General features: G+C 62.6%; 51 protein-coding genes, 1 tRNA gene and 1 pseudogene (2 of these 53 running past the window's edge). 40 read left to right on the plus strand and 13 right to left on the minus strand.

What is annotated here, in order from left to right:
• Window positions 1-144: the final stretch of an NAD-glutamate dehydrogenase gene (locus tag BM413_RS00580; RefSeq protein ID WP_091908936.1), read on the plus strand. The gene continues 4662 nt to the left of window position 1, outside the view; only the last 144 of its 4806 coding nucleotides appear in the window; its start codon lies beyond the left edge, outside the window; it ends in the stop codon at window positions 142-144.
• Window positions 145-188: 44 nt separating this feature from the next.
• Here the strand turns inward: BM413_RS00580 and BM413_RS00585 are convergent, their stop codons facing one another.
• On the minus strand, window positions 189-623 hold the full coding sequence (locus BM413_RS00585; protein ID WP_091908939.1) for an SRPBCC family protein: 435 nt from the start codon (window positions 621-623) through the stop codon (window positions 189-191).
• Window positions 624-739: 116 nt separating this feature from the next.
• Here BM413_RS00585 and BM413_RS00590 point away from each other — a divergent pair, with 116 nt between their 5' ends.
• A complete protein-coding gene (locus tag BM413_RS00590; protein ID WP_091910195.1) occupies window positions 740-1819 on the plus strand; it encodes an adenylate/guanylate cyclase domain-containing protein in 1080 nt (359 codons plus the stop codon).
• A 131-nt stretch (window positions 1820-1950) separates the two neighbouring features.
• Window positions 1951-3324 (plus strand): MFS transporter, encoded by a 1374-nt coding sequence (locus BM413_RS00595; RefSeq protein ID WP_091908944.1) that lies wholly within the window; start codon window positions 1951-1953, stop codon window positions 3322-3324.
• Between the two features lie 173 nt (window positions 3325-3497).
• On the opposite strand, the gene purH is transcribed toward BM413_RS00595, so the two are convergent.
• From purH to htpX, 4 genes are all read right to left on the minus strand, one after another.
• Window positions 3498-5114 carry a bifunctional phosphoribosylaminoimidazolecarboxamide formyltransferase/IMP cyclohydrolase gene (gene purH, locus BM413_RS00600; RefSeq protein ID WP_091908949.1) on the minus strand — a complete coding sequence of 539 codons (1617 nt, stop codon included), beginning with the start codon at window positions 5112-5114 and terminating at the stop codon, window positions 3498-3500.
• A 103-nt stretch (window positions 5115-5217) separates the two neighbouring features.
• Window positions 5218-6942 carry a heparinase II/III family protein gene (locus BM413_RS00605; protein WP_091908952.1) on the minus strand — a complete coding sequence of 575 codons (1725 nt, stop codon included), beginning with the start codon at window positions 6940-6942 and terminating at the stop codon, window positions 5218-5220.
• Window positions 6943-7048: 106 nt separating this feature from the next.
• Window positions 7049-8449 (minus strand): RsmB/NOP family class I SAM-dependent RNA methyltransferase, encoded by a 1401-nt coding sequence (locus BM413_RS00610; protein ID WP_091910197.1) that lies wholly within the window; start codon window positions 8447-8449, stop codon window positions 7049-7051.
• Window positions 8440-9453 (minus strand): zinc metalloprotease HtpX, encoded by a 1014-nt coding sequence (htpX, locus tag BM413_RS00615; protein WP_091908955.1) that lies wholly within the window; start codon window positions 9451-9453, stop codon window positions 8440-8442. The genes BM413_RS00610 and htpX overlap by 10 nt, the downstream gene beginning before the upstream one ends.
• A gap of 110 nt (window positions 9454-9563) precedes the next feature.
• Between htpX and BM413_RS00620 the strand changes: the two genes are divergently transcribed.
• The 3 genes from BM413_RS00620 to BM413_RS00630 all read left to right on the plus strand — a co-directional run bounded on the left by BM413_RS00620 (window position 9564) and on the right by BM413_RS00630 (window position 12572).
• Window positions 9564-9785, plus strand: a complete 222-nt coding sequence (locus BM413_RS00620; RefSeq protein WP_091908959.1) for a DUF1674 domain-containing protein — start codon at window positions 9564-9566, stop codon at window positions 9783-9785.
• Between the two features lie 254 nt (window positions 9786-10039).
• A complete protein-coding gene (locus BM413_RS00625) occupies window positions 10040-10909 on the plus strand; it encodes a transglutaminase-like domain-containing protein (RefSeq protein WP_091908962.1) in 870 nt (289 codons plus the stop codon).
• A gap of 271 nt (window positions 10910-11180) precedes the next feature.
• Complete coding sequence (locus BM413_RS00630; RefSeq protein WP_091908966.1) at window positions 11181-12572, plus strand: TadE/TadG family type IV pilus assembly protein; 1392 nt, start codon at window positions 11181-11183, stop codon at window positions 12570-12572.
• A gap of 390 nt (window positions 12573-12962) precedes the next feature.
• Here BM413_RS00630 and acs read toward each other — a convergent pair whose 3' ends face one another.
• A complete protein-coding gene (acs, locus tag BM413_RS00635) occupies window positions 12963-14918 on the minus strand; it encodes an acetate--CoA ligase (RefSeq protein WP_091908969.1) in 1956 nt (651 codons plus the stop codon).
• A gap of 301 nt (window positions 14919-15219) precedes the next feature.
• Here acs and BM413_RS00640 point away from each other — a divergent pair, with 301 nt between their 5' ends.
• Window positions 15220-15492: an usg protein gene (locus BM413_RS00640; protein WP_091908972.1), complete on the plus strand. Its 273-nt coding sequence runs from the start codon at window positions 15220-15222 to the stop codon at window positions 15490-15492.
• Between the two features lie 48 nt (window positions 15493-15540).
• Here the strand turns inward: BM413_RS00640 and BM413_RS00645 are convergent, their stop codons facing one another.
• Together BM413_RS00645 and BM413_RS00650 are read right to left on the minus strand one after the other, a co-directional pair.
• A complete protein-coding gene (locus BM413_RS00645; protein WP_091908975.1) occupies window positions 15541-16590 on the minus strand; it encodes an aldo/keto reductase in 1050 nt (349 codons plus the stop codon).
• Between the two features lie 104 nt (window positions 16591-16694).
• Window positions 16695-17357, minus strand: a complete 663-nt coding sequence (locus BM413_RS00650) for a YggS family pyridoxal phosphate-dependent enzyme (RefSeq protein ID WP_091908978.1) — start codon at window positions 17355-17357, stop codon at window positions 16695-16697.
• 144 nt (window positions 17358-17501) lie between these two features.
• Here BM413_RS00650 and leuS point away from each other — a divergent pair, with 144 nt between their 5' ends.
• The 3 genes from leuS to BM413_RS00665 are packed head-to-tail and all read left to right on the plus strand — an operon-like array spanning window position 17502 to window position 21872.
• Entirely contained in the window at window positions 17502-20123 is a 2622-nt protein-coding gene (gene leuS / locus BM413_RS00655; protein WP_091908981.1) for a leucine--tRNA ligase, read from the plus strand.
• The gene (lptE, locus tag BM413_RS00660; protein WP_091908984.1) at window positions 20110-20676 is read left to right on the plus strand and encodes an LPS assembly lipoprotein LptE; all 567 of its coding nucleotides are present in this window, start codon (window positions 20110-20112) and stop codon (window positions 20674-20676) included. The genes leuS and lptE overlap by 14 nt, the downstream gene beginning before the upstream one ends.
• A 50-nt stretch (window positions 20677-20726) precedes the next feature.
• Entirely contained in the window at window positions 20727-21872 is a 1146-nt protein-coding gene (locus tag BM413_RS00665) for an AAA family ATPase (protein ID WP_091908988.1), read from the plus strand.
• Here BM413_RS00665 and fsa read toward each other — a convergent pair.
• The gene (gene fsa / locus BM413_RS00670) at window positions 21869-22525 is read right to left on the minus strand and encodes a fructose-6-phosphate aldolase (protein ID WP_091908991.1); all 657 of its coding nucleotides are present in this window, start codon (window positions 22523-22525) and stop codon (window positions 21869-21871) included. The two genes, BM413_RS00665 and fsa, sit on opposite strands and share 4 nt — an antisense overlap.
• Before the next feature lie 94 nt (window positions 22526-22619).
• Between fsa and BM413_RS00675 the strand changes: the two genes are divergently transcribed.
• The 15 genes and pseudogenes from BM413_RS00675 to BM413_RS00745 all read left to right on the plus strand — a co-directional run bounded on the left by BM413_RS00675 (window position 22620) and on the right by BM413_RS00745 (window position 41044).
• A complete protein-coding gene (locus tag BM413_RS00675) occupies window positions 22620-24803 on the plus strand; it encodes a primosomal protein N' (protein WP_091908994.1) in 2184 nt (727 codons plus the stop codon).
• 313 nt (window positions 24804-25116) lie between these two features.
• Window positions 25117-25904: pseudogene (gene rhuM / locus BM413_RS00680) on the plus strand (RhuM family protein).
• A gap of 64 nt (window positions 25905-25968) precedes the next feature.
• On the plus strand, window positions 25969-26670 hold the full coding sequence (locus BM413_RS00685) for an aspartate/glutamate racemase family protein (protein WP_091908997.1): 702 nt from the start codon (window positions 25969-25971) through the stop codon (window positions 26668-26670).
• Between the two features lie 89 nt (window positions 26671-26759).
• Complete coding sequence (locus BM413_RS00690) at window positions 26760-27155, plus strand: AGROH133_08824 family phage infection protein (protein ID WP_091909000.1); 396 nt, start codon at window positions 26760-26762, stop codon at window positions 27153-27155.
• A gap of 237 nt (window positions 27156-27392) precedes the next feature.
• Window positions 27393-27953 carry a F0F1 ATP synthase subunit delta gene (locus BM413_RS00695; RefSeq protein WP_091909003.1) on the plus strand — a complete coding sequence of 187 codons (561 nt, stop codon included), beginning with the start codon at window positions 27393-27395 and terminating at the stop codon, window positions 27951-27953.
• Window positions 27953-29482: a F0F1 ATP synthase subunit alpha gene (atpA, locus tag BM413_RS00700; protein ID WP_091909007.1), complete on the plus strand. Its 1530-nt coding sequence runs from the start codon at window positions 27953-27955 to the stop codon at window positions 29480-29482. Before BM413_RS00695 ends, atpA begins: the two co-directional genes overlap by 1 nt.
• Before the next feature lie 16 nt (window positions 29483-29498).
• Window positions 29499-30389 (plus strand): F0F1 ATP synthase subunit gamma, encoded by an 891-nt coding sequence (locus tag BM413_RS00705; protein WP_091909010.1) that lies wholly within the window; start codon window positions 29499-29501, stop codon window positions 30387-30389.
• Window positions 30390-30466: 77 nt separating this feature from the next.
• Window positions 30467-32113 carry a F0F1 ATP synthase subunit beta gene (gene atpD / locus BM413_RS00710; RefSeq protein ID WP_091909013.1) on the plus strand — a complete coding sequence of 549 codons (1647 nt, stop codon included), beginning with the start codon at window positions 30467-30469 and terminating at the stop codon, window positions 32111-32113.
• Between the two features lie 98 nt (window positions 32114-32211).
• On the plus strand, window positions 32212-32610 hold the full coding sequence (locus BM413_RS00715; RefSeq protein ID WP_091909016.1) for a F0F1 ATP synthase subunit epsilon: 399 nt from the start codon (window positions 32212-32214) through the stop codon (window positions 32608-32610).
• A gap of 404 nt (window positions 32611-33014) precedes the next feature.
• Entirely contained in the window at window positions 33015-33104 is a 90-nt protein-coding gene (gene kdpF, locus BM413_RS00720) for a K(+)-transporting ATPase subunit F (protein ID WP_091909018.1), read from the plus strand.
• Window positions 33105-33138: 34 nt separating this feature from the next.
• Window positions 33139-34842: a potassium-transporting ATPase subunit KdpA gene (gene kdpA, locus BM413_RS00725; RefSeq protein WP_091909022.1), complete on the plus strand. Its 1704-nt coding sequence runs from the start codon at window positions 33139-33141 to the stop codon at window positions 34840-34842.
• 15 nt (window positions 34843-34857) lie between these two features.
• The gene (gene kdpB / locus BM413_RS00730) at window positions 34858-36954 is read left to right on the plus strand and encodes a potassium-transporting ATPase subunit KdpB (RefSeq protein WP_091909024.1); all 2097 of its coding nucleotides are present in this window, start codon (window positions 34858-34860) and stop codon (window positions 36952-36954) included.
• A gap of 11 nt (window positions 36955-36965) precedes the next feature.
• A complete protein-coding gene (locus BM413_RS00735) occupies window positions 36966-37568 on the plus strand; it encodes a K(+)-transporting ATPase subunit C (RefSeq protein WP_091909027.1) in 603 nt (200 codons plus the stop codon).
• A 90-nt stretch (window positions 37569-37658) separates the two neighbouring features.
• Window positions 37659-40355, plus strand: a complete 2697-nt coding sequence (locus BM413_RS00740) for a sensor histidine kinase (protein WP_091909030.1) — start codon at window positions 37659-37661, stop codon at window positions 40353-40355.
• On the plus strand, window positions 40352-41044 hold the full coding sequence (locus BM413_RS00745; RefSeq protein WP_091909034.1) for a response regulator: 693 nt from the start codon (window positions 40352-40354) through the stop codon (window positions 41042-41044). The genes BM413_RS00740 and BM413_RS00745 overlap by 4 nt, the downstream gene beginning before the upstream one ends.
• A 24-nt stretch (window positions 41045-41068) precedes the next feature.
• Here BM413_RS00745 and BM413_RS00750 read toward each other — a convergent pair whose 3' ends face one another.
• Window positions 41069-41314 carry a hypothetical protein gene (locus BM413_RS00750; RefSeq protein ID WP_091909037.1) on the minus strand — a complete coding sequence of 82 codons (246 nt, stop codon included), beginning with the start codon at window positions 41312-41314 and terminating at the stop codon, window positions 41069-41071.
• Between the two features lie 245 nt (window positions 41315-41559).
• On the opposite strand from BM413_RS00750, the gene BM413_RS00755 reads away from it, so the two are divergent.
• The 3 genes from BM413_RS00755 (at window position 41560) to BM413_RS00765 (ending at window position 44242) form a co-directional block, all read left to right on the plus strand.
• The gene (locus BM413_RS00755) at window positions 41560-42651 is read left to right on the plus strand and encodes a helix-turn-helix transcriptional regulator (protein WP_091909039.1); all 1092 of its coding nucleotides are present in this window, start codon (window positions 41560-41562) and stop codon (window positions 42649-42651) included.
• 139 nt (window positions 42652-42790) lie between these two features.
• On the plus strand, window positions 42791-43579 hold the full coding sequence (locus BM413_RS00760; protein ID WP_139238536.1) for a hypothetical protein: 789 nt from the start codon (window positions 42791-42793) through the stop codon (window positions 43577-43579).
• Window positions 43580-43588: 9 nt separating this feature from the next.
• Window positions 43589-44242 carry a hypothetical protein gene (locus BM413_RS00765; protein WP_139238537.1) on the plus strand — a complete coding sequence of 218 codons (654 nt, stop codon included), beginning with the start codon at window positions 43589-43591 and terminating at the stop codon, window positions 44240-44242.
• A 139-nt stretch (window positions 44243-44381) separates the two neighbouring features.
• On the opposite strand, the gene BM413_RS00770 is transcribed toward BM413_RS00765, so the two are convergent.
• Window positions 44382-44471 (minus strand) — tRNA-Ser (locus BM413_RS00770).
• Window positions 44472-44743: 272 nt separating this feature from the next.
• Between BM413_RS00770 and rplU the strand changes: the two genes are divergently transcribed.
• The 3 genes from rplU to BM413_RS00785 all read left to right on the plus strand — a co-directional run bounded on the left by rplU (window position 44744) and on the right by BM413_RS00785 (window position 46179).
• Window positions 44744-45178: a 50S ribosomal protein L21 gene (gene rplU / locus BM413_RS00775; protein ID WP_091909049.1), complete on the plus strand. Its 435-nt coding sequence runs from the start codon at window positions 44744-44746 to the stop codon at window positions 45176-45178.
• A gap of 24 nt (window positions 45179-45202) precedes the next feature.
• Window positions 45203-45472 (plus strand): 50S ribosomal protein L27, encoded by a 270-nt coding sequence (rpmA, locus tag BM413_RS00780; protein ID WP_091909052.1) that lies wholly within the window; start codon window positions 45203-45205, stop codon window positions 45470-45472.
• Between the two features lie 116 nt (window positions 45473-45588).
• Window positions 45589-46179 carry a GNAT family N-acetyltransferase gene (locus tag BM413_RS00785; protein ID WP_091909055.1) on the plus strand — a complete coding sequence of 197 codons (591 nt, stop codon included), beginning with the start codon at window positions 45589-45591 and terminating at the stop codon, window positions 46177-46179.
• Window positions 46180-46208: 29 nt separating this feature from the next.
• Here the strand turns inward: BM413_RS00785 and BM413_RS00790 are convergent, their stop codons facing one another.
• On the minus strand, window positions 46209-47069 hold the full coding sequence (locus BM413_RS00790) for an endonuclease/exonuclease/phosphatase family protein (protein ID WP_091909060.1): 861 nt from the start codon (window positions 47067-47069) through the stop codon (window positions 46209-46211).
• 113 nt (window positions 47070-47182) lie between these two features.
• On the opposite strand from BM413_RS00790, the gene obgE reads away from it, so the two are divergent.
• Genes obgE through BM413_RS00810 form a run of 4 tightly spaced genes read left to right on the plus strand, consistent with a single transcriptional unit; the run spans window position 47183 to window position 51304 of the window.
• Window positions 47183-48217 (plus strand): GTPase ObgE, encoded by a 1035-nt coding sequence (gene obgE / locus BM413_RS00795; protein WP_091909063.1) that lies wholly within the window; start codon window positions 47183-47185, stop codon window positions 48215-48217.
• Between the two features lie 13 nt (window positions 48218-48230).
• The gene (gene proB / locus BM413_RS00800) at window positions 48231-49376 is read left to right on the plus strand and encodes a glutamate 5-kinase (protein WP_091910200.1); all 1146 of its coding nucleotides are present in this window, start codon (window positions 48231-48233) and stop codon (window positions 49374-49376) included.
• A 3-nt stretch (window positions 49377-49379) separates the two neighbouring features.
• Window positions 49380-50666: a glutamate-5-semialdehyde dehydrogenase gene (locus BM413_RS00805; RefSeq protein ID WP_091909066.1), complete on the plus strand. Its 1287-nt coding sequence runs from the start codon at window positions 49380-49382 to the stop codon at window positions 50664-50666.
• A gap of 47 nt (window positions 50667-50713) precedes the next feature.
• A complete protein-coding gene (locus BM413_RS00810) occupies window positions 50714-51304 on the plus strand; it encodes a nicotinate-nucleotide adenylyltransferase (RefSeq protein WP_091910203.1) in 591 nt (196 codons plus the stop codon).
• Window positions 51305-51367: 63 nt separating this feature from the next.
• On the opposite strand, the gene BM413_RS00815 is transcribed toward BM413_RS00810, so the two are convergent.
• On the minus strand, window positions 51368-52177 hold the full coding sequence (locus BM413_RS00815) for a mechanosensitive ion channel family protein (RefSeq protein WP_091909071.1): 810 nt from the start codon (window positions 52175-52177) through the stop codon (window positions 51368-51370).
• Window positions 52178-52457: 280 nt separating this feature from the next.
• Here BM413_RS00815 and rsfS point away from each other — a divergent pair, with 280 nt between their 5' ends.
• From rsfS to BM413_RS00840, 5 genes are all read left to right on the plus strand, one after another.
• Window positions 52458-52835, plus strand: a complete 378-nt coding sequence (gene rsfS, locus BM413_RS00820) for a ribosome silencing factor (protein ID WP_091909074.1) — start codon at window positions 52458-52460, stop codon at window positions 52833-52835.
• 48 nt (window positions 52836-52883) lie between these two features.
• Window positions 52884-53366 carry a 23S rRNA (pseudouridine(1915)-N(3))-methyltransferase RlmH gene (rlmH, locus tag BM413_RS00825; protein WP_091909077.1) on the plus strand — a complete coding sequence of 161 codons (483 nt, stop codon included), beginning with the start codon at window positions 52884-52886 and terminating at the stop codon, window positions 53364-53366.
• A gap of 143 nt (window positions 53367-53509) precedes the next feature.
• Window positions 53510-54829: a murein hydrolase activator EnvC family protein gene (locus tag BM413_RS00830; protein ID WP_244537704.1), complete on the plus strand. Its 1320-nt coding sequence runs from the start codon at window positions 53510-53512 to the stop codon at window positions 54827-54829.
• Window positions 54819-56147, plus strand: coding sequence for a S41 family peptidase (locus BM413_RS00835; RefSeq protein ID WP_091909083.1), 1329 nt, complete (start codon window positions 54819-54821; stop codon window positions 56145-56147). Before BM413_RS00830 ends, BM413_RS00835 begins: the two co-directional genes overlap by 11 nt.
• 216 nt (window positions 56148-56363) lie before the next feature.
• On the plus strand, window positions 56364-56605 hold the beginning of the coding sequence (locus tag BM413_RS00840) for a divergent polysaccharide deacetylase family protein (RefSeq protein ID WP_091909087.1). 931 nt of this gene lie beyond the right edge of the window; the window shows 242 of its 1173 coding nt (coding positions 1-242); the start codon lies at window positions 56364-56366; its stop codon lies off the right edge, out of view.

Genomic DNA, 56605 nt, shown 5'->3' on the forward strand with positions numbered 1-56605 from the left:
CCGGTCACCGCCTGGCTCGATGCCGGCGGCGCGCGCATCGCGATCATCCGCGAGCGCCTGCAAGGGCTGACGGAAGGCGGCGACATCACCGTGTCGCGGCTTTCGGTGGCATCCGGTCTGATGAGCGACCTGACGGGGATGTGAGGCGGGAGAGGTGTAGTACATCTCCCACCTTCAATCCCTCATCCTCAGGCTTCGGGTGAGTTGTCAGGTCCCGGGTCGCCGCCGGCCGCAGCTATCGACAGCCTGCGCAGATAGTGGTTCCAGCCCTTCTCGTGGCTGTCGCGTTCGTTCTCGTTGGGCAGCCCGCTATGGGTGAAGCGCACCAGTGTGCCGCCATCCTTCTCGACGAGATCGATCTCGACCAGGCTCGATCCCGGCGGCACCTCCTCACGCCCTTCCCAGCCGAAGCTGTAGGCGAGGCGGTGGATCGGGATCACCTCCGTGAACTGGCCGCGGGCGATGTGCTTGTCGCCGACGCTGACGAGATAGATGCCGCCGGGGCGGGCCTCGGTGGTCGCCGGGCCGATCCAGCGCGAAATCTTGTCGGGATCGGTGAGGAAGGCGAAGACCGTCGCCTGCGGGGCCGCGATCTGGATCTCGGTGCGAAGCGTTTCGGGCATCGGCAGGCTCCTGCGGCTTTGGCGCAATGACGGCACTGTAGTCCAATCGGCATGCGGTGCAAGAAAGCGCCTACCGCCTCATGACATGCGCCTGACACCATTGCATGATGGCGGCCATGCAACTTCACGCTGCTCTGTCGTTTCTCGTCGATGAGGCGATCGACCTGCCCAGCGCCGACGCTTTCCTCGCGGCACTCGGCGCGAGACTCGTCGCCGATGGCGTGCCGCTCGCCGGCGGTTCACTCACCCAGGCAGCGCCGCACCCGATCATCGCGCGGCGCACATGGTTGTGGCGCGCCGATACCGGAAGAGTGATCGAGGCGCTGGGCTTCGGCCTCACCGGACCCGCCGATCCCGCTCATGCCAATGTCGGACGCGACTGGCTGGTGCAACTCGGCGCCGAAGCCGTGCAGGAGGATTTCGCCGGCTCTGCTCCCGACGGTGCCGTGCTTGGCTGGGCTGGAGCGCGTCCATTCAGTGAGCCTGACCTCGAACTGCTGCGCGAGGTGGCCCGCTTTGCCGCAGCGCCGCTTGCCGTGCTTGCTGCGCGCTCGACGCAGGCAGTGCTGCTCGAGACCTATCTCGGCCGGCGCAGCGCCGCACAGGTGCTGGCCGGCCGGCTGCGGCGCGAGCCCGGCGAGACGATCCGCGCAGCACTGCTCTATGCCGATTTGCGCGGCTTCACCGAGCTGTCGGAAACGACCGCGCCGAGGGAGGTGATCGCAGCGCTCGACGCCTGGTTCGACCGCATCGCCGGCGCGGTCCACGCCTTCGGCGGTGAGGTGCTGAAGTTCATCGGCGACGGCGTGCTGGCGATTTTCCCGATAGGCGAGCGCGACGCTGCTGCCGCCTGCGACGCTGCGCTGCGCGCAGTGGCGGCCGCGCGCGCCGGCATGGATCACCTCGACCGCACGCGCGCCGCGCAAGGCCTGGCGCTTCTGCCCTTCGGCACGGCGCTCCACATCGGCGAGATGCTGTGGGGCAATATCGGCACCGCCGATCGGCTGGATTTCACCGCTATCGGCTCTGCCGTGAACCTCGTCAGCCGGTTGGAGGGCCTGTGCCGGCCGCTCGGCCGCCCGGTGCTGCTTTCGGAGGCGTTTGCAGCGGAAACGCAGCAAGCCCTGATCCCGCTCGGCGAGCACAGGCTGCGCGGTATCGCCGAGCCCTGCGCGGTGTATGCGCCAGAGGCGTGAGGTAGGTCCTCGTGCACCGCAAAGTTGTCGGACACAGAATTTCCGTCTCTGGCACTCTCCCTTTGCACGGCTCCCAAAAACATGCAGACATGGCGCCAGCCTAAAACGCGATGCAGGCGGGTGGAGGAAATATGGCCGACGTGACAGTTCAGCGCGCCTCCGGTCGCGGCATCTGGGGCTGGATGTTCTTCGACTGGGCGGCGCAACCGTTCTTCACGGTGGTCACCACCTTCATCTTCGGCCCCTATGTCGTCTCACGCATGGCCAGCGACCCGGCCATGGGGCAGGCCGCCTGGGGCTATGGCATAGCCGCCGCCGGCTTCATCATCGCCATATTGTCGCCGGTGCTCGGCTCCATCGCCGACCAGACCGGTCCGCGCAAGCCGTGGATCGCATTCTTCGCCGCGATCAAGATCGCGAGCCTGTGCGCGCTGTGGTTTGCGGCACCCGGCTCGCCGCTGGTGCCGGTGATCCTGTTCTTCTCGCTGGCATCGGTCGCTGCCGAATTCTCCACCGTGTTCAACGATTCGATGATGCCGCGCCTCGTTTCCAAGGCCGAGATCGGCAAGATCTCCAACATTGCCTGGGGGCTCGGCTATCTCGGCGGCATGATCGCGCTGATCTTCGTGGTGACGATGCTCGCCGGTTCCCAGGAGACGGGCAAGACGATCATCGGCGTCGATCCGCTGTTCGGGCTCGATCCCAAGCTCGGCGAGGATGCGCGCGCGACCGGGCCGCTTTCGGCGCTGTGGTATTTCATCTTCATCCTGCCGATGTTCTTCTTCACGCCCGACGGCGCCAAGGGCAAGCCGATCGGTCCGGCCGTGCGCGAGGGCCTCGCCGAGTTGAAATCGACGCTGGGCGAGGTGCGCCAGCGCAGCGGCGTTTTGCGCTTTCTGGTGGCGCGGATGATCTATCAGGACGGCGTCAATGCCGTGCTCGGCCTGGGTGGTGTCTTTGCGGCGGCGATGTTCGGCTGGTCGATCACCGAGATCGGCGTTTTCGGCATCATCCTCAATGTCGTCGCGATCTTCGGCTGCTGGATCGCGGCGCGTCTCGATACGGCGTTCGGCTCCAAGACGGTTGTGATGATTTCGCTGGTGTTCCTGACCATCGCGACGGTGGGTATCGTCTCGACCGGTCCGGGCTTCACGCTGTTCGGCGCGCTGATGCTGCCGGGCGCCGATACGGGCGGCCTGTTCGGCACGCCGGCGGAAAAGGCCTACATTCTCTTCGGCCTGCTGATCGGGATCGCCTTCGGCCCGGTCCAGGCCTCGTCGCGCTCCTATCTGGCGCGTAGCGTTACCGCCGAGGAGGCCGGGCGCTATTTCGGTATCTATGCGCTGGCCGGCCGCGCGACGAGTTTCGCCGCGCCGTTTCTGGTGGCAACGGTGACCGCGCTCAGCGGCTCGCCGCGTCTCGGCATGGCGATGATCCTGCTGTTCTTGGTAGTCGGCATGGCCGTGCTGTGGCCGACGCCTTATCCGGCGGACAAGGTGGATTGAGCGCTTATCCCTCCCCCTTGAGGGGAGGGTGCCGAGCGAAGCGAGGTGCGAGGGGTCATAGCGGCTGATCTTACCTGCTTCTGATATGCTTCAAGTGGCGCCTCGCGCTTCCGCGGCGACCCCACCCGACCGCTTCGCGGCCACCCTCCCCTCAAGGGGGAGGGCAACAGCGCTCAATGCCGGAAATGCCGCACGCCGGTAAACACCATGGCGATGCCATGCTCGTCCGCCGCTGCAATCACATCGTCGTCGCGCATCGAGCCGCCCGGCTGGATGACGGCGGTAGCGCCAGCTTCGATGGCCGATAAAAGCCCGTCCGCGAAGGGGAAGAAGGCATCGGAAGCGACGACCGAGCCTTTGGTCAGCGGCTCGGCAAGGCCGGCAGCCTCGGCTGCGTCCAGTGCCTTGCGGGCGGCGATGCGCGCGGAATCGACCCGGCTCATCTGACCGGCGCCAACGCCCACCGTTGCGCCGTCCCTGACATAGACGATGGCGTTCGATTTGACGTGCTTGGCGACACGGAAGGCGAATTTCAGGTCGGCCAGTTCCTGTGCAGTCGGCGCGCGCTTGGTCACGACCTTGAGCTCGAGCCCGTCGACCACGGCGTTGTCGCGCGACTGCACCAGCAGTCCGCCGGCCACCGACTTGACCATGACGCCGGCCGTGCGCGGATCGGGCAGGCCGCCGGTGACGAGCAGGCGCAGGTTCTTCTTGGCGGCGATGATCGCCTGTGCTTCCTCGCTGGCACCGGGTGCGATGATGACCTCGGTGAAGGTCTTTACGATCTCTTCCGCCGCCTCTGCGTCGAGCAGGCGGTTGACGGCGACGATGCCGCCGAAGGCAGAGACGGGATCGCAGGCCAGTGCCTTGGCATAGGCTGCCTTCAGCGTTGCGCCTTCAGCGACGCCGCAAGGGTTGGCGTGCTTGATGATGGCCACCGCCGCCGAACCGGCTGGGTCGAACTCGCCGACCAGCTCGAAGGCCGCGTCGGTGTCGTTGATGTTGTTGTAGGAGAGTTGCTTGCCCTGGAGCTGGCGCGCAGTGGCCACGCCCGGGCGCTTTTCGCCAGTGACGTAGAAGCCGGCTTGCTGGTGCGGGTTCTCGCCATAGCGCATGACGTTTTCGAGCTTGCCGCCGAAGGCGCGCCAGGTCGGATGCTCGATGGCCAGTGCCTCGGCAAACCAGCCGGAGATGGCTGCATCGTAGGCTGCGGTGCGGGCAAAGGCCTTGGCAGCGAGCTTCTGTCGAAACTCGAAGGACAGGCTGCCGATGTTCATCTCAAGCGCATTGATCACCGGGGCGTAGTCTTCCGGGTCGGTGACGATGGCGACATAGGCGTGGTTCTTGGCGGATGCGCGCACCATGGCCGGACCGCCGATATCGACATTCTCGACGATCGAGGCATAGTCGCCACCGGATTGGCGAACCTCCTCGAACGGGTAGAGATTGACGACGACGAGGTCGATCGGCTCGATGCCGTGGACGTGCATGGCATGGACATGATCGGGATCGTCGCGCACGCCGAGCAGCGCGCCATGGACCGAGGGGTGCAGCGTTTTCACGCGGCCGTCCATGATCTCGGGGAATCCGGTGAGTTCCGAGACGTCGCGCACGGCGATGCCGGCCTCGGCGATCGTCTTGGCGGTACCGCCGGTCGAGACCAGTTCGACGCCGGCTTTTACCAGCGCGGCTGCGAAATCGACCAGGCCGGTCTTGTCGGAGACGGAGAGAAGCGCGCGGCGGACGGGAACGAGGTCGGGCGCAGGAATTTTCTTGGAGGCGACGGCCATGTCGGAGCGGGCCTTTCGAGCTTGGGAGGCGGATGCGCGCGGCCTAGCACAGACGCAAGGTAAATCAAGCTTTGCGGGGCAGAAAATCGGCCAAAAGGCCCGCTCAGTTGTTCTGCGGGTAACCGGCCGAGTGCGTGCGCGTGAACTGCCAGTGCATTTCGGGAAACTGTGACGCTTTGTAGGAGAGCACGATCTGGCGGCTGTGGCGCGGCCCGCCCAGACCGGCGAAGAATATCGATTCCTCGACCGTCGGCGTCATTTCGCCGGCGGTGAAAAGCCAGTTGTCGGCATGGGGTGCTGCCAGCACCAGCCGATCCTTGTCGTCGTGGAAAAGCTCGATATCCGGGTGGATGTGAAAGCGGATGGTGACGAGATCGCGGCCATTGTCGAGTGGCGGCGCGCCGCGTGAGCGCAGGAAACGGTCGATGCCGGTGAGGATATTGCCATCGGCAGCCAGCGCCATTTCGCGTTCGTGATAGAGACCGAAGCGCGCGACATAGCCGTCATGGCTGGCAACGAAACCTTGCGTGCCCTTGCTGTCGGTGCGTTCCGAAGGCACATGGCGCGGCCCGCCGATCAGCGGCGATCCAAGCAGGCCGTTGACGCGCGGCGAATGGCTGAAGCGCGCCGACGAGGTGTCGTTGAGCGATGCGGTGGAATGGGCGGCGGTGGCGCGCGCCAGCGGGCGGAATTCCTCCGCTCCGTAGGCGTCGATGCCGGCATTGACGATGAAATGCTGGCGGCCGGAAGACATCTCGAAGGATAGGCAGCCGGCATGTGCCGCTTCCGAAACTTCGCTGGGCGGCGCAGTGCCTGTGTCGGCAATCACCGTGGTGCCGCCCATCGACAGGCGCTCATAGCCGGAATGCGGGGCGTGAAGCAGCGGCGCGCCGGCGGTATCGTCATGGCGCATGATGGCGGCGATGCGGTCGGGAATGGTGACGCCCATGCCGTTGAAGCGGGCGATGCTGCCGTCCTGATGGCGGAAGAAGCGCAGCGCCGGCAGCATGCGGTCGATTGCGCCGATCAGCGCTTCGGGCGGCGTCTCGGCCTGGTTGGCGTAGGTCTGGCGCAGCGGCAGCAGGTCTGCCAGCAGTTCCAGAACCGCCATCGGATTGCGCGAGATGTGGCCACCGTCGGCAAGGATCTGACGGTTCAGCTCGTCGGCGAGGTTGCGCGTGGCGCTGCGCAACGCGGTCTGCGGCGCGGGCAGCGACAACGCGGCGAAGGCAAGCGCGATGCGGGTGCGCAGGCGCTCCTCGCCGTCGGGCATTTCACGGGCCATGGAGCGCAGATAGCGGATCTGCAGCGCCAGCGATTTCAGGAAGGCGCGGTAGAAAGGGAATTCGGCACCCTGCAGCACGACGGAAGAATGTTGCAGCCAGGCGATGATGCGCTTGGCGCTGGTCGCCGGCTCCCAGGCGACGCCCGAGATGCGGCCGCCATGGGTGGCGATCCAGTCCGAAACCAGCGCGCGGGCATTGGCGGCGGCAAGCTCGGTGCCGGCGGCGCGCATATGGCGCAGCCAGCGGAAGCCGTGCAGCGATTTCTGCCAGCCGCGATTGGGCACCTCGATCTGGAACGGCGACTTGCCGCCGGTCTCGACGAGATGGCCTGAAAGCGGGTAGCGGCCATAATAAATTTCCAGCGCAACCTGCTGGTCGGCGAGCCTGAGATCGGGCGGCGCAATCAGCACGCGCTCTGGCGTACGACCGGTATAGCGCCAGCGGTAGACCGGTCCGGCGCGCAAGCGACGGCGGGTCTTGCGCCAAAGCTCTTTGGCGACGAGCGCCCAAAGGCCTGTCGTGTTGCCTGCCGCAATCGACAAGAATTTCCTCCAAAAAAGACGTCCGCCCGGCGAGAACGTTATATGATTCAAGATTCTATGCGAAGTTGAATTTCGCTACCGGCGCGGCCTGGGGATAAGTTGTGACCTACCCAATTCGGGTAAGGCGCGCGGCAAAGAAGCCATCGAGCCCGGAAATCTCCGGACGGCCCATATCCATGTCCGCCGGCGTCGTGCGCAAAGTGCCCTTCGGCGTCAGGAACGCGTCGGCGCCTGCTACCTCACCGGGTTGGATCGGATCATCGGCAACGCCGGGCGTGGCCGCAAGAAAGGCTTCGTAAAGCGCTTCGCCTTCGAGCGGGTCGAGCGAGCAGTTGGAGAAGACGATCCGTCCACCGGGCTTGACCAAAGTGACGGCGCGGGCAAGCAGGCGGTACTGCAGGTCGGCCAGTTTTTCGATATCAGCAGGCGATTTCGTCCATGGCACGTCCGGGTGGCGACGCACGGTGCCAGTCGACGAGCACGGTGCGTCGAGCAGCACTGCGTCGAAGAGTTCTTCCGGCTCATAGCGCAGGATGTCGGCCTGGGCGGTTGCGGCGGTCATGCCTAACCGCTCAAGGTTCTTCTCCAGCCGGGCGAGCCGGTTCTTCGAGCTGTCGATCGCGGTAACGCGTGCGCCGGCCAGCGCCAGCTGTGCCGTCTTACCGCCAGGTGCTGCGCACAGGTCGGCGACATGCAGCCCGGAAACATCACCGAACAGGCGCGCGGGAAGTGCTGCGGCGGCGTCCTGCACCCACCATTCGCCCTCAGTGAAACCGGGCAGGTCCGGCACATTGGCGGCGAGCCGTTCGACGCGTACCGAGCCGGTGGGCAGCACGATGCCGCCAAGCTTTTCCGCCCAGGATTGAGGATCGGATTTCACGGTGAAATCGACAGGGGCTTCGAGGCGATGAGCGGTGAGGATTTTCTTTGCCGCATCTGCGCCATAGCCGGAAACGAGCCGGGCGCGGAACCATTCCGGGGCATCGTCGGTCTCGGCCAGCATGGCCGGCAGTTCCTCTGCCTTGCCGCGCGCCAGCGAGCGCAGCACGCCGTTGACCAGACCGGAAAAGCGGCCGGTGCGCGGATCGGACTTGGCGTGGGTGACGGCGATATCGACGGCGGCGCTGTCGGGAATGTCGAGGAACAGGATCTGTGCTGCCGCGACATGCAGGATGTGGGTGAGTGCCGTGGCGTTGGCAGGCAGCGCTTTTTCAAGCCGCGCCGAAATCAGGTTGTCGATGGTCCGGCGGTAGCGCAGGGCCGTGGCGAGGATAGCCCGCACCAGCGAGCGGTCGCGCATGTCGAGCGCCTTGAACTGCGGATGGCCATGGTCGTGGTCGGTCAGTCCGTCGAGCGAGGTCTTTGCGTCGATGACGGCTGCCAGCAGCTTTGCCGCAGCCTTACGCGCGGCGAGGCCGGGCGCATTCGCATCCTCTTGTCTCTGGTATTCCGATTGCCTGAATGGTTTCGGTTTGGAGCGCTGACGGTCGTTCACGGTCACGACCATGGGCCTTTCGGCCCGGTTGGGTTGCGGCCCCATGGACCGGAATTCGGCTGAGTCGGCTTTTCCTCGACGGCGGGCTTTGCGGGAGCTTCCCACGGGCCGGCTTCGCGCGGCTCAGGATTGCGCGGCGCAGGGGCAGGGCGCGCGCCGCCGTTGCCGCCCATGCCCTGGCGTGCCATCTCCTCCAGCGCGGCTATGCGGTTCTCTGTGTTGGGGTGGGTCGAGAAAAGATTGTCCATGCGCTCGCCGGAAAGAGGATTGATGATGAAGAGCGGAGCCATTGCGGGATTGCGCTCTGCGTCGGGGTTGTGGATGCGTTCGACGTTGCGGGCGATCTTGTCAAGGGCTGATGCCAGCCAGAGCGGATTGCCGCAGATCTCGGCGCCACGCCGATCTGCGGAATATTCGCGCGTGCGGCTGATCGCCATCTGCACCATTCCGGCAGCGAGCGGGGCGACGATCATGGCCACCAGCACACCGACGAAGCCGAGCGGATTGTTGTTCTCGCGGTTCCCCCCGAAGAAGAAGGCAAAGTTGCCGAGCATGGAAATCGCGCCGGCAAGGGTCGCGGTGATCGTCATGGTCAGCGTGTCGCGATACTGGACATGGGCAAGCTCATGCGCCATCACGCCGGCCACTTCCTCATGCGACAGCCGCTGAAGCAGGCCGGTGGAGGCGGCAACCGCCGCGTTCTGCGGGTTGCGCCCGGTGGCGAATGCGTTGGGCTGTGGGTTGTCGATGAGATAGACCTTCGGCATCGGCAGGCCGGCGCGTTCGGCCAGCGCGCGCACGATGCCGTAATATTCCGGCGCATTCTTCTCGTCGACCTCGACGGCATGGTTCATGCGCAGAACCATCTTGTCGGCGTTCCAGTAGCTGTAGAGGTTCATGGCGGCCGCCATCATGAAGGCGATCATCATGCCGCCCGAGCCGCCGATGGCATAGCCGACGGCCATGAACAGCGCGGTCATGAAGGCCAGCAGCATTGCGGTTCGCATGATGTTCATTCTTAGGCTCCGTAAACGCGCGCAAGGAAAGGGTCGATACGCGATAAAACTTCGCTATATGATGGGTAAGAATTGGTCCGGTTTCAATCATCTGCCGCAGGAGTTCGCGAATGACCGAGAACACAACCGAAAGTAACGGAACGGTCGTCGAGCCTGTTGAACGCAAGGCGCTGTCACCGGCTGCCGAGCGCGCGCTGAAGGAAGCAGAGGCGCGACGCCAGGCCTACAAGAAGCAGGAGGCTGCCCTGCCACGCGAGATCGGTGGCCGCGGCGGCAACGAGCCGGTGCGCTACGGCGACTGGGAGATAAAGGGTCTGGCGAGCGATTTCTGAAAGATTGCTTCCTAACTCGCCCCGCCGGCCATCTGGCGCGGTTTTCTGCGCTTCCGGTGCTCACGTACTTTAACGTACGCTCCGCTCCGGTTCTCGAAATTCCACGCCATATGACTCGGCGGGACGAGTTATCAAACAATCTTTGCCTCTCTCTTTTAGACGGTCATTTGGGTAGCTCGCCACAACTCCCCGGAACGATAGCCGGCATTGTGCGTTGAGGGTAAAATCTTCTCTCAAGATCGCGAGGTAGCGCCATGCTGATCCGGCTAGGCTACGAGATTGCCATCGAATGCACGCAGCCCATGCCGGTGATATCGGTGCTGGAAATCTGCAAGGAGCGGCGGGCTGATATCCAGCGGCAGACGAAGGTGCTGACCTCGCCAAATGTTCCAAACCACACTTACGAGGATGTCCACGGCAATCTTTGCCGCCGCTTCATGGCGCCGGCGGGAGGGTTCCGCATTCTCTATGACGCGCTGGTCGAAGACAGCGGCGAACCCGACGAACTGAACACCTTGGCCAGGGAAATGCCGGTGCAGGACCTGCCCGACGAGGTGATCGGCTATCTCTTGGGCAGCCGCTATTGCGAGACTGATCATCTCGGCGACATCGCCTGGCAGCAATTCGGCCATGTGCCAAGCGGCTGGGCGCGTGTGCAGGCGATCACCGAATATGTGCACAACCGGCTGTCCTTCGGCTACGGTTATGCCCGCGCCACACGCACCGCCGCGCAGGCACATGACGAGCGCGTCGGCGTCTGCCGCGACTTCGCGCATCTGGCGATCGCACTTTGCCGCTGCATGAACATTCCGGCCCGCTACGTGAACGGCTATCTCGGCGATATCGGCATCCCCCCGGATCCCTCGCCGATGGATTTCAACGCCTGGTTCGAGGTTTTCCTCGACGGCAAATGGTACACGTTCGACGCGCGCCACAACAAGCGCCGCATCGGCCGCGTGGCGATTGCACGCGGGCGTGATGCAACCGATGTGCCGTTGCTGCACAGCTTCGGCGCACACACGCTGACCGGCTTCAAGGTCTGGACCTATGAGCAGGACAGCCATCCGGCGACGCCTCCGCCGCATGGCATCGACCGCACCTTCGATGCGCAGATGCTTTCCTGAGCGGCGTTGCGTGCTCGCCATTGTGACTTCCGGCGGTGAGGCGAGATACTGGCTCGCGCTGCGCCTCGTGCTGCCCTATTGCGGCGGCCGGCGTGAAAGCCGGTGCAATTAAAGCGCCGGGTTTACCGGCGATTAAGCACAGAATTCATCAATTCGTTTCGAAATCAAAAGCTTATATTTGCCGGGTGGATTGAACCCCAGGTTGTAAACCCGATTCGATGAAATTCCTGCTACGACGCTCTCGGGTTTTCTTGGCTGAGGGGCAAAAACCATGCGTAGGGCGCGGGCACTATCCGATTTCGCGAAAAATCGAAGCGGCAACTTCACCTTGATGGCGGCGGTATCGATGTCGGTACTGCTTCTGACCATAGGCTTCGGCATCAATGTCGCCCAGTCGCTGAACGTGAAATCGAGCCTCCAGTCCGCGCTCGATTCGGCCGTGACCTCGACGGCGCGCGACCTGACCACCGGTGCGATCAAGGAGAAGGATGCGCGCGCGACGGTCGAGGCTTTCCTCGTCGCTAACAGTACGTCGCGCTTCTCGACGAAGGACCGTTTCGTGCTGGATAACCTCGTCGTCGACCAGACGGCGCGGACGATAACGGCCACGGCCCATGCCAATGTCGTGCTGGCCTTCCCGCTTTTCGGCATGGGCGATCCGCGTGTCGGTTCCGAGTCGGCTGCAGTCTATTCCGACAGGAAGATCGAAGTGGCGATGATGCTGGATGTCACGGGATCGATGGAGAAAGACAAGAACGGTGACAAGATCGGCGACCTCAAGACCGCAGCGAAGAATGCGGTCGACGCGTTCCTCAAAGGGCAGGATGCGACCAAGCCGCGTGTGCGCGTGGCGATCGTGCCCTATGCAAATTCGGTGAATGCTGGAGCACTCGCGGCAAAGAGCGTTTTTGTGGAGACAAATTCCACGTCTCGGAGTTTCGTTGGCGGGACGGCGGATGCGAAACCGGTTTCGGGCAGCGGAGGAAATTCATCGTCGCCATCTGGTGGAGGGGGCTCAAAGGACAACTGTGCCACCGAACGGCCAGGCCCGTATCAATACACTGACGCAGGCCCTGGTACGTCGATGGTTCATCGCGACTATCTCCTCAACGACTATGCCGAGTATTACAACACCAACAAATGTCCGGATGCCGAAATCATGCCGCTGACAGCGGACGCTACGGCGCTCAAGAAGAGAATAGATGAGTTCAAGGCGCTGGGCGGCACGGGAGGCCATATCGGCGTTCAGTGGACCTGGTACATGCTGTCCGAAAAATGGGGCGATGTGGTGGGGGAGGCAGCGCGGCCGGCCAAGCTCGAGCCGAAGAAGGTCGCGAAATATGCGATCCTCATGACGGACGGCGAGTTCAATCTCTCATACTTTGACGTCACTGATTACAAGGCCGCATACGCTGCCGCTGGCAAGCAGGCGACACGCGATGCAGCGAAGAAACTGTGCAAGGCCATGCGAGACGGCGGCATCGAAGTCTTCTCGATTGGCTTCCAACTGGTCGAAACCAACGCCAAGGCGACGATGAAGGATTGCGCCAGCCCCGACACTAACTCGGTCAAGCACTACTACGAGACCTCGACGGGCGCGCAGCTTAACAGTGCCTTTCAGGAAATCGCCGGCAATATCGAGGCGCTCGCCTTAACCAAATAGAGCGGGCGGCAGGATCGCCACAGAAACGGAAAAGGCCGCCGCTTCCGAAGAAGCAGGCGGCCTTCCCGTGACTTTCGTCCAGTGCGTGGCGTCAGCCGCAATCCCTCAGGGCCGCAAGCTGCACGTCAAAACCTTTAGAGGAGAGACTGCTCTCCAGAAAGGTAATCCGCTGAGCCCTCGCTCTGAAAACCGAAACCACTCGACATCGGATCACCTCCTTTCATTTGTTGAACACAACCCGAAGGTGGGACTGTTTGCCCGATTTCGCAAGTGCAAATCTGCAACGGTGTTTGCATTCTTGTGCGGGGCGTCCGATCACGGGGCAATCGAGTATGGGACTCCCACCCCTAACCCCTCCCCGCAAGGGGGAGGGGAATAAGATGGTCTGGGTTACCCCTTCTTGTTCTGCCGGTTCTCGATGAGGTCATCGACAACCGCCGGATCGGCGAGGGTCGATGTATCGCCGAGCGCGCCAAAGTCGTCCTCGGCAATCTTGCGCAGGATGCGGCGCATGATCTTGCCCGAGCGCGTTTTCGGCAAGCCCGGCGCGAACTGGATCTTGTCGGGCGAGGCGATGGCGCCGATCTCCTTGCGGACATGGGCGATGAGTTCCTTGCGCAGGTCCTCCGACCATTCGACGCCGCTCATCAGCGTGACATAGCTGTAGATGCCCTGGCCCTTGATGTCGTGCGGGTAGCCGACGACGGCGGCTTCCGACACCTTGTCGTGGGAGACCAGCGCGGATTCGACCTCGGCTGTGCCCATGCGGTGGCCGGAGACGTTGATGACGTCGTCGACGCGGCCGGTGATCCAGTAATAGCCGTCGGCGTCGCGGCGGCAGCCGTCGCCGGTGAAGTATTTGCCCTTGTAGGTGGAAAAATAGGTCTGGATGAAACGCTCGTGGTCGCCATAGACGGTGCGCATCTGGCCCGGCCATGAGTCGACGATGCACAGGTTGCCGTCGGCAGCACCCTCCAGCACCTTGCCGTCATTGTCGACGAGCTGCGGCTGGACGCCGAAGAAGGGCCGCGTCGCCGAGCCGGCCTTGAGGTCGGTGGCGCCGGGCAGCGGCGTGATCAGGATGCCGCCGGTCTCGGTCTGCCACCATGTATCGACGATCGGCACCTTCTTGTTGCCGACAACGTTGAAATACCATTCCCAGGCTTCCGGGTTGATCGGTTCGCCGACGGAACCCAGCACGCGCAGCGACTTGCGCGAAGTCTTCTTCACATGGTCGTCGCCGGCGCCCATCAGCGCGCGGATGGCGGTGGGCGCGGTGTAGAAGATGTTGACCTTGTGCTTGTCGACCACATCCCAGAAGCGCGAGGCGGACGGGTAGTTCGGCACGCCTTCGAACATCAGCGTCGTCGCGCCGTTGGCGAGCGGGCCATAGACGATGTAGCTGTGGCCGGTGACCCAGCCGACATCGGCGGTGCACCAGTAGATGTCACCGTCATGGTAATCGAAGACATATTGGTGGGTCATCGAGGCAAAGACGAGATAGCCGCCGGTGGTGTGCAGCACGCCCTTCGGCTTGCCGGTGGAGCCCGAGGTATAGAGGATGAACAGCGGGTCTTCCGCCTTCATCTTTTCCGGTTTGCAATCCGGCTTAACCGAGGCGACTTCGTCGTGATACCAGACGTCGCGTCCCGGAGCCCAGCCGACCTTGCCGCCGGTGCGGCGCACGACCACGACGGTCTTGACCCGGACATGGTTGCGGGCGGCAATGTCGATCGCCTTGTCGGTGTTTTCCTTGAGCGGGATGGTCTTGCCGCCGCGCAGGCCCTCGTCGGCGGTGATGACGAAGGTCGATTCACAATCGACAATGCGGCCGGCCAGAGCGTCAGGCGAGAAGCCGCCGAAGACGATCGAATGGATGGCGCCGATGCGGGTACAGGCGAGCATCGCATAGGCCGCTTCCGGGATCATCGGCATGTAGATGGTGACGCGGTCGCCCTTCTTGACGCCGTGCTTCTTCAGCACGTTGGCTAGCCGGCAGACATGCTCGTAAAGCTCGTTATAGGTGATCTTCTTGTCGTCGTATGGATTGTCGCCTTCCCAGATGATGGCGGTCTGGTCGCCGCGCTTCTTCAGGTGGCGGTCGATGCAGTTGTAGGAGACGTTGGTCAGCCCGTCCTCGAACCATTTGATCGAGACTTTGCCGGTGAACGAGGTGTTCTTGACCTTGGTGTAGGGCTTGAACCAGTCGATGCGCTTGCCGTGCTTGGCCCAGAACTTGTCGGGATTCTTGACGCTGTCGCCATACCATTTCAGGTAGGTGTCGTCGTCGATCAACGCGTTCTTCTTCCACGCCGGCTGGACGCGGTGGACTTTTACATCGGACATTTTCTCTCCCCATACTGACCGGCGGTCGATCGCCGCCGGCTGCGCTTCGTAGCGCGGAATTCGCCGGACTTAATATCATTCCCGGGCCGGCGACAATATTAGACATAGGGTTTGGACGCGGTTGCGGCCATCAGGATGGTCTTGCGCGGCCGCCGCGCTATCAGCACTCGCTTATGCTTGCTGCCAAGCATTTGATTTCATGAATGAAATCACACGAATCGTGATAGGCTGTTAGTAGCCGGTTAATCATCGCGTCGCATCATCGTGACTGTGGAGGATCGGCTGAGGCGGGAGAATTGCCATGCGTGAGACTTCTGAACTGGAACTGATGCTGAAGGGTTACGGGCTGACCACGGCACAGCTTCTCTATCACATGCCCGACCACCCTCATGTGCTGCAGACCTTCATCTGGCAGGACTATGACCTGGCCCCGAAATTTCCGGGCCTGTTCAGGTTTATCGAGTTCTGGAAGGCCAAGCTCGACGGTCCGCTGCATTCGGTCAGCTACACGCACCGCAAGCTGATCGCGCCGAATGAATGGCGCAATGTGAACGGCGAGTTCGTGATGCACTGATGTCGGCGACGGCGGCTGCAAGGCAACCGCCGTCTGTAGTGCCGGGGCTCAACTCTTCGCGACGAACGGCGCCGGACGTCGGCCGGCAGTCTGACGCTCGAGCATCCAGCCGGGATATTCGGCGGGAAGCGCGCTGACTTCGTCGAGCTTGGCGAGATCGTCGGCGTCGAGCTTGAGCTGTGTGGAAGCAAGATTCTGCTCGAGCTGGTCCATCCGGCTGGCGCCGATGATGACGCTCATGACGAAGGGCTTTGCCAGGACATAACCAAGCGCCACCGTGGCGACGCTGACATCATGCTTCTTCGCGATCTCGCGCATGACGGCGACCGCCGCCCAGGCGCGATCCTCATTGACCGGTGGGAAATTGAAGGCGTTGCGGCGGCCGTCGCCATTGCCGGGCGCGCCGGGGCCGTATTTGCCGGAGAGGAGGCCGCCGGCCATGGGCGACCACACCATCAGGCCGAGCTTTTCCTCATTGAGGAGAGGCACGATCTCGCGTTCCAGATCGCGGCCGGCGATGGAATAGTACGACTGGACGGTTTCAAACCGGGCGATGTTCTTTCGCTCCGAGATACCCAGCGCCTTGGCGATGCGCCAGGCCTGCCAGTTCGACACGCCGACATAGCGGACCTTGCCGCCGGCGACGAGATCGTCGAGCGCGCGAAGCGTCTCGTCGATCGGCGTCACGGTGTCCGTGCCGTGGAGCTGGTAGAGGTCGATATGGTCAGTCTGGAGGCGTTCGAGGCTGGCGTCGACCGAATCCATGATGTGGCCGCGTGAGGAACCGCGCTGGTTCGGCCCTTCGCCCATCTGGCCATGAACCTTGGTGGCGATGACGACATTTTCGCGTTTGACGTCGAGGTTCTTCAGCGACTGGCCGAGAAGGCGTTCTGACTGGCCGAAGGAATAGACGTCGGCGGTGTCGAAGAAATTGATACCGGCGGCCAGCGAGCGGCTGACGATTTCATCGACACCTTTCTGGTCGAGGCTGGCGATGGCGCCCCATTGGGCATTTTCGCCGGCGGCCCCGAATGTCATGGTGCCAAGGCAGAGTTCGGAGACGAACATCCCCGTATTTCCGAGTTGATTGTAGCGCATGCGACGCTCCCGATGATGTGGATTACATCAACCATATAGGAACGGCACGTTTCGTTACAATGACGGAGCCACGATCTTTTTGGGGCGATGCGGTTTTCTCAAAACTACCGGCTCCCAAAGATCGCCGAGCCGACGCGCACCGAAGTCGCGCCGAAGGCGACGGCGAGTTCGTAGTCGCCGGACATGCCCATCGAAAGTTTCCCGACGTTGGCCTCGCGCGCCAGTTTTTCGAGCAGGGCGAAATGCGGGCCGGGGTTTTCGTCCGCCGGGGGAATGCACATCAGGCCCTCGATCGCGAGATTGTGAAGCTCGCGGCAGCGCTTGACGAAGGCGACGGCCTCTTTCGGCTCGATGCCAGCCTTTTGCGGCTCGGAGCCGGTGTTGACCTGGACATAGAGCTTTGGCGCTTTGGCTTGCCTGGCGATTTCCTTAGCGAGTTCGGCGGCAATCTTTTCGCGATCGACGGTCTCGATGACATCGAACAGGGCGACAGCCTCCCTGGCCTTGTTGGATTGCAACGGGCCGATCAGGTGCAGTTCGAGATCGGGAAATTCCTGCTTCAGCGCTGGCCATTTGCCTTGCGCTTCCTGCACGCGGTTCTCGCCGAACACGCGCTGGCCGGCCTCGATCACCGGGCGGATTTCGCTTGCCTCGAAAGTTTTCGACACGGCGACAAGCGTCACGGAACCTGCCGGGCGCTTGGCTTCTTGCTCGGAGGCCGCGATCTTTTCCTTCACCAGTGCGAGCTGTTCGACCGATTTTTCCATGTCACGTCCTGCTGCATTTTGTCGGGGTCCCAGTTGCCGGAGTTGACGGGTTCGGCAATCCATGGTGAACACCCGGACCACATTTTGCGAACTGTCAGGCTGCGGCCTGCGGTTTCGCGCATGCTTTTAAGTGAAAAACACCCGATGGCAACCGAACGATACAATCCGCGCGCATCCGAACCCAAGTGGCAAAAGGCCTGGGATGCAAAAAAGCTCTTCGAGACGAAGAACGACGATCCGCGCCCGAAATACTACGTGCTGGAGATGTTCCCCTATCCGTCGGGACGCATCCATATCGGCCACACGCGCAACTACACGATGGGCGACGTTGTGGCCCGCTACAAGCGCGCCAAGGGTTTCAACGTACTGCACCCAATGGGCTGGGACGCCTTCGGCATGCCGGCGGAAAATGCCGCCATGCAGAACAAGGTCCATCCCAAGGACTGGACCTATGAGAACATCGCGACCATGCGCGCGCAGCTCAAGGTCATGGGACTGTCGATCGACTGGACGCGCGAATTCGCGACCTGCGACGTCGATTATTATCACCGCCAGCAGATGCTGTTCCTCGATTTCGTCGCCAAGGGGCTGGTGACGCGCAAATCCTCCAAGGTCAATTGGGACCCGGAGGACATGACGGTGCTTGCCAACGAGCAGGTCATCGACGGGCGCGGCTGGCGCTCCGGCGCGCTGGTAGAACAGCGCGAGCTGACGCAGTGGTTCTTCAAGATCACCGACTATGCGCAGGACCTGCTCGATTCGCTCGACGGATTGACGGAGTGGCCGGAAAAGGTCCGCACCATGCAGTCGAACTGGATCGGCCGCTCGGAAGGCCTGCTGATCCGCTGGCCGATCGCCGAGGGTACTTCCCCTAACGGTGAGGGTGAGCTGGAAGTCTACACGACGCGGCCCGACACGATCTTCGGTGCCTCCTTCATGGCGATCGCAGCCGACCACCCGCTGGCGAAGAAAGCCGCCGAGACCAATCCGGAACTCGCAGCTTTTGCCGACGAATGCCGGCGCATGGGCACGTCGGTGGCCGCTCTCGAGACTGCCGAGAAGAAGGGCTTCGATACGGGCATCCGCGTCGTGCATCCTTTTGACGACAGCTGGACGCTGCCGGTCTACGTCGCCAATTTCGTGCTGATGGAATATGGCACGGGCGCGATCTTCGGCTGTCCGTCGGGCGACCAGCGCGACCTCGATTTCGCCAACAAATACGGCCTGCCGGTGATTCCGGTGGTGATGCCGGAAGACGGCGATGCGGCGACATTCCAGGTCACCGAGGAGGCCTATACCGATGACGGCGTGATGATCAATTCGCGCTTCCTCGACGGCATGACGCCAAAGGCCGCTTTCGAGGAAGTGGCCAAGCTGCTGGAAGCCAAGACCATCGGCAACCGGCCGATGGGCGAGCGCAAGGTGCAGTTCCGCCTGCGCGACTGGGGCATTTCGCGCCAGCGTTACTGGGGCTGCCCGATCCCGATGATCCATTGCGAGGATTGCGGCGTGGTGCCGGTGCCGAAGGCCGACCTGCCGGTCAAGCTGCCGGACGACATCGACTTCGACAAGCCGGGCAATCCGCTCGACCGCCATCCGACCTGGCGGCATGTGAAATGCCCGCAATGCGGCAAGGATGCGCGCCGCGAAACCGACACGATGGACACGTTCGTCGATTCGTCGTGGTATTTCGCGCGCTTCACCGCGCCCTGGGAGAACGAGCCGACCGACCCGAAGGCTGCCAACGAGTGGCTGCCGGTGGACCAGTATATCGGCGGCATCGAGCACGCGATCCTGCATCTGCTCTATTCGCGCTTCTTCACCCGCGCCATGCGCGAGACAGGGCATGTCGATCTTGCCGAGCCGTTCAAGGGCTTGTTCACACAGGGCATGGTCGTGCACGAGACCTACAAGACCGCCGACGGACGCTGGCTGACGCCGACCGAGGTGCGGATCGAGGGCAGCGATGCTGATCGTCGCGCGATCGTGATCGAGACCGGCGAGATCGCCGAGATCGGTCCGCTCGAAAAGATGTCGAAGTCGAAGAAGAATACGGTGAGCCCGGAAGAGATCACCGACGGCTATGGCGCCGACACCGCGCGCTGGTTCATGCTGTCGGATTCGCCGCCCGAGCGCGACGTGGAGTGGACCGACGACGGTGCCGCCGGCGCCCATCGCTTCATCCAGCGCGTCTGGCGTCTGGTCTCGACGGCTGCCGAGCAGCTTGCCGGCGTCAAGGCTGCGTCGTCGCAGGACGGCGAGGCGGGCACTGTGTCGAAGGCTGCCCACAAGGCGCTGAAGGCGGTTGGCGAGGATATCGAAAAGCTCGCCTTCAACCGCGCGATCGCACGCATCTATGAGCTCGCGAATGCCATGACCGGACCGGTCGGTGAGATCGGTGAAGGCAGAGGCGACGAGGCACTGAAGGCGGCGACGCGCGAGGCGTCTGAAATCCTCGTGCAGCTGATCGCGCCGATCATGCCGCATCTGGCCGAGGAGTGCTGGGCAACGCTTGGCGGCGAGGGACTCGTTTCCGAGCGGCCATGGCCGGTGTTCGATCCGGCGCTGGTCGTGGACAATGAATTCACCTATCCGGTGCAGGTGAACGGCAAGAAGCGCGGCGATTTGACAATTGCCCGCGACGCAGATCAAGGTGCCGTCGAAAAGGCGGTGCTGGCGCTCGATTTCGTCCAGAAGGCGCTTGAAGGAAAGACCCCCCGCAAGGTAATCGTGGTGCTTCAGAGGATCGTCAATGTCGTTGCCTGATCAGTCGCGGAAATTCCCGGTCTCCTTCTCGCGCGGCATGGCCGTGCTTGGTGTCGTTGCGGCGATGGCTATCGTCTCGGCCTGCACCGTGCGGCCTTTGTATTCCAACGCGCCTATGGCGCCGGGGGCGTCGGTTAGCACGACAACGGCCCTGCGCTCCATTGCCATCAAGCCGGTGGAGACCCGTTACGGGCAGGAAGTTCGCAACCACCTGATCTTCGGCTTCAACGGCGGCGCGGGCCAGCCCGCAAGTCCGGCCTATTCGCTCAATCTCGGCGTAACCGCGGTGAAAACCGCGGCGGCAATCGTCCAGCGCGTCACCGAAGACGAGCCGACCGCCGGCACGATGACCGTGGCCTCCAGCTATGTGCTGACAGAAATCAAGACTGGAAAGGTCGTGGCCCGCGGCAAGCGCAGCGTCTCGTCGTCATACGATATTCCGCGTCAGGGCTATGCGGCCCTGCGTGCGGAAAAGAATGCGCAGGACCGCGCGGCGCGCGAACTTGCCGAACTGCTGCAGCTTTCCATCGCGCAGGATCTGTCGAAGCTCTGATTCCAGCTCGCGTTTTCTCGCGGGCCGGAACCGCCGTGGTGTCGTGAACCATGCGCCTGACGTCACTTTCCGCCGCCGGCTACCGATCGCTGATGTCCATCCGGCTCGACGTCGGACAGATAGGGTTGTTCGTCGGCGAAAACGGCGTCGGCAAGTCGAACCTCTACCGCGCGCTTCAGCTCATCAAGGCTTCGGCCGAAGGCACGCTGGCCACTGAAATTGCGCGTGAAGGCGGCATGCAGTCGGCACTGTGGTCCGGCAGGCGCCGGGCCGGGCAACCCGTTCGCGTCATCCTTCGCGCCGATTTCGAAGACGACGATACGGCGGTGAAATCATCCTATCAGGTCGAGATCGGCCTGCCCCCGCCTGCTTCGGCGGGGTTTGGTTTCGAGCCGCACATCAAGGAAGAGACGCTGTCCGTCGAACCTGGCCGCCGGCCAGTAGAGATGATGACGCGCAAGGGGCCCGCGGTTTTTGCCCGCGACGGCGACGGGCGGCGCATCGAGCACCCGGTGAAGATGCTCAACTCGGAAACGGCACTTTCCTCGCTCGGCAATTCCGGGCGTTATCCCGAGATCGGCGACCTTCGCGCGGCGGTGCTCGGCTGGCGATTCTATCATGGCTTTCGGACCGACCGCGATTCGCCGGTTCGCAAACCGGCCCTGGCGGTCACCTCGCCATTGCTCGACGAGGACGGCGCCAATCTTGCAGCCGTGTTCGCCACGCTGAAGCATATCCGGCAGGACACGGACGATCTCGACCGCTGCATCGCCGAGGCACTGGGCGGGGCGCTGTTGGATATCCCCGTGCCGAAGGAGACTGCGAGTTTCGGCCTCGTCACGCCGGAGTTTCCGCAGCGCGTTTTCAGGCCGGAAGAGCTTTCCGACGGGCAGCTGCGTTTCGTCGCTTTGGCGGGGGCGCTTCTATCCTACCGCCTGCCGCGGCTGATCGCGCTCAACGAGCCGGAAACAAGTTTGCATCCGCAAATGCTGCCGGCGCTTGCCGACATGATCGCGCAGGCGGCCGAGCGGACGCAGGTCTGGGTGGTGACCCACTCGCGTGAATTGGCCGAGATGATCGGGGAGCGCACCGGCGCCAGGGCCTTGACGGTCATTCGCCTCAATGGCGCGACGATGATCGAAGGCATGCGGCCGACGGGCATGATGCCCGCCGGCAATCTCGACGAAAATGATTAGCCGATCTTCTGGCCGGTCTTGGCCCAGTCGGCCAGGAACTGCTCAAGGCCCTTGTCGGTCAGCGGATGCTTGACCAGCGCCTTCAGCGTTGCCGGCGGGACGGTGGCGACGTCCGAGCCGATGAGGGCTGCGCGCTTGACGTGATCGACAGTGCGGATCGAGGCGGCGAGGATTTCGGTGTCGAAATCGTAGTTGTCGTAGATCTGGCGGATCTCGGCGATGAGTTCCATGCCGTCGAAGCCCATATCGTCGAGGCGGCCGATGAAGGGCGAGATGAAGCTGGCGCCGGCCTTGGCGGCAAGCAGCGCTTGGGTAGCCGAGAAGCACAGCGTGACATTGACCTGGCGGCCGAGGTCGGTGCGGATCGACTTGCAGGCCTTGAGGCCGTCAAGCGTCAGCGGCACCTTGATGCAGACATTGTCGGCGATCTTGGAGAGGACCTTGGCTTCCTTCATCATCTCGGAGTATTCGGTAGCCGTCACTTCCGCTGAAACCGGGCCGTCGACGATATCGCAGATTTCCTTGGTGACTTCGGCGATGTTGCGGCCGGACTTGAGGATCAACGACGGGTTTGTGGTGACGCCGTCGAGAAGGCCGAGATCGTTGAGTTCGCGGATTTCCTTCACGTCGGCGGTATCGACGAAGAATTTCATGGGAGTATCTCCTTGGCAAAAATGTCAGCGTCTCGGGAGGCGCGTCGTTGATCGGCCTTTGCTCTAACGCAAAGTCCGGGCAAGGTCACGCGCCATGAAGCACGATTCGTTCGAAACCAAGGCAGTGCCGGTTCTGGTACCGATGCCGGCCGAGCGCCCCTACACCTATGCCGTGCCGGCTGGCATGAGCGTGGTGCCGGGTTCGATCGTGCGCGTGCCGCTGGGGCCGCGCGAAGTGGCCGGCATCGTCTGGGATGGGCCGGGCGAAGCGGTCGACGCCAAGAAGCTGCGGGCGATCTCGCATGTATTCGACTGCCCGCCGGTGGATCAGGCGATGCGCCGGTTCGTCGACTGGATCGCGTCCTATACGCTGTCGCCGCCCGGCATGGTGGCGCGCATGATCCTGCGCGCGCCGGAAGCTTTCGATCCGGAACCCTGGGTGGAGGGCCTGCAGCGCGCGGCCAATGATCCCGATCGGATGACGGCGGCGCGAGCACGCGCTCTGGAAATGGCCTCCGACGGCATGGCCTGGACGCGATCGGGGCTGGCGCACGCGGCCGGCGTGTCGTCCACCGTGATCGACGGGCTGAAAGCGCAGGGCGTGTTCGAAACGGTGATGATCCCGCCGCGCCCGGTGGTGGCCGCGCCCGACCCGACCTATGGGAAGGCGGAGCTGATCGGCGACCAGGACATTGCCGCGAAGGAATTGCGCGCCAAAGGCGAGGCAGGCGGGTTCAGCGTGACGCTGCTCGACGGCGTGACCGGTTCGGGCAAGACGGAAGTCTATTTCGAGGCAGTGGCAGCCGCCCTTGAAAAGGGCAAGCAGGTGCTGATCCTGCTGCCGGAAATCGCGCTGACGCAGGCGTTTCTGGAGCGCTTCCAGGACAGGTTCGGCGCAAAGCCCGCCGAATGGCATTCCGATCTTGCACCTAAGAAACGCGAGCGCGTCTGGCGGCAACTGGCCGAAGGCGGCGTGCGTGTGGTTGCCGGCGCGCGCTCGGCGCTGTTCCTGCCTTTCAAGGAGCTCGGGCTGATCGTCGTCGATGAAGAACACGACCCTGCCTACAAGCAGGAGGACCGTGTCTTCTACAATGCACGCGACATGGCCGTGGTGCGCGGCCATATCGGCAGCTTCCCGGTGGTGCTGGCTTCCGCCACGCCGTCGGTCGAGAGCCGGGTCAATGCGAGCCAGGGCCGCTATGGCCGTGCCGTGCTGTCGGCGCGTTTTGCTGAGGCTGCCCTTCCCGACATCAAGTCGATCGACCTGCGCCGCGCCCCGCCGGCGCGCGGCGGTTTCCTGTCGCCGGTGCTTGTCGACCACATGCGCCGCACGCTGGAGAGAGAGGAGCAATCGCTGCTGTTCCTCAACCGGCGCGGCTATGCGCCGCTGACGCTGTGCCGGGTCTGCGGGCACCGCTTCCAGTGCCCGTCCTGTTCGGCCTGGCTGGTCGAGCACCGCTTTCGCGGCCAGCTCGTTTGCCACCATTGCGGACACAATGAAAAGCGCCCGGAAGCCTGCCCCGAATGCGGGACGCTCGATCATCTCGTCGCCTGCGGGCCGGGGGTGGAGCGCATCGCCGAGGAAGTCGTCGGGCATTTTCCAGACGCAAGAACGATAGTGCTTTCTTCCGACATGATGGGCGGGGTGAAGCGGCTGCGGCTGGAGCTGGAAGCCATCGCCAAGGGCGAGGCCGATATCGTCATCGGCACGCAATTGGTGGCCAAGGGGCACAATTTTCCGAACATGACGCTGGTTGGCGTCATCGATGCCGATCTTGGCCTCGCCAATGGCGATCCGCGCGCCGCCGAGCGGACGTTCCAGCTGCTGTCCCAGGTGACGGGGCGGGCAGGGCGCACCGGCAAGAAAAGCCTCGGCCTGCTCCAGACCTACCAGCCGGAGCACCCGGTGATGCGGGCGATCGTCTCGGGCGACGCCGAGGCGTTTTACGAGCGCGAAATCCTCGAGCGCGAAAAGTCGGCGCTGCCGCCTTTCGGGCGGCTTGCAGGCATCATCGTCAGCGCCGACAATCGCCCCGATGCCGAAAGCCATGCGCGGCTTCTGCGCCGCGCCGCACCGCCGGCGCGCGATATCCATGTGCTGGGCCCGGCCGAGGCGCCGCTGGCCATGGTCGCCGGGCGCCACCGCTTCCGGCTGCTGGTGCAGGGCGACCGGCCGGCAGACATGCAAGGCTATCTGCGCGCCATGCTCGCCAACGGACCCAAGATACGTGGCTCCGTGCGGGTGCAGGTCGACATCGATCCGCAGAGCTTTTTGTGAGCTGCGCCGCTGGCGCCGAAGTCGGATGTTGCTATAATGTTCCGTCTTGGGTGAGGCTGGAGAGAACGAAGTAATGAATGCTGCTGCCGATGAACCGGTTCATCTTTTGGAGGACACGGAGACCGGCGATCGCTTTCTCGTCTATGCTACCCCCAAGGGTCTCCGCCTCGATATACGGTATGAGGGCGAAACACTCTGGATGACTCAGGCCCAGATTGCAGAGCTTTTTGGCCGAGATCAGTCCGTCATTTCCCGGCACGTCCAGAACATTTTGGAAGATGGCGAATTGGAGGAAGAGGGCAATATGCAAAAAATGCATATTGCAGGCTCAAGCCGTCCAGTCACACTGCATAATCTCGATGTAATTATCTCGGTCGGCTATCGCGTTTCGTCCGCTCAAGCGACGGTCTTTCGCAGATGGGCGACCGGCGTGCTCGTGCAATTCGCCAAAAAGGGCTTCGTTGTCGATGCCCCTCGCCTGAAACAGCCCGCAAACACTGATCGTGTTGCGGAGCTTCGTGAGATCATTCGCGACATTCGTTCTGATGAAGCGAATGTATATCGCGAACTGCAGCGCATTTGCGCCATGTGCCAGGATTACGACGGCACGACGGACGCAGCTCGGGAATTTTACCAGCGCACCCAGGCCAAGCTTGTCTGTGCAGTCACGTCGGAAACGCCCGCTGAAATCGTGACGCCGACCACACAGCAGAAAACATGGGGCTACAGACATGGCCAAATGACAAAATCCGCAAGCAGGATGTGGCCATTTCAAAAAACTATCTCGCTGAAGCCGAAATCAGGGAACTCAACAGGCTGACCATGATCTTGCTGGATATTTTCGAGGATCAGTTGGATTTGGGCAGGCTGGTCGTGATGCAGGACGCGCAGAATCTTCTTGAACGGCAGCTGGAACAGCTTGGCCGATCGGTGCTGCGGCATGGCGGATCAGTGAAAGCGATGGATGCGAAACGGGCGGCCGAGAAACAGTACGAAAAGTTTGATCTCGATCGTAAGCTTCAGCGCCAAAAGGAGGCTGAACAACTCATCAGCAGCCTTGCATCCGAAGTGAAAAAGCTCCCTAAGACGCCGCGCCGTTAGTTGGCGCATAGGCTTAAAATCTCCAGCATATAAAAGTAGCTAAAAATCGTTTGGAGCAGGCGCAATGAAAACCCTTGGTCTTATCGGCGGCATGAGCTGGGAGAGCACGGCGATCTATTATCGTCATCTCAACGAGATCGTGCGCGAGCGGCTGGGCGGATTGCACTCAGCAAAGCTGCTGCTGTGGTCGTTCGATTTTGCCGAGATCGCCGAGCGCCAGCATGCCGGCGACTGGCGCGGTGCTGCGGCGCTGATGATCGATGCGGCCCGCAGGCTGGAGGCGGCGGGCGCCGAGGGGCTGTTGATCTGCACGAACACCATGCACAAGCTCGCCGACGAGGTTCAGGCAGCCGTGTCGATCCCGCTGATCCACATAGCCGACGCGACTGCGACGGCCGTCAAGCGGGCAGGGTGCGTGCGGCCGGCGCTTCTGGCGACGCGCTTCACCATGGAAGAGGATTTCTACAAGGGCAGGCTGACCGAGAAATTCGGGCTTTCGCCGGCAGTGCCTGATATGGCCGGGCGCGATATGGTGCACCATGTCATCTATGAGGAACTCTGCCGCGGCATCGTCAACGAAGCGTCGAAGGCCGCTTACATCGCCGAGGTCGAGCGGATGCGGCGCGATGACGGTATCGACAGCGTCATCATGGGCTGCACGGAAATAACCATGCTCATTTGCGAGCAGGATTTCGACATACCCGTGTTCGATACGACGCGCATCCATGCGCAGACGGCCGTCGAGTTCGCCCTGGGTGAGCTTTAAGCGGTAAATTTGACGCCCCATCTGGCGCGGCTGACATCGCACGCTAGAATGCGCGCGGTTTAGACCAGAACATTTTTCGAGGGGACATCATGGAATTTGCGCTTCCCTGGCCGGTCACGCAGGGTGAATGGCTGGCGTGGTCTTCAGCCGTCGTCACGGTGCTGTTTGGACTGCTGCTGCTTTTCGGGCCACGGCTATCGTTGCGCATCCTGCGCCTGCAGACTGTCGAGAATCATCCCGAGGCGGTTTCAGAGGCGCGGGCGACCATGTCCGGCTTCTACCTCGGCGTTGGCCTGTGCTGCATTCTGCTCGCCCAGCCGCTGCTTTACATGGCGCTCGGTTTCTCCTGGCTGTTCACTGTTTTCGGCCGTATCATCTCGATGCTGTCGGATCAGGGGAACGGGGTTTACAACTGGGTCTGGCTGATCGTGGCACTCGTTCTGGCTGCATTGCCGCTGGCCTTCGCCTTCGGCTTTATCGCCTGATTGGAGCCTGTTGGCGCCTATCTGCGCGCAGCATGCGACAAATCTGCCTAAAAGCCGCTTCGCCAACGTGTTGCGACTCTGAAAAGCGTGTGCTAGACGGCAATCGACTTTCGATCGGGGGATGCGACAGCCGCTTCCGCCAGATCGATAAAACGCAGCAAGGTCAAAGATTTAGCCAGAGTTCCAGACTCCAGCCTAAGAATCTTCCGGCCTGTCAGACAAGAGAAAAGACGGACCGTGGCAAAGTCTAGCTCGCCAATCTCAGCAGTTGCCGAACGCTATGCGGGTTCGCTTTACGAACTGGCAGCGCAGTCGAAGCAGATTTCCAAGGTCGAAGGCGACCTCGGCCGCTTCGAAGCATTGCTCGCCGGTAGCGATGATCTCACACGCATGATCAAGAGCCCGGTGTTCTCGGCCGATGAGCAGTTCAAGGCCATCACCGCCATCGCCGACAAGGCGAAGATCACCGGCCTGGTCGGCAACTTCCTTCGCGTCGTGGCGCAGAACCGCCGCCTCTTCGCCGTGCCGGGCATGATCAAGGCGTTCCGCGAGATTGCCGCCGAGGCGCGCGGCGAGGTTGCTGCCGAAGTCACTTCGGCGCATGACCTGTCTGCCGCCCAGAAAACCGAACTGAAGGCTGCGCTGAAAAGCGTCGCCGGCAAGGACGTGTCCATCACGGTCACCGTCGATCCGTCACTTCTCGGCGGGCTGGTGGTCAAGATGGGCTCGCGCCAGATCGACACGTCGCTCAAAACCAAACTCAATTCGCTCAAGCTTGCACTGAAAGAGGTCGGCTGATGGACATCCGCGCCGCGGAAATTTCCGCAATTCTCAAAGACCAGATCAAGAATTTCGGCAAGGAGGCTGAAGTCTCCGAAGTCGGTCAGGTGCTTTCCGTCGGTGACGGTATCGCCCGCGTTTACGGTCTCGACAACGTCCAGGCGGGCGAGATGGTCGAGTTCCCCGGCGGCATCCGCGGCATGGCGCTGAACCTCGAAAGCGACAATGTCGGCGTCGTCATCTTCGGCAACGACCGTGACATCAAGGAAGGCGACACCGTCAAGCGGACCGGCGCCATCGTCGACGTGCCTGTCGGCCCCGGCCTGCTCGGCCGCGTCGTCGACGCGCTCGGCAACCCGATCGACGGCAAGGGCCCGATCAAGGCAGCAGAGCGTCGCCGCGTCGACGTAAAGGCGCCCGGCATCATCCCCCGCAAGTCGGTGCATGAGCCGATGTCGACCGGCCTCAAGGCCATCGACGCGCTCATCCCGGTCGGTCGCGGCCAGCGCGAGCTGGTCATCGGCGATCGCCAGACCGGCAAGACCGCCATCATTCTCGACACCATCCTCAACCAGAAGGCCATCCACGACAGCGGTCCGGAATCGGAAAAGCTGTTCTGCGTCTATGTCGCCGTCGGCCAGAAGCGCTCGACCGTCGCGCAGTTCGTGAAGGTCCTGGAAGAGCGCGGTGCGCTCGACTACTCCATCATCATCGCCGCCACCGCTTCCGATCCGGCGCCGATGCAGTTCCTGGCACCGTTCGCCGGTTGCGCCATGGGCGAATATTTCCGCGACAACGGCATGCACGCGCTGATCTCCTATGACGATCTGTCCAAGCAGGCCGTCGCTTATCGCCAGATGTCGCTGCTGCTGCGCCGCCCGCCGGGCCGCGAAGCCTATCCGGGCGACGTCTTCTACCTGCACTCGCGCCTGCTCGAGCGCGCTGCAAAGCTCAACGACGAAAACGGCAATGGCTCGCTGACGGCTCTGCCGGTCATCGAAACGCAGGCCAACGACGTTTCGGCCTACATCCCGACCAACGTGATCTCGATCACCGACGGCCAGATCTTCCTTGAAACCAACCTGTTCTTCCAGGGCATCCGTCCTGCCGTGAACGTCGGTCTCTCGGTGTCGCGCGTCGGTTCGTCGGCCCAGATCAAGGCGATGAAGCAGGTCGCCGGCTCGATCAAGGGCGAGCTCGCGCAGTACCGCGAAATGGCGGCCTTCGCGCAGTTCGGCTCCGACCTCGATGCCGCCACGCAGCGCCTGCTCAACCGCGGCGCACGCCTGACCGAGCTCCTGAAGCAGCCGCAGTTCTCGCCGCTGAAGACGGAAGAGCAGGTTGCGGTGATCTATGCTGGCGTCAACGGCTACCTCGACAAGCTCGCCCTCAACCAGGTCGGCAAGTTCGAGCAGGGTCTGCTTGCGCATATGCGCGCCGACGGCAAGGACGTTCTCGACGGCATCCGCAAGGAGAAGGCGCTGAGCGATGGTCTCCGCGCCAAGCTCAAGGAACATATCGACGCTTTCGCGAAAAACTTCGCCTGACACTGACGGGTAAGGCATGGCCTCGTTAAAAGACCTCCGTAACCGTATCGCCTCGGTCAAGGCGACGCAGAAGATCACCAAGGCGATGCAGATGGTCGCCGCGGCGAAGCTGCGCCGCGCCCAGGAAGCGGCGGAAGCCGCCCGGCCCTATTCGCAGCGGATGGGTGCCGTTCTGGCGAACATCGCCCAGGCGGTCGGCGGCGGTGGCGATGCCCCGGCGCTAATGACCGGCACCGGCAAGGACGACGCGCACCTGCTCGTCGTCTGCACGGCCGAGCGCGGTCTTTGCGGCGGCTTCAATTCGCAGATCGCGCGCTTTGCCCGCGATCATGCCCGCAAGCTGATCGCTGCCGGCAAGACGGTGAAGATCATCTGCGTCGGCAAGAAGGGTTTTGACATCCTTCGCCGCGACTACGCTTCGCTGATCATCGAGCGCGTCGATCTGCGCGAAGCCAAGCAGGTCGGCTTCGTTCATGCCGATGCGATCGCCAAGAAGGTGATCGGGCTGTTCAACGAAGGCGCCTTCGACGTCTGCACGCTGTTCTATTCGGAATTCAAGTCGGTGATCAGCCAGGTTCCGACCGCGCAGCAGATCATTCCGGCTGCAGCACCCGCTGCGGATACGAATGCGAGCGCGGACGTTACCGGCGGCGCCGTCTACGAATACGAACCCGAGCCGGGCGAGATCCTGAGCGACCTCATTCCGCGCAACATCTCCGTGCAGGTTTTCCGGGCTCTGCTCGAAAACGCCGCCGGCGAGATGGGCGCCAAGATGAGCGCGATGGACAATGCAACGCGCAACGCCGGCGACATGATCAACAAGCTGACGATGTCGTACAACCGCCAGCGTCAGGCGCAGATCACCAAAGAACTGATCGAAATCATTTCGGGCGCGGAAGCGCTCTAGTCACGTGACCTGAGGAAAGCCGCAGGCTTTCCGATCGATCATGTGGAAACAGAAAACGGACCAAAGAGGTTACCACAATGGCTAAAGCAGCTACTCCGAAAGCGGCTCCGGCGGCGAAGGCCCCGGCAGCAAAGAAGGCAGCGCCCGCCAAGGCAGCGGCCGCAAAGGCTCCTGCCGTGACGGCAGCGGCGGCCCCGGCCAAGGCAGTTCCTGCCAAGGCAGCCCCGGCGAAAGCCGTTGCCACCAAGGCAGTGGCGGCCAAGTCGTCGTCAACGGCCATGTCGGCCAAGGGTGCGGCCGGCAAGGTCAGCCAGGTCATCGGCGCCGTCGTCGACGTTTCCTTCGAGGGCGGCAACCTGCCGAAGATCCTGAACGCACTTGAGACCATGAACGGCTCCAACCGTCTCGTTCTCGAAGTGGCGCAGCATCTCGGCGAAAACACCGTACGCTGTATCGCCATGGACATTTCGGAAGGTCTGGTTCGCGGCCAGGCGGTCTACGACACGGGCGAGCCGATCACGGTTCCGGTCGGCGACGAAACGCTCGGCCGCATCATGAACGTCATCGGCGAGCCGGTCGACGAAGCAGGCCCGGTCAAGACCAAGGCGCGCCGCGCCATCCACCAGGACGCTCCGGCCTATGTCGACCAGTCGACGGAAGCGCAGATTCTCGTCACCGGCATCAAGGTCGTCGACCTGCTGGCACCTTACGCCCGCGGCGGCAAGATCGGCCTGTTCGGCGGCGCCGGCGTCGGCAAGACCGTTCTGATCCAGGAACTGATCAACAACGTCGCCAAGGCGCACGGTGGTTACTCAGTGTTCGCCGGCGTCGGCGAGCGTACCCGCGAGGGCAACGACCTTTACCACGAAATGATCGAATCGGGCGTCAACAAGGACCCGCATGAGAACAACGGCTCGACCGAAGGTTCGAAATGCGCCCTGGTGTTCGGCCAGATGAACGAGCCGCCCGGTGCGCGCGCCCGCGTCGCTCTCTCCGGCCTGACGATCGCCGAGCATTTCCGCGACCAGGGCCAGGACGTTCTGTTCTTCGTCGACAACATCTTCCGCTTCACGCAGGCGGGTTCGGAAGTGTCCGCACTTCTCGGCCGTATTCCTTCGGCCGTGGGCTATCAGCCGACGCTGTCGACTGACATGGGCCAGATGCAGGAACGCATCACCACGACCCACAAGGGCTCGATCACGTCCGTGCAGGCCATCTACGTGCCGGCCGACGACTTGACCGATCCGGCGCCTGCGACTTCGTTCGCGCACCTTGACGCGACGACCGTGCTTAACCGCGCGATCTCGGAAAAGGGCATCTACCCGGCCGTCGATCCGCTCGACTCGACCTCGCGCATGCTCGATCCGCTGATCGTCGGCGAAGAGCACTACCAGGTTGCCCGCCGCGTCCAGGAAATCCTTCAGCGCTACAAGTCGCTGCAGGACATCATCGCCATCCTGGGCATGGACGAGCTGTCGGAAGAAGACAAGGTGACGGTTGCCCGCGCCCGCAAGGTCGAGCGCTTCCTGTCGCAGCCCTTCTTCGTGGCCGAAGTGTTCACCGGCTCGCCTGGCCAGCTCGTGCCGCTCGAAGACACGATCAAGAGCTTCAAGGGTCTGGTCGAAGGCGAATACGATCACCTGCCGGAAGCAGCCTTCTACATGGTCGGCTCGATCGACATGGCCATCGAAAAGGCACAGCGTCTGGCAGCGGAAGCTGCGTAAATTAAAGGGAGTAGTGAGGTAGTGAAGTAGTGAGATGGTGAAGTCGGAGCTTCTGTTCCCCACTCACTACTCACTACTCCCCACTCACTAGAGCGAACATGGCTGAAGCTTTCAAATTCGAACTGGTCTCGCCCGAGCGTCTGCTCGTTTCGGAAGAGGTGCAGTCCGTCGTCATTCCCGGTGCGGAAGGCGAGATGACGGTTCTGGCCAACCACGCGCCGGTGATGACCACGATCAAGCCGGGCGTCGTCACGGTCAAGACCGTGGCCGGCGCCGACGAGCGCTATGTCGTGTTCGGCGGTTTCGCCGACATCCTGCCGTCCGGCTGCACGCTGCTTGCCGAATCGGCCGTGCCGGTGGCGAGCATCGACCGCGAGGATCTCGCCCGCCGCATCCAGGATGCGCGCGAGGATGCAGCCGACGCCAAGGACGACGAGACCAAGACCCGCGCCGAGGCCTTCCTGAACCAGCTCACGACGCTGGAAGCCGCGCTCTAAGAGCCGGCTCAAAAGTCTCAACCTTTTGAAAAGCCTTCGTCCCGATAGGGACGGAGGCTTTTTTCGTTTCAGCAGTATCGGTCGCTCGAGCGTCGCCTTTAATAGGCCCGTACTGCCAGTGCGATCTTTATGAAATTCCTATTTCTTTGGCCTGCGGCTCGTCTCGAACCTTTATGGCGTCGGTGACATCTTCTCCCTGCAAGTGATGCTTCGCGACCGACGGTTTCCGTGCGCGCGACATCATCGGTCATCTCTCTTTGACCGCGCGGCTCACGTCGCGCGGCGAGAACTTTTGGAGACTGCGTCACCATGTGGGACTTCATCCTCGTAGCCTTGGGCATCGTCTCCTTCGGGCTGTTCTATGCCTACACGCTCGGCTGCGACCGGCTTTAGGAGCGAGACAGATGCTGATCGATTACGTCCTCTCAGGCGGCGTCACGCTGCTGCTCACCGTCTATCTCATCTTCGCCCTGATCCGCCCCGAGCGCTTCTGACGGCCATCATCATGACTGCGAAAGTAGAAAAGCCATGACCATCAACGGCTGGATCCAGATCCTGATTTTCTGCGGGATCGTCGTTCTTCTCGTCAAGCCGCTCGGCGGCTACATGACGCGCGTCTATCAGGGCGAGCGCACCTTCCTGTCCTTCATCTTCGCGCCGTTTGAGCGCCTGCTCTATCGCCTCGCCGGCACCAGTGAAAACGAGGACCAGCACTGGACGACCTATGCCGCGGGCATGCTCGCCTTCAACCTGCTCGGCTTCCTCGTTCTCTATGCGTTGCAGCGCTTCCAGGCGGGCTTGCCCTTCAATCCCGCCGGCATGGGCGCGGTCGGACCCGAGCTTGCCTTCAACACGGCGACAAGCTTCGTCACCAACACCAACTGGCAGAACTATGGCGGCGAAAGCACCATGTCCTATCTCGTGCAGATGGCCGGCCTGACGGTGCAGAATTTCGTTTCTGCCGCGACTGGCATGGCGCTGGCCATCGCCCTGGTGCGCGGCTTCTCCCGTGCGTCCGCCAAGTCGATCGGCAATTTCTGGGTCGATCTGACGCGCTCGACGCTCTACATCCTTCTGCCGCTCTGTATCGTGCTGACGCTGTTCTATGTCTATAGCGGCGTGCCGCAGACGCTGGGCGCCTACATCGATGCGACGACACTCGAAGGCGCCAGGCAGACCATCGCTGTCGGACCGGTCGCCTCGCAGCTGGCGATCAAGATGCTCGGCACCAATGGCGGCGGCTTCTTCAACGCCAACTCTGCGCATCCCTTCGAAAACCCCGACGCGCTGGTCAATCTCGTCCAGATGGTCACCATCTTCGCAATCGGAGCGGCGCTTACCAACGTCTTCGGCCGCATGGTCGGCAACCAGCGTCAGGGCTGGGCGATCCTTTCCGCCATGGGTGTGCTGTTCATCGTTGGCGTTACCGTCACCTATTGGGCGGAAGCCGCCGGCAATCCGCTGATCCATGCGCTCGGCGTCGAGGGCGGCAATATGGAAGGCAAGGAAGTACGCTTCGGCATTCCGCTTTCCGCACTGTTCGCCGTCGTCACCACTGCGGCGTCCTGTGGCGCGGTCAATGCCATGCATGACTCGTTCACCGCACTCGGCGGCATGATCCCGATCATCAACATGGAGCTCGGCGAGGTCATCGTCGGCGGCGTCGGTGCTGGTCTCTACGGCATCCTGATCTTCGTCATCATCGCCATCTTCGTCGCTGGCCTGATGGTCGGGCGCACGCCCGAATATCTCGGCAAGAAGATCGAGGGCAAGGAAGTGAAGATGGCGATGCTGGCCATGCTCTGCCTGCCGCTGGCCATGCTGGTCTTCACCGCCATCAGCGTCGTCATGCCATCCTCGGTGGCGTCGATCGCCAATCAGGGGCCGCACGGCTTCTCGGAGATCCTCTATGCCTACACCTCGGCGGCAGCCAACAACGGCTCGGCCTTCGGCGGCCTCACCGGCAACACGCCCTGGTACAACATCACGCTCGGCATCGTCATGATGATGGGCCGCTTCCTGGTCATCGTGCCTGCACTGGCTATCGCCGGTTCGCTGGCGGCCAAGAAGACGGTTCCGGCGTCTGCCGGCACCTTCCCGACCGACAGCGGCCTGTTCGTCGGCCTGCTGGTCGGCGTCATCCTGATCGTCGGCGGCCTCACCTTCCTGCCCGCGCTGGCGCTCGGCCCGATTGCTGAACATCTGGCGATCGCTGCCGGCCAGACCTTCTAATTTGGAAGAATGACAATGAGCAAAATGAAATCGGCGAGCATCATGGATGCAGCCATAATCGTCCCGGCCATCGGCGCGGCCTTCAAGAAGCTCGACCCGCGCTCGCTCGCCAGAAACCCGGTGATGTTCGTCGTCGCCGTGGTTTCGGCGCTGACCACGGTGCTGTTCCTCAAGGACATTGCTGTGGGCAATTCCAACCTCGGCTTCTCCTTCCAGATCATCGTCTGGCTGTGGTTCACCGTGCTTTTCGCCAACTTCGCCGAAGCCGTCGCCGAAGGGCGCGGCAAGGCGCAGGCGGATTCGCTACGGCGCACCCGCACCGAGACGCAGGCCAAGCTGCTGACCGGTGATGACCGCGCCAAGTTCACCATGGTGCCCGGCGCGGGCTTGAAGGTCGGTGATCTCGTGCTGGTCGAGGCGGGCGACATCATCCCCTCCGACGGTGAGGTGGTCGAAGGCGTGGCCTCGGTCAACGAGGCGGCGATCACCGGCGAATCTGCGCCCGTCATTCGCGAATCGGGCGGCGACCGCTCGGCCGTCACCGGCGGCACGCAGGTGCTATCCGACTGGATCAAGGTGCGCATCACCGCTGCCGCCGGCTCGACCTTCCTCGACCGCATGATCGCGCTGGTCGAAGGTGCGGAGCGTCAGAAGACGCCCAACGAGATCGCGCTTAACATATTGCTGGCCGGCATGACGCTGATCTTCGTGCTGGCGACCGCGACAATCCCGAGCTTCGCCACCTATGCCGGCGGCTCGGTTCCGGTCGTGGTGCTGGTCGCGCTGTTCGTGACGCTGATCCCGACGACCATCGGCGCGCTGCTGTCGGCCATAGGCATTGCCGGTATGGACCGCCTGGTGCGCTTCAATGTGCTGGCCATGTCCGGCCGTGCGGTGGAAGCTGCGGGCGACGTCGATACGCTGCTGCTCGACAAGACCGGCACGATCACGCTCGGCAACCGCCAGGCCAGCGAATTCCGCCCGATCAAGGGCGTCACCGAGAAGGAACTGGCTGACGCCGCCCAGCTTGCCTCGCTTGCCGACGAGACGCCCGAAGGCCGTTCGATCGTCGTACTGGCCAAGGAAAAATATGCCATCCGCGAGCGCGACATGCGCACGCTGCATGCGAGCTTCGTGCCCTTCACGGCGCAGACCCGCATGAGCGGCGTCGATGTCGAAGGCAGCTCGATCCGCAAGGGCGCGGTCGACGCCATCCTCGACCATGTCGCCAAGGGGCCGGCGGCGGCACTGGCCAGCTCGGCCTCGGGCGTGACGACGATGCAGGCGTCGAGCGCCAGCATTGCCGAAATCCGCTCTATCGCCGAACAGATCGCCAAGTCCGGCGGAACGCCGCTGGCGGTGGTGCGCGACGGACGCCCGCTCGGCGTCATCCACCTCAAGGACATCGTCAAGGGCGGCATCAAGGAGCGTTTCACCGAGCTGCGCCGCATGGGCATCCGCACGGTGATGATCACCGGCGACAATCCGATGACGGCGGCGGCCATCGCCGCCGAAGCCGGCGTGGACGATTTCCTCGCCCAGGCGACGCCCGAAAACAAGCTGCAGCTCATCCGCGAGGAACAGGCCAAGGGCAAGCTGGTGGCGATGTGCGGCGACGGCACCAACGACGCGCCCGCCCTGGCGCAGGCCGATGTCGGCGTTGCCATGAACACCGGCACGGTGGCGGCGCGCGAGGCCGGCAACATGGTCGATCTGGATTCTGATCCGACCAAGCTCATCGAGATCGTCGAGATCGGCAAGCAGCTCCTGATGACTCGTGGTGCGCTGACGACCTTCTCCATCGCCAACGACATCGCCAAATATTTCGCCATCATCCCGGCGATGTTCCTCGCCTTCTATCCGCAGCTTCAGGTGCTGAACGTCATGAACCTGTCGACACCGCAATCGGCGATCCTGTCGGCGATCATCTTCAATGCGCTGATCATCATCGCGTTGATCCCGCTGGCGCTGCGCGGCGTCAAATACCATGCGGTGGGTGCCGCCTCGCTGCTGCGCCGCAATCTCGTCATCTACGGCCTGGGCGGCATCATCGTGCCCTTCATCGGCATCAAGGCGATCGACCTCGTCGTCTCCGCACTCGGCCTGGCATAAGGAAGACCATCATGTTGAAGCAACTTCGACCCGCACTGGTCATGATCGTCATCTTCACGGCGATCACCGGCCTGGCCTATCCGCTCGCCATGACCGGCATTGCCGGGGCACTGTTTCCGCGGCAGGCCGAGGGCAGCCTGATCACCGAAAACGGAACCATTATCGGCTCCGAACTGATCGGTCAGAACTTTGCCAGCGAGAAATATTTCCACGGCCGTCCGTCGGTGACGCTCGGTCCAGACCCGGCCGATCCGTCGAAATCGGTCGTCGTGCCCTATAACGCCGTGAACTCGATGGGCTCCAATCTCGGCCCGGCCAATCCGGCGCTGATCGAGCGCGTCAAGGGCGACCTGGAGAAACTCAAGGCGGAAAACCCCGGCCAGCCCGTGCCGATCGATCTGGTGACCACCACCGGCAGCGGCCTCGACCCGGACATCTCGCCGGAGGGCGCGATGTTTCAGGTGCCGCGCGTCGCCAAGGCGCGGGGCGTTTCGGAAGACAAGCTCCGTGATCTGGTGAGCGATCTGACACAGGCGCCGATCCTCGGCATATTGGGCGAGCCGCGCGTCAATGTGCTGGCCCTCAACCGCGCGCTGGACGCAATGGTGAAGTAGGATCATCGGAGCCTTCGCCGCCGCGATTGACCTCGCGGCGGCTTTGCATGAGGAATGATGCGGGCCATTCGCCCGAAATGAGCAGTGCGCATGCCTGACGACAGCGACAGGCGTCCCTCGCCGGATGCCCTTCTGGAAGCCGCGGAGCGAGAGCTTCGCGGCAAGTTGCGTATTTTCCTGGGCGCGGCTCCCGGTGTCGGCAAGACGTTCGAGATGCTGCTTTCGGGCCGCGCCCGTCAGGCCGAGGGCGTCGATGTCGTCATCGGCGTCGTCGAAACGCATGGCCGCAAGGAGACCGAGGCGCTTCTCAAGGGCTTCGAGATCATTCCGCGTGTTCCTGTGCCCTACAAGGAGCGCGCGCTCGACGAGATGGATATCGACGCCATCCTGATGCGCCGGCCGCAACTGGTTCTGGTCGATGAGCTTGCCCACACCAACGCGCCCGGCAGCCGCCATCCCAAGCGCTATCTGGATATCGAGGAACTGCTGGCAGCCGGCATCGACGTCTACACCACTGTCAACATCCAGCACGTCGAAAGCCTGAACGACATCGTTGCGCAGATCACCCGCGTGCGGGTGCGCGAGACGGTGCCGGATTCCTTCATCGACCGCGCCGACGACATCGAGGTGATCGACCTCACGCCGGGCGACCTGATCGAGCGGCTGAAGCAGGGCAAGGTCTACATGCCCCGCACGGCCAAGGCTGCTGTCGAAAACTATTTCTCGCCGGGCAACCTGACGGCGCTGCGCGAACTGGCCCTGCGGCGCACGGCCCAGCGCGTCGACGAGCAGCTTGTCAGCCATATGCGCGAGAACGCCATCTCCGGGCCATGGGCGGCCGGAGAGCGGGTGCTGGTGTGCATAGACGAGGCGCCACGTGCTGCCGCGATGGTGCGCTATGGCCGGCGGCTGGCGGAGCGGTTGCGCGCGCCGTGGTCGGTGGTGACGGTCGAGACGACGCATGCGGCGCGCCTAACCGAGGCCGAGCGCGACCGGATCGCCAGCGCGCTGCGGCTTGCCGAGAGCCTGGGCGCGGAGGCTGCGACCTTGCCGGGACGCACGGTCGCCGAGGAGATCATGCGCTATGCGCGCGAGCGCAACGTCACGCACATCATCGTCGGCAGCTCCGACAAGGCGCGCTGGCGCGAATGGATCGAAGGCTCGGTGACGCACGACCTGATCCGCATTGCCGGCGATATCAGCGTGCATGTGATCTCGGGTCGGGAGGTCGCACCCAAGCCGCCGCGAGGCTCAGTGCAGGATGCCGGCACGACGGGTTTTTCCTTCCGTCCCTATCTGGTGAGCCTGGGCATCATTGGCATCGCGCTGATATGTGCGTTCGCGCTGCGGCAATTGCTCGATGTCGCCAATATCGGCGTCGTCTTCCTGATGGGCGTGCTGACCAGCGCGTTGTGGTTTGGCCTGAGACCCGCGATCTTCGCCAGTGTCATCGGCGCCATAACCTTCAATTTCTTCTTCCTGCCGCCGCTCTACACATTCGACATCGGCGATTCGGAAAGCATCGTCACCTTCGTCTTTTTCCTCGTCGTATCGGTGATCGCCAGCAATCTTTCGGCGCGGGTGCGCGGGCAGGCCATCGCCGCGCGCCAGCGGGCGCGGATGAACGAAGACCTCTACATGTTCTCCAAGAAGCTGGCCGGTACCGCGACGCTCGACGATGTTCTGTGGGCGACGGCCTTCCAGATCGCCTCGATGCTGAAGGTGCGGGTCGTGCTGCTGTTGCCGGAAGAGGGGCGCATCACCGTCAAGGCAGGCTATCCGCCCGAGGATACGCTGGACGAAGCCGATCTGGCGGCGGCGAAATGGACCTGGGAGAACGACAGGCCGGCCGGACGCAGCGCCGATACGCTGCCGGGCGCCAAGCGCCTGTTCCTGCCCGTGCGCACGGCGCGCGGCGCAATCGCCGTGGTCGGCATCGACGACGACCGGCAAGGACCGATGCTGACGCCCGAGCGGCGGCGGCTGATGGATGCGCTGACCGACCAGGCGGCGCTCGCCATCGAGCGCGTCCATCTGGTCGAAGACCTCGACAATGCCAAGCTGGCGGTTGAGGCCGACCGGCTGCGCTCGGCGCTGCTGACATCGATCTCGCACGACCTGAAAACTCCGCTCGCCGCGATCATGGGAGCGGCGGGTACGCTGAAGGAATTTTCCGGCGCGCTCGATGCGCCCACCAAGGATGAGCTTCTCGGCTCGGTCTTGGATGAATCGGAACGGCTCAATCGCTTCATCGCCAATCTGCTCGACATGACGAAGCTGGAATCCGGCGCGATCAGCCCGAATTTCGGCATGCACGACCTGAACGAGATCGTCGGCAGCGCGCTGTCGCGGGCGAAGAAAATCCTTGGCTCCCACCAGATCGAAGTCGACCTGCCGCCCAACCTGCCGATGCTGCGCGTCGATCCGGTGCTGTTCGAACAGGTTTTGTTCAATCTCTTCGACAATGCGGCAAAATACTCGCCCGCCGCGTCGCGCATCCGCATCCAGTCTTTCCAGGGCGAAAAGTCGCTGACGATCCAGATTCTCGATGAAGGGCCGGGCATTCCGGCGGACGAGCTTGAGGATATTTTCGGCAAGTTCACCCGCGCCCGCAAGGGCGACAGCGTGCCGGCCGGCACCGGCCTCGGCCTTGCCATCTGCCGCGGGTTCATTGAGGCCATGGGCGGCACCATCGTCGCCGGAAACCGCACCGACCGCCCCGGTGCCGTCTTCACCATCCGCATGAAACTGCCTGCGGGGCAAATTGAAGGCACGGAGTTGTCATGACCGCGTCCGCGATAAAGATCCTCGTCGTCGATGACGAGCAGCCGATCCGCAAGCTGTTGCGCGCCGGCCTGTCGACGCAGGGCTATGACATCATCGACGCGCCGAACGGACGCACGGCGCTGGAGGAGATGGCCAATGCCTCGCCCGATCTGGTGGTGCTCGATCTCGGCCTGCCCGATATTTCCGGCCAGGAGTTGCTGCGGCGCTGGCGCACCGAGGGCAGGACGGTGCCGGTGGTCATCCTGTCCAGCCGCACCGACGAGCCCGGCATCGTCGAGGCGCTCGATCTTGGCGCGGACGATTATGTGACCAAGCCTTTCGGCGTGAACGAACTGATCGCGCGCATCCGCGTGGCGCTGCGCCACCGGCTGCAGCAGCAGGGCGAAAAGCCTGTGTTCCACACCGGCGATCTGTCGGTCGATCTGGTGCGGCGCATCGTCAGGCTCGGCGAGGAGGAGATAAAACTGTCGCCCAAGGAATACGACATATTGCGCGCGCTGGTGCAGCATGCCGGCAAGGTTCTGACCCACAATTTCCTGATGAAGCAGGTGTGGGGCGAAGTGCAGGACGTGCAGTATCTCAGGGTCTATGTGCGCCAGCTGCGCCAGAAGATCGAGCCGGATCCGGAACAGCCGCGCTACATCCGCACCGAAACCGGGGTCGGCTACAGACTAAGCGAAGCGGATTGAGGAAGCGGCTTTCCGCTTTCCTGATCAAGTCACGATTGTTGTTATCGAGGCGGCAATGAGGATCGCGGCGACGAACAGCAGCGCGCCATAGATCGGCGGCTTGCCGAACAGCACGGCGAAGGCAGAGGCCCAGATGACGATCGCAGCCGACAGCGCATAGAGGAATGCCGCCTTGTCGGCCCAGGCTATGCCGACAGCCATCAGGCCGCCGACGATCAGCGCGCCGAACAGAAGCATTATAGACAGCGCGAATTTCTCGACCGAATCCATTATTCATCCTCTTGTCGTCCGGCCCGAATGTGCCGGATGGCGTCGGGTTCGGCAATGGCTGTTCGCAGGATAGGGCTGGAAAGCGGTTCGGGTGAGGCAGGAGTGAAGCCGGCGCGCAACAGTGGAATGCAATTCACGACGCGCCGGGCAGTTTGGGGCGCAACGGCCGGTCATGCCGCAACGTGGAATGGACAGGGTTTTGAGCAACCGCTAGTTTCAGCCTTCTGGGCGCGATTGGAACGGGCATGAACCACGAGGGGCTTATCGACCGTATCTATGAGGCCGCTGTCGTTCCGGAACTGTGGCCCGGTGTGCTGCAGGACGTATCGACGCTGGCCGGATGTTTCGGCGGCATCCTGTTTACGGCGACACCCGACAAGATCGGACGCTGGACCAGTTCGAGCAATGTCCACGAACTGATGACGGATTTCACCGGCGACCCGGAAATACAGGCCAACAATATTCGCCTGCAACGCGGCATCGCGGTAAAACGCCATGGCTTCTTCGGCAATGACGAACTTTATGGCCGCGAGGAGATGGAAAGCAGCTTCGTATACTCGAAATTCTTTCTGCCGCGCGGCTTTGGATACTGCGCCGGCACCGTCTTTCCGATGCCGAATGGCGACATGGCCGCCTTCGACCTCGAGCGCCGCTATGCCGACGGGCCGGTTTCGCAGCAGGAGATCGCCGTTCTGGATGTGCTGCGTCCTCATCTCGGGCGCGCCGCCGTCCTGGCCACGCGCCTCAATCTCGAACGCGCGCGTGTCGTTGTCGACGCGCTTGAAAGTGCCGGCCTTGCCGCGGCGATTCTCGGGATAACCGGACGCGTGCTGGCGGCCAATGCGCTTCTCGAGGGCATGTCGGCACAATTCGTGTTCCGGGCGCATGACCGCATCGCCCTTGCTGATGCCGGCGCCAATGCCTTGTTTGCCGAGTCGATCGAACAACTCGCTTCTGCATCGTCGACCCGCTCTATCCCGGTTCCCGCACTGCCGGGACACGCGGCTGCGGTCGCACATGTTCTTCCGCTGCCGGGCGAAGCAGCAGACGTTTTCTTTCGCGCCCATGCCCTCATGGTGGTGACGCGGCTCGACCGTCCGGCAGCACCTTCTGCCGAGCTGCTGGGCGGCCTGTTCGACCTGACGCCGGCGGAAGCGCGGGTTGCGCGCAGCATTTCCGAAGGCAAGACCACCGAGGAAGCGGCCGCCGCACTCAACCTCTCACGGGAAACAGTGCGCTGGTACCTGAAGGCCATCTTCAGCAAGACAGGCGTGAGCCGCCAGGCTGAACTGGGCGTGCTGCTGTCGGGTGCGGTTCTGCGTGGACAGGACGTGTGACCGGTAAGGGCCGCGAAAGCAGCCCTGGTATGTAATCCGCAGTCAACGGAACAAGTGAAACACATACCTCAAATGGGTGGCGCGGTGATTGGGCCGATGGTTTAGCGTGCGTCGTAGTGGATTGGTTGGGGGTTAAAAGATGACAAGATCTGTCTATTTTGGGGCAATTTTATTCCTATTGTCTGGGGGCGTGTGTAGCGCTGAAATAGTAAAAAATAGGCCAATCAGCGAAGCTCAGGCGAAGATAAATATTAAGAGGGCAGAATCAAAGATTCGCTCAAACTGTCGCAAGGAAGTAAATAGATGCCATAGTGAAGTAGCGGAAATAATATACAATAGCGCTATTATTTCAGATTATAAAAAGATTTTGAAGTATGCCGGCTTGTACGAGCCCGCCACAGAAGTTTTTGGAGGAAAAGCAAGGTGTTCTGATCTTGTTTATGAAATAAAAAAATACAAGGAGTATAATACAATAGCGTTTTGGGCTTCTGTATATGCGGCACGAAAGATTCTAAATATCGAGACCAAAGCTGAGCGTAAGAAAGTTCTGGATTATGCATTCGCATGCAGTGTTTTCCGCACACAAAATGGCACCATAGATCTCTTTATAACGCCCAACAAAGAAATACCCAGCACGCCTGATCAGTTCATTGCAGAGGCAAGACAAACTTATGGCGAGAAGGCTGCGAGAGAGTATTTGGATTTTCGTGAAGAAATTGCAGAGCCTTACTTCGTTGCATATAAAAAATTCTTGTACGGGAAAAAGGGGAGAGCGTGGGCCGAGGGGATGGCGAAGGTCGTTGCGCTCACGGGTAACGCACATAAAGCAGCGAAAGATGGCGGCTATCCGGCTTTGATCGTGAAGTACTTGGACCAGCTTACGTTCGACAGCAAAATTCAGGTCGAGCAGGCTGTTCGAGTTCAGTAGGGGGCAAGAATGGCGGCTAGAATAAACTTGGCGACGGGGGTGGTCTCACTGATGCTTCTGTCTGTGGTTGAGGCGGGTGCTCAGACAAAAGGAATCGAAACAAACGGTAGTATATCCCGATCAAGGAGTAGTTCTTCAAGCGCGGTCAATCCGCAATTGCTGAATCTCGGTGCCTCCATAATTATTCAAGGGCTTTCAAATTCAGAAAATGACAACGATGCCGCGGCCGAACGAAAACAGCGCGAAGTTGAACGAGAGCTCGAATTTTATCGTTCTGAAGAATTGCGGGCTAAAAATGGTGCGGACGCGCTGACCAAAGCGAATGCCGCAGCAGCAGGGACGAATCCATTCGGTAAGCCAAAGAAAAAGAGAAACCAGGAGCCCGAAGGTGCTGGTCCGGCCAACGCAGCCGACTGTTTGTCCATTGAAGACAGGTACTTCTTCCGAAACAACTGTGACTACAAGGTCATGTTCACGTTTCGAACCCTGGGCGGCGGTTGTTTCCAGAAGAATTACGGAACCGACACAGTGGGCGCCCGTCGAAGGGTTGCGACAGCCGTGACCCAGAAATGCGGTGGAACAAGGGGAAAGCAGATCGAATATGTGGCATGCGAGTATAATGCATGGACGAAGAATGCCTGCCGGTTGACGTTCGCAAAATAACGCGTCGACAGGCTGGCCGGTTGGCGATCCGATAGGCATCACCTTGGATAGGTAGGCAGACGCCAGAGCCGCCGCGGAATAGGCGAGGCCCGCCCGTGGGTGCAGGACATAATTCAGCAGTAGTGTGTATAAAGCGAACTGGCGGAGAGGGAGGGATTCGAACCCCCGATGCCCTTGCGAGCATGCCGCATTTCGAGTGCGGTGCATTCGACCACTCTGCCACCTCTCCGCGGTGTACTGGTCGGGCCGTTGCCGGCGCGGCGCTCTAGATAACGGCTGATGGGGCCTTGCACAAGGCCCTGCTGCGCGCTTTCTGCAGTTTCGGTTGCGGGTTTGTCCGGTTTGGCTTGACACGTTGAAGGCCATTGGCTAAACGCGCACCATTCCGGCGTGGGGTCTTTTTCCGCGCCGGTTGTACTTTGAACCCCGCAGACTGACAAAAAGACGGCCCGACCGCTTCCATGTGGTCAAAAAGCCGGACCGAACAGCGAAAGGCAAAAAATGTTCGCAGTCATTAAAACGGGTGGCAAGCAGTATCGCGTTGCCGCCAATGACGTATTGAAGATCGGAAAGCTCGTCGCCGAAGCCGGCGATGTTGTCGAATTTGGTGAAGTTCTCGCTGTCGGCGAGGGCGAGAATGCAACGATCGGCGCTCCCTTCGTGGAAGGCGCTGTCGTGACGGCGGAAGTGGTCGTACAGGGCCGCGCACGCACCGTCATCGCATTCAAGAAGCGCCGCCGCCAGAACTCGCGCCGCACCCGCGGCCACCGCCAGCATGAAACCACCATCCGGATCTCCGAGATACTGACCGGTGGCGCCAAGCCGGCGAAGAAGGCCGCAGCCAAGCCGGAAGCAACCGCCACGGCGGAAGTTGCCGAAAAGCCCGCCAAGAAGGCCGCGCCGAAAAAGGCTGCAGCCGCGGCGGAAACCGAATAAGACTGAGCACGAAGGAGAACAGCAATGGCACATAAGAAAGCTGGCGGTTCGTCGCGCAACGGTCGCGATTCAGAATCCAAGCGCCTCGGCGTGAAGAAGTTCGGTGGCGAAGCCGTCATTCCGGGCAACATTATCATCCGTCAACGCGGCACGCAGTGGCATCCCGGCGTCAATGTCGGCATGGGCACTGATCATACGCTTTTTGCGCTCGAAGCCGGCGCCGTCGCATTCCGTAAAAAAGCCAATGGCCGTACCTACGTATCGGTCAACCCACTTACCAAAGCAGCGGAATAGCCGGATCCGCGAGACAACACCGGCGCCCCATCTCGGGACCGGTGTCTGGCAAATCCAGAAAAAGGAACAGGGGAGATGGGTCGCCATCTCCCCTTTTTCTTTGCCTGGAGGCTGAAATGGTTGCCGAATCGGAAGATTTTGAAGACGAGAGTCTGGCGATAGAGTGCCCGGTGCTGGTTACCGAGCGTCTGGTGATGCGCCCACCGCATGCCGACGACATTCCCGAACTGTCGATGCTCGCCAACAACCGCCGGGTCGCCGAGATGCTGTCGCGCATGCCGCATCCTTACGGCGAGGCCGAGGCGCGGTCGTTCCTCGCCATGTCGGGGCAAAAGCGTGCAGCCGGCTGCGTTTATGCGCTGACGCTGGCCGATAGCGGCACCTTCATCGGTTGCGCCGGTCTCAACGGCACGGATCGTGGCCTCGAACTCGGCTACTGGATCGGTGAGCCCTACTGGAAGCGCGGTTTTGCCACCGAGGCAGCACACGCTCTGGTCGATCTCGCCTTCCGGGCGACGCAGATCAACGTACTGCACGTCTCGTGCCGGGTCATCAACCCGTCGTCGCGGCGGGTCATCCATAAGTGCGGCTTCCAGTATGCGGGGCAGGGCATGCTGAACTCGATCGTCGCCGGGCAGGTGCCGGTCGAGCGCTACCGGCTCGACCGCAAGACCTGGGTGAGCCTGAGGACGTGGCCGAAGTACTGACGATTGAGTGGCCGGTTCAGCCCGGCCGCTCAGTCGAGTTCGAGCCACACCGGCAAATGGTCGGAGCCTTTTGCCTCGTCATCGATCCAAGTGCGTTTGACGCGGGCGGCGAGCGCGGCATGGACGAAGGCGAAGTCGATGAGGCGGTTCTTTTCCGGCTTGTCGTCGTCCATCCAGCTTACGGCACCGTCAGGCACGCCGCCGGCCAGCGAAAAGGCGTCGACCGGATGATGTGCGACGATCTGGCGGCCTTCGGCATAATCGGCCTCGCCGGCCATGACGATATATTCCGGCGAGGTGCGGTCCATGTTGAAGTCGCCCAAAAGCACGAACTCCTCCGGGGAGGGCAGTTCGGGGAAGCCAAATTCGGAAACGCCGCTCGCAGCACCGCCTTCCATGGCATAGGCGTAGACGCGTTCCTTGAGGTAACGGATCTGGGTGGCGCGCTCCTCGAGATTGAGGTGGTCGAGATGGACGGAATAGACACGGATCGGTCCGGAAGGCGCGGTGATAAGCGCCTCCAGGGCCGAGCGCTGCAGGTTGAGGCGGTTGAAGCGGCGCGTGCGCGGCAGCAGCAGGTTGCGCGAAGCCACGATCGGCCAGCGCGACAGCACCATGTTACCGAATTGCAGGCGCTGGTTTGCCGGCTTGCCATTGGCGTCCCGGCTGCCGAAATCGACATCCATGGCGGGTCCGAAGATATAGAAATAGTCAGGCAGCAGCGAGGTCAGCCCGGCAACCAGATCGACACCGCCGTTGCGCGGAAGGTTACGCGTAACTTCCTGCAGCGCGATGATGTCGGCGCCTTCGAGGCTGGCCGCAATGCGCTCAAGGTCGAATTTGCCGTCCCGTCCGATGCCGTACTGGATATTGTAGGTGACCAGCTTCATGTCTTCTCCTCCCCGCCGTCGACGCGAACCATCAATCCCACCCTCGCGCTTACCTGCTCTTTGCGCTACAGCACAGTCGAAGAAAAACCAATAACAGTGAAACCCTTGTTGCGATGAAATTCCTCGATCAGGCCAAAGTCTATATCCGCTCCGGCAATGGGGGCGCCGGCAGCGTCTCGTTCCGGCGGGAAAAATTCATCGAGTTCGGCGGGCCGGATGGCGGCGACGGCGGCCGTGGCGGCGACGTCTGGCTGGAAGTCGTCGACGGGCTGAACACGCTGATAGACTATCGCTACCAGCAGCATTTCAAGGCCCAAACCGGCGTGCATGGCATGGGCCGCAACATGACCGGCGCCAAGGGCGCGGACATTACGCTCAAGGTGCCCGTCGGCACGCAGGTCTATGAAGAAGACAACGAAACGCTGATCTGCGACCTGACCCAGGTCGGGCAACGCTTCCGCCTGGCAGCCGGCGGCAATGGCGGCTTCGGCAACCAGCATTTCAAGACCTCGACCAACCAGGCGCCGCGGCGCGCCAATCCCGGCCTTGAAGGACAGGAAATGTGGGTCTGGCTCAGGCTCAAGCTGATTGCCGACGCCGGCCTCGTCGGCCTGCCCAATGCCGGCAAGTCGACCTTCCTTGCAGCGGTAACGGCGGCCAAGCCGAAGATCGCCGACTATCCCTTCACCACGCTGCATCCGGGCCTCGGTGTGGCGCGCATCGATGCGCGCGAATTCGTCATCGCCGACATTCCCGGCCTGATCGAGGGCGCGCATGAGGGCATCGGCATCGGCGACCGCTTCCTCGGTCATGTCGAGCGCACCCGCGTGCTGTTGCATCTCGTCTCGGCTCAGGAAGAGAACCCGGGCAAGGCCTACAAGACCGTTCGCGCCGAGCTCGAGGCCTATGGTCACGGCCTGGCCGACAAGGTCGAGATCGTGGCGCTGAGCCAGGTCGATACGCTCGATCCGGATGCGCGCAAGAAGAAGGTCGCCTCGCTGAAGCGGGCTGCAGGCCGCGCGCCGATCCTGCTTTCGGCGGCGACGCGTGAGGGTGTGGAGGAGACGCTGCGCGCGCTGATGAGCGAGGTGCAGGCGTCGCGGGCCGAGGCGGAGCCTGTCGAGGCAGACGACCGGTGGGCGAAGTAGGCCGATCATGAGCGTGCATTCCCTCAATAAATACCGGCGCATCACGGTGAAAATCGGCTCGGCCCTGCTGGTCGATCGCTCGACCGGGCTGAAGCGCGACTGGCTGGCCTCGATCGCCGACGATATCGCCGCCCTTGCGGCGGGTGGTGCGGAGGTGTTGGTCGTCTCGTCCGGCGCCATTGCGCTCGGGCGCACTGTGCTCGGCCTCGGCAAGCGGGTGCTGAAGCTGGAGGAAAGCCAGGCATGTGCCGCCGTCGGACAGATCGCGCTTGCCGGCGCTTGGTCGGACGAGCTTGGGCGCAACGGCCTGAAATCCGGCCAGGTGCTGGTGACGCTCGGCGACACCGAGGAGCGCCGGCGTTATCTCAATGCGCGCGCGACCATCTCGACGCTGCTCAAGATGAAGGCGGTGCCTGTCATCAACGAGAACGACACGGTGGCGACTTCCGAAATCCGCTATGGCGACAACGACCGGCTGGCCGCACGCGTGGCGACGATGATGGGCGCGGACCTGCTGGTGCTGCTGTCCGACATCGACGGGCTCTACACCGCGCCGCCGGCACTCGATCCGGCGGCGAAATTCATTCCGCTGGTCGAGCGCATCACGCCCGACATCGAGGCGATGGCAGGCGCCGCTGCCTCGGAACTGTCGCGCGGCGGCATGCGCACGAAGCTCGACGCCGGCAAGATCGCGACGGCGGCGGGTACGGCGATGATCATCACCTCCGGCACGCGGCTGAACCCGCTGAGCGCCATTGAGCGCGGCGAGCGTGCAACCTTCTTCAAGCCCAGCGCCAACCCGGTGAAGGGCTACAAGACCTGGATTGCCGGGCAGCTCGAGCCGGCCGGCCGTCTGACGGTCGATGCCGGTGCGGTCGGCGCGCTGCTTTCGGGCAAGTCGCTGCTGCCGGCGGGTGTCAGGAACGTCAGCGGCAACTTTTCGCGCGGCGACACGGTTGCGATCGTCAGCCCGGAGGGCCGGGAGATTGCGCGTGGCCTAATTGCCTATGACGCAGCCGATGCCGTAAGGATCGCTGGGCTGAAGACGAACGAAATCGCCGCCGTGCTTGGCTACGAAGGACGGTCGGCTATGATCCATCGCGACGATCTGGTGGTAAGCCATTCGGGCGTGATGGAAACGGTGCAGGTGGAAGGATGAACCATGCTGATGACGCATGAAAAATCCGGTGAAGACACGATCTCGCTGATGGCCGATATTGGCCGCAAGGCGCGCGCAGCCGCGCGACCGTTGGCCATCGCAAGCACCGAGCGCAAGAATGCCGCCCTGATCGCCATGGCTGAGGCCATCATTCGCGGCGAGCAGGCTATTCTGGCTGCCAATGCCATCGACGTGCAGAACGGCGAGGAATCGGGGATCAGTGGCTCCTTCATGGACCGGTTGAAGCTTGATCCGAAGCGCATCCGCGACATGGCTGACGGTATAAGGGCGATCGCCGAACTGCGCGATCCGGTCGGCGAGATCATTGCAGAGTGGGACCGTCCCAACGGCCTTCACATCGAGCGCGTGCGCACCCCGCTCGGCGTCGTCGGCGTCATTTATGAGAGCCGCCCGAACGTGACGGCGGATGCCGGTGCGCTGTGCCTGAAGGCCGGCAATCCTGTCATCCTGCGCGGCGGCTCGGATTCGCTCAATTCGTCGGCTGCGATCCATGCCTGTCTCGTCGAGGGGCTGAAGGCTGCGAACCTGCCGGCAGAGGCGATCCAGCTCGTGCCGACGACGGATCGCGCGGCGGTCGGCGAGATGCTGAAAGGGCTTTCCGGCAATCTCGAAGTCATCATTCCGCGCGGCGGGCGCAGCCTGGTCGAGCGCGTGCAGACAGAGGCGCGCGTGCCGGTGTTCGCCCATCTCGAAGGCATCTGCCATCTCTACATCGACAAGTCGGCCAAGCTGGACATGGCAGTGGAAATCGCCGTCAACGCCAAGATGCGGCGCACCGGCATTTGCGGGGCAGCCGAGACGCTGCTGGTCGACCGTGCGGTGGCTTCCACGCATCTGGTGCCGATCCTTGAGGCCTTGCGGGCGGCAGGCTGCGAAATCCATGCCGACGAGGAGGTTCTGAAGGCCTTTTCCGATGCCAGGCCGGCAACCGATGCCGACTGGGTGACGGAATATCTCGACGCGATCATCGCAGTGAAGCTGGTCGACGGTGTCTCGGGCGCGATCGAGCATATCGAGACCTTCTCCTCGCACCACACCGAGGCGATCGTGGCCGAGGACGCGGCGGCGGTCGAGCGCTTCTTCAACGAGATCGACTCGGCAATCCTGCTGCACAATGCCTCGACGCAGTTTGCCGATGGAGGCGAGTTCGGCATGGGCGCCGAGATCGGCATCGCCACCGGCAAGATGCATGCGCGCGGCCCCGTCGGTGTCGAGCAGCTGACCTCCTTCAAGTACCGCGTGCGCGGTTCCGGCCAGATACGGCCTTGAGCGACATCGCGACGCTTTTTCCGGGCGTCGGCGGCCGGCATCTCAAGATGCCGCATGTCGAGAAAGGCATGCAGGTCGGCCTGTTCGGCGGCTCGTTCAATCCGCCTCATGGCGGTCATGCGCTGGTTGCCGAAATCGCGTTGCGGCGGCTGCGGCTCGACCAGCTGTGGTGGATGGTGACGCCGGGCAATCCGCTGAAAAGCTCGCGCGTGCAGGCGCCGCTTGCTGAGCGCATCGGCCTTTCGGAGAAGATCGCGAAGGACCCGCGCGTCAAGGTCACCGCCTTTGAGGCGGCCCATCATGTGCGCTACACCGCCGATACGCTGGCGCTGATCAAGGCGCGCAATCCGGGCGTCGATTTCGTCTGGATCATGGGTGCCGACAATCTGCGTGACTTCCACCGCTGGCAGCGCTGGCGCCAGATCGTCATGACCTTTCCGATCGCGGTGATCGACCGGCCGGGTGCGACCTTGTCGTTCCTGTCGTCGGCTGTGGCCAAGACATTCGATTATGCCCGCGTCGACGAGGCGGATGCGCCGCGCCTGGCGCGGATGAAGGCGCCGGCCTGGACTTTCATCCATGGCCCGCGCTCGTCGCTGTCGTCCACGGCCATCCGCAAGGCGAACGGCGGCGGCTGACCGCCGGTTTGGTCTTACGCAATTCCGGACGGAAAACCGCGGGACACTTTTCCTGGAATTGCTCTACTTGTTCGATATGCCCTTGGCCTCGAAAGCCAGTTTGGCTTTCTTGGTCAGGTCTAGCTTGGTCGAGAAAAAATCGGCAGCGGAAGTCCAGTATCTCAGGGTGATCGCGACGGTGCTGTCGCCCAGTTCGTTCACGAAAGCGGCCGGTGCCGTGTCCTTTTTGACGCGGCTGTCGGCTTTCGCCAGGTCCATGAACGTCGATTGCGCCAGGTCGATATCGGCGTCGTAGCCGATGCCGATGGTGATGTCGTTGCGCCGGATACCGTTGCGGGTGAGGTTGCGGACCGGCTGGTTCCACAGTGTGGAGTTGGGCGCCAGCACGAAAATGCCGTCGGCGGCGCGCAGGCGGGTGGCGAACAGGCCGATCTCCTCGATCGTGCCGGTAACAGAGCCGATCTCGACATATTCGCCGATACGGAAGGGCCTGAGCACGAGCAGCATGATACCGGCGGCGATGTTCTGCAGTGTGCCCTGAAGGGCGAGCCCGACGGCCAGGCCGATCGCGCCGATGGCGGCGATGATGGAAGCCGTCTGGACGCCGAACTGGCCCAGCACCATGACGATGACCAGCACGAGGATCGCGTAACGGGCGATCTTGGAGAAGAACTGGCAAAGGGTGGGGTCGAAGCCACGAATGCGGCTGAGGCCGGCAAATATCGCGCGCTCGATCATGCCGGCGACGAGATAACCGACGATCAGCAGGATAATCGCGCCGAGCACCGAGAAGGAATAGGTTACGGCGAGCGCGCTCGCCTGGCTCACCCCGGCCTGAACGGCGGCCATTGCTTCCTGGGTGTCGAGTTCCATAAGGGGCTCCTTTCACGTCTGCGAAACGAATAAGCCACCCCGCCCACCGGTTCCTGCTCGATAGAGTTCTAATGATGGCAGCTTCGGACGGGTGATCGCAACCCGTGCCTGTTCAGCCACTGTCGGTAGCCGATTGAGGCTCATGCATTTGTGCGTCTTGAAAGTGTTGCACGACTCTGCCTATCTATGAGGTGTCCTGCGATTAAAAGCAGGGCGTTTCGTTGTTCTTGTTTCGGAAGGAAAGACACTGAGAACAGCACTGCGGAAGAAGGCAACCATCATGCCTTCGCCGGCCGGGATGAGCGGAAACGACTCCGTGTCCCGCGCCTTAGAAACTGTCCTTGCCAGTCTGGAAGACTCCAAGGCCGAAAACATCGTCCCCATCGATCTTTACGGGAAATCGAGCCTCGCCGATCACATGGTGATCGCGTCGGGCCGGTCGCACCGTCATGTCGCGGCGGTGGCCGATCAACTCCTGAAGGCGCTGAAGGATGCCGGTCTCGGCACCGCCCGCGTCGAGGGGCTTGAGGGCGCCGACTGGGTCCTGATCGATTCAGGCGATATCATCGTCCACGTCTTCCGCCCCGAAGTCCGCGACTTCTACAATCTTGAAAAGATGTGGCAGGCGCCGGATCTCGACGGAGAAACGGTTCACTAAGGTCCAGCGTCCCGAAGGATCGGGACAGGACTTTAGGGTCAGGACAGGATGAAGATTGCTGTACATGCCGTGGGCCGGATGAAGGCCGGCCCCGACAAGGAGTTGGCCGACCGTTATTTGGACCGCTTCGCCAAGAGCGGTCCGGCCATAGGGCTGGAGTTCACCGGCGTCGTCGAAACGCCGGAAAGCCGCGCGCAGACCGTTGCCGAGCGCAAGCGCGAGGAAGCGGAAAAGCTTCGCGCGCAACTGGCCTCCGGCGCAGCCCTCATCCTGCTCGACGAGCGCGGCAAGAACATTTCCTCGGAAGATTTCGCCGGCAGGATCGGCACCTTGCGCGACAGTGGCCAGCGCAATCTTGTCGTCGCCATCGGCGGGCCGGATGGCCATGATGCCGAGCTGCGGGAGAATGCCGCTCTCGTGTTGTCCTTCGGGGCGCTGACATGGCCGCATCAGCTCGTGCGCATCATGCTGGCCGAGCAGCTTTATCGCGCAGTCACTATTCTCTCGGGCCACCCCTACCATCGTTCGTGATTTCGGCCTTCGCGCGAAAATTCGACAAAATCCACCGTGGGTTTGCGCATCCGTCGAACCTTCACGACATGGTTGATGGTTCGTTAACGAAGAGATCGCTAAGGTCGGGTGGAACACACAGCGCGTCGGGAATGACTGGAACGATGGTTGCGAGAACAGGGCTTGGGCGGTTGCGCCGCGGCGTCTTTGCCGTGGCCACGCTTGTGCTCGCCGTGACCGCCGGCCACGCCCAGGACGCCGACGCGATCGTCGCCGATCAGGCGGCGCGCCAGGCCGAATACGAGAAAGTCTCGCAGGACATGACGCTTTCGGCCGCCAGGCTGGAGCAGCTTTCCGCCGATATCGCCAAGGTCCGCAAGGATCATGCGACGATCACCGCAGCGCTTATCCAGTCGGCCAAGACCGAGAAGAAGCTCAGCGAGGATATCGACGAGATCACCGGCCGGCTCGAGGGGCTGAAGGATCAGGAAGACGGCATCCGCCAGTCTCTGGTGGCGCGGCGCGGTGTTCTCGCCGAGGTTCTGGGCGCGCTGGAGCGCATGGGGTTGAACCCGCCGCCGGCGATCCTGGTGAAGCCGGAAGATGCGCTGTCTTCCGTCCGCAGCGCCATTCTGCTTGGCGCCGTGGTGCCCGAATTGCGCTCGGAGACGGAAATTCTCCTTGCCGACATGAAGGAAATGTCGCGCGTTACCGCCTCGATCGATGCCGAGCGCCAGCGGCTGGTGGCGTCGGTCGCGGATCAATTGACGGAGAAGAAGCGCCTCAGCCTGCTGCTCGAGCAGAAGCAGCGCCTGCAGGGCGAGACCGAGACGGCACTGAAGGAAGAGCAGAGCAATTCGGAAAAGCTTGCTGCGAAGGCAGGCAGCCTGCAGGGGCTCATCGCCTCGCTGGAAAAGCAGGCAGATAGCAGCCGCAAGCAGGCGGAAGCGGAAAAAAAGGCGGAAGAACAACGCCTTGCCAGCGAGGCTGAGCGCACCGCGCCGCCCGAGGCCAACCGCCTGACCGCAACTGCGCCCTTTTCGGCCCTGCGCGGGCAGGTTTCGCTGCCTGTCACCGGCCGGATCAAGAAGCGATTCGGTGCCAAGGACGATAACGGCGGCGTGATGCATGGCGACATGGTTGCGACACAATCGGGCGCCATCGTCACCGCGCCGGCCGATGGAAGCGTATTGTATGCGGGGCCCTTCCGTTCTTATGGACAACTCTTGATCCTGAACGCGGGCGACGGTTATCATGTCGTTCTGGCGGGCATGAGCAGAATCAGCGTCTCGCTGGGTCAGTCCGTCCTCGCGGGCGAACCGATCGGCGCGATGGGAGAGGCCAGGGTGGCTAGCACCGTGGCTTCGCCAAATGGAAATATTGGTCCGGAGCTCTATGTCGAGTTCCGCAAGGATGGAAAACCCGTCGATCCGACCCCGTGGTGGGCGGAGCGTCTTTCTGGAAGGACAGGAAATGATACGTAAATTGTCGCTTCTGTTTGCAGGTGCGCTCATGGGCGCTTCTGCAATGACGCTCGTCTATGGGGCGCCTGGCTCGACAGCCAATGCGGCAGGGTCCGAGACCTATCGCCAACTGGCGATCTTCGGCGACATTTTCGAGCGGGTGCGGGCGCAATATGTGACGCCGCCGGACGAGAAGGCGCTGGTCGAAAGCGCCGTCAACGGCATGCTGACCTCGCTCGATCCGCATTCGTCCTACATGAACGCGGAAGCCGCCAAGGACATGCGCGTCCAGACCAAGGGCGAGTTCGGCGGCCTCGGCATCGAAGTGACGATGGAAAACGACCTGGTCAAGGTCATCACGCCCATCGATGACACGCCCGCCGCCAAGGCCGGTGTGCTTGCCGGCGATTTCATTGCCAAGATCGACGGCGAGGAAGTGCGCGGCCTGACGCTCAATGACGCCGTCGAGAAGATGCGCGGGCCGGTCGGCACACCGATCAAGCTGACGATCCTGCGCGAAGGCGCCGACAAGCCGATCGAGCTGTCGGTCACCCGCGACATCATCAAGGTCAAGGCCGTGAAGTACCGCGTCGAGAACGACGTCGGCTACATGAAGATCACTTCCTTCACCGAAAAGACCTTCGATGACCTGCAGAACGCGATCGACACGATCAAGAAGCAGGTGCCGAACGACAAGCTCAAGGGCTATGTGCTCGACCTGCGCCTGAATCCGGGCGGCCTGCTCGACCAGGCGGTGAGCGTGTCCGACACCTTCCTGGACAAGGGCGAGATCGTCTCGACCCGTGGCCGCGATCCGAAGGACATCACCCGTTTCGATGCCCGTCCTGGCGACCTGATCGACGGCAAGCCGCTGATCGTGCTCGTCAATGGCGGCTCGGCCAGTGCCTCGGAGATCGTCGCCGGCGCGCTGCAGGATCATCGCCGCGCCACCGTGGTCGGCACGCAGTCCTTCGGCAAGGGTTCGGTGCAGACCATCATCCCGCTCGCCGAGAACGGCGCGCTGCGGCTGACGACGGCGCTCTATTACACCCCGTCGGGCAAATCGATCCAGGGCAAGGGCATCACGCCCGACATCAAGGTCGACCAGCCGCTGCCGGACGACCTGAAGGGACGTGACCTGACGCGTGGCGAATCCGACCTGAAGGGCCATATCAAGGGCGTTGAGGAGAGCGACCAGGGTTCCGGTTCGTCGGCCTATGTGCCCCCGGAAGCCAAGGACGACATCCAGCTCAACTATGCGCTGGATCTGCTCCGCGGCAACAAGACCGACCCGGCTTTCCCGCCGAGCCCTGAAAAGGCAGTCATGAACAACCAGTAAGCGCTGCCGGGCAGACGCGATCTGCCCCCAGCATTCTGGAAATACAAATCCGCCGGAAATCTTCCGGCGGATTTTTTCTATGGCGCGGCTTCACGCCGATATCGCCCGGAACGAAGCGAAAATCGAGTTTTCTCAGGCCGCACGCTCTTTAGTTGAGCGCCGGATTCTGCGACAACGGATGCCCGTTGTCCTGTCCGATTCTCTGGGGAATACGGCTTGTCCGATAAGGAAATCGATCGCCCGCTAGGTCAGGCCGCCGCAGCTACGCGCCGGTCGCCGCGCGGCTTTTCGCTGCGTGCCGGCCCGGTCGTTCTGGCGCTGGCGGCAATCGCGATCGTTGCCGGTTCCAGTTTGATCGCCTTTCGGGAACGGCCGTTCCGCAATCCATCGCTGGTTGCCGTTTCGACGCCGCAGGTGACGGAGCCGGCAAAAACGGAGACGGCTGCCGGGCCTGCTCC

Origin of the sequence: Mesorhizobium sp. YR577, from assembly GCF_900116595.1 — a bacterium.
GTDB lineage: Bacteria > Pseudomonadota > Alphaproteobacteria > Rhizobiales > Rhizobiaceae > Mesorhizobium_M.

What these genes read in the sequence shown, in the direction of transcription:
- fsa (WP_091908991.1), bottom strand. Translation starts at nt 22,525, where the DNA reads ATGAAATTCTTCGTCGATACCGCCGACGTGAAGGAAATCCGCGAACTC.
- BM413_RS00650 (WP_091908978.1), bottom strand. Translation starts at nt 17,357, where the DNA reads ATGGAAAAATCGGTCGAACAGCTCGCACTGGTGAAGGAAAAGATCGCG.
- BM413_RS00690 (WP_091909000.1), top strand. Translation starts at nt 26,760, where the DNA reads ATGGAATTTGCGCTTCCCTGGCCGGTCACGCAGGGTGAATGGCTGGCG.
- atpA (WP_091909007.1), top strand. Translation starts at nt 27,953, where the DNA reads ATGGACATCCGCGCCGCGGAAATTTCCGCAATTCTCAAAGACCAGATC.
- atpD (WP_091909013.1), top strand. Translation starts at nt 30,467, where the DNA reads ATGGCTAAAGCAGCTACTCCGAAAGCGGCTCCGGCGGCGAAGGCCCCG.
- BM413_RS00830 (WP_244537704.1), top strand. Translation starts at nt 53,510, where the DNA reads ATGGTTGCGAGAACAGGGCTTGGGCGGTTGCGCCGCGGCGTCTTTGCC.
- rsfS (WP_091909074.1), top strand. Translation starts at nt 52,458, where the DNA reads ATGCCTTCGCCGGCCGGGATGAGCGGAAACGACTCCGTGTCCCGCGCC.
- purH (WP_091908949.1), bottom strand. Translation starts at nt 5,114, where the DNA reads ATGGCCGTCGCCTCCAAGAAAATTCCTGCGCCCGACCTCGTTCCCGTC.
- BM413_RS00750 (WP_091909037.1), bottom strand. Translation starts at nt 41,314, where the DNA reads ATGGATTCGGTCGAGAAATTCGCGCTGTCTATAATGCTTCTGTTCGGC.
- BM413_RS00735 (WP_091909027.1), top strand. Translation starts at nt 36,966, where the DNA reads ATGTTGAAGCAACTTCGACCCGCACTGGTCATGATCGTCATCTTCACG.
- BM413_RS00805 (WP_091909066.1), top strand. Translation starts at nt 49,380, where the DNA reads ATGCTGATGACGCATGAAAAATCCGGTGAAGACACGATCTCGCTGATG.
- lptE (WP_091908984.1), top strand. Translation starts at nt 20,110, where the DNA reads ATGTCGTTGCCTGATCAGTCGCGGAAATTCCCGGTCTCCTTCTCGCGC.
- BM413_RS00665 (WP_091908988.1), top strand. Translation starts at nt 20,727, where the DNA reads ATGCGCCTGACGTCACTTTCCGCCGCCGGCTACCGATCGCTGATGTCC.
- kdpA (WP_091909022.1), top strand. Translation starts at nt 33,139, where the DNA reads ATGACCATCAACGGCTGGATCCAGATCCTGATTTTCTGCGGGATCGTC.
- BM413_RS00640 (WP_091908972.1), top strand. Translation starts at nt 15,220, where the DNA reads ATGCGTGAGACTTCTGAACTGGAACTGATGCTGAAGGGTTACGGGCTG.
- htpX (WP_091908955.1), bottom strand. Translation starts at nt 9,453, where the DNA reads ATGAACATCATGCGAACCGCAATGCTGCTGGCCTTCATGACCGCGCTG.
- BM413_RS00810 (WP_091910203.1), top strand. Translation starts at nt 50,714, where the DNA reads ATGCCGCATGTCGAGAAAGGCATGCAGGTCGGCCTGTTCGGCGGCTCG.
- kdpB (WP_091909024.1), top strand. Translation starts at nt 34,858, where the DNA reads ATGAGCAAAATGAAATCGGCGAGCATCATGGATGCAGCCATAATCGTC.
- BM413_RS00630 (WP_091908966.1), top strand. Translation starts at nt 11,181, where the DNA reads ATGCGTAGGGCGCGGGCACTATCCGATTTCGCGAAAAATCGAAGCGGC.
- leuS (WP_091908981.1), top strand. Translation starts at nt 17,502, where the DNA reads ATGGCAACCGAACGATACAATCCGCGCGCATCCGAACCCAAGTGGCAA.
- BM413_RS00745 (WP_091909034.1), top strand. Translation starts at nt 40,352, where the DNA reads ATGACCGCGTCCGCGATAAAGATCCTCGTCGTCGATGACGAGCAGCCG.
- BM413_RS00595 (WP_091908944.1), top strand. Translation starts at nt 1,951, where the DNA reads ATGGCCGACGTGACAGTTCAGCGCGCCTCCGGTCGCGGCATCTGGGGC.
- BM413_RS00790 (WP_091909060.1), bottom strand. Translation starts at nt 47,069, where the DNA reads ATGAAGCTGGTCACCTACAATATCCAGTACGGCATCGGACGGGACGGC.
- BM413_RS00705 (WP_091909010.1), top strand. Translation starts at nt 29,499, where the DNA reads ATGGCCTCGTTAAAAGACCTCCGTAACCGTATCGCCTCGGTCAAGGCG.
- kdpF (WP_091909018.1), top strand. Translation starts at nt 33,015, where the DNA reads ATGCTGATCGATTACGTCCTCTCAGGCGGCGTCACGCTGCTGCTCACC.
- BM413_RS00675 (WP_091908994.1), top strand. Translation starts at nt 22,620, where the DNA reads ATGAAGCACGATTCGTTCGAAACCAAGGCAGTGCCGGTTCTGGTACCG.
- BM413_RS00685 (WP_091908997.1), top strand. Translation starts at nt 25,969, where the DNA reads ATGAAAACCCTTGGTCTTATCGGCGGCATGAGCTGGGAGAGCACGGCG.
- rpmA (WP_091909052.1), top strand. Translation starts at nt 45,203, where the DNA reads ATGGCACATAAGAAAGCTGGCGGTTCGTCGCGCAACGGTCGCGATTCA.
- BM413_RS00625 (WP_091908962.1), top strand. Translation starts at nt 10,040, where the DNA reads ATGCTGATCCGGCTAGGCTACGAGATTGCCATCGAATGCACGCAGCCC.
- BM413_RS00715 (WP_091909016.1), top strand. Translation starts at nt 32,212, where the DNA reads ATGGCTGAAGCTTTCAAATTCGAACTGGTCTCGCCCGAGCGTCTGCTC.
- BM413_RS00815 (WP_091909071.1), bottom strand. Translation starts at nt 52,177, where the DNA reads ATGGAACTCGACACCCAGGAAGCAATGGCCGCCGTTCAGGCCGGGGTG.
- BM413_RS00620 (WP_091908959.1), top strand. Translation starts at nt 9,564, where the DNA reads ATGACCGAGAACACAACCGAAAGTAACGGAACGGTCGTCGAGCCTGTT.
- rlmH (WP_091909077.1), top strand. Translation starts at nt 52,884, where the DNA reads ATGAAGATTGCTGTACATGCCGTGGGCCGGATGAAGGCCGGCCCCGAC.
- BM413_RS00760 (WP_139238536.1), top strand. Translation starts at nt 42,791, where the DNA reads ATGACAAGATCTGTCTATTTTGGGGCAATTTTATTCCTATTGTCTGGG.
- rplU (WP_091909049.1), top strand. Translation starts at nt 44,744, where the DNA reads ATGTTCGCAGTCATTAAAACGGGTGGCAAGCAGTATCGCGTTGCCGCC.
- BM413_RS00740 (WP_091909030.1), top strand. Translation starts at nt 37,659, where the DNA reads ATGCCTGACGACAGCGACAGGCGTCCCTCGCCGGATGCCCTTCTGGAA.
- acs (WP_091908969.1), bottom strand. Translation starts at nt 14,918, where the DNA reads ATGTCCGATGTAAAAGTCCACCGCGTCCAGCCGGCGTGGAAGAAGAAC.
- BM413_RS00585 (WP_091908939.1), bottom strand. Translation starts at nt 623, where the DNA reads ATGCCCGAAACGCTTCGCACCGAGATCCAGATCGCGGCCCCGCAGGCG.
- BM413_RS00610 (WP_091910197.1), bottom strand. Translation starts at nt 8,449, where the DNA reads ATGGTCGTGACCGTGAACGACCGTCAGCGCTCCAAACCGAAACCATTC.
- BM413_RS00645 (WP_091908975.1), bottom strand. Translation starts at nt 16,590, where the DNA reads ATGCGCTACAATCAACTCGGAAATACGGGGATGTTCGTCTCCGAACTC.
- BM413_RS00755 (WP_091909039.1), top strand. Translation starts at nt 41,560, where the DNA reads ATGAACCACGAGGGGCTTATCGACCGTATCTATGAGGCCGCTGTCGTT.
- BM413_RS00765 (WP_139238537.1), top strand. Translation starts at nt 43,589, where the DNA reads ATGGCGGCTAGAATAAACTTGGCGACGGGGGTGGTCTCACTGATGCTT.
- BM413_RS00835 (WP_091909083.1), top strand. Translation starts at nt 54,819, where the DNA reads ATGATACGTAAATTGTCGCTTCTGTTTGCAGGTGCGCTCATGGGCGCT.
- BM413_RS00785 (WP_091909055.1), top strand. Translation starts at nt 45,589, where the DNA reads ATGGTTGCCGAATCGGAAGATTTTGAAGACGAGAGTCTGGCGATAGAG.
- BM413_RS00590 (WP_091910195.1), top strand. Translation starts at nt 740, where the DNA reads ATGCAACTTCACGCTGCTCTGTCGTTTCTCGTCGATGAGGCGATCGAC.
- obgE (WP_091909063.1), top strand. Translation starts at nt 47,183, where the DNA reads ATGAAATTCCTCGATCAGGCCAAAGTCTATATCCGCTCCGGCAATGGG.